The 57,671-nt window shown below is 59.6% G+C and carries 45 protein-coding genes (1 of these 45 running past the window's edge); 15 read left to right on the top strand and 30 right to left on the bottom strand.

Annotated features, from left to right (window positions below; genetic code table 11):
* From HMPREF3135_RS07440 to hisD, 4 genes are all read right to left on the bottom strand, one after another.
* On the bottom strand, positions 1–683 hold the 5' portion of the coding sequence (locus HMPREF3135_RS07440; RefSeq protein WP_048734650.1) for an MFS transporter. 739 nt of this gene lie to the left of the window's left edge; the window shows 683 of its 1,422 coding nt (coding positions 1–683); it begins with the start codon at positions 681–683; the stop codon falls past the left edge of the window.
* A 284-nt stretch (positions 684–967) separates the two neighbouring features.
* The gene (gene hisB / locus HMPREF3135_RS07430) at positions 968–1,606 is read right to left on the bottom strand and encodes an imidazoleglycerol-phosphate dehydratase HisB (RefSeq protein ID WP_070438967.1); all 639 of its coding nucleotides are present in this window, start codon (positions 1,604–1,606) and stop codon (positions 968–970) included.
* 45 nt (positions 1,607–1,651) lie between these two features.
* Positions 1,652–2,794 carry a histidinol-phosphate transaminase gene (locus HMPREF3135_RS07425; protein WP_070438964.1) on the bottom strand — a complete coding sequence of 381 codons (1,143 nt, stop codon included), beginning with the start codon at positions 2,792–2,794 and terminating at the stop codon, positions 1,652–1,654.
* Positions 2,794–4,146, bottom strand: a complete 1,353-nt coding sequence (gene hisD, locus HMPREF3135_RS07420) for a histidinol dehydrogenase (RefSeq protein WP_070438960.1) — start codon at positions 4,144–4,146, stop codon at positions 2,794–2,796. Before hisD ends, HMPREF3135_RS07425 begins: the two co-directional genes overlap by 1 nt.
* A gap of 295 nt (positions 4,147–4,441) precedes the next feature.
* On the opposite strand from hisD, the gene HMPREF3135_RS07415 reads away from it, so the two are divergent.
* Genes HMPREF3135_RS07415 through HMPREF3135_RS07405 form a run of 3 tightly spaced genes read left to right on the top strand, consistent with a single transcriptional unit; the run spans position 4,442 to position 8,641 of the window.
* On the top strand, positions 4,442–6,148 hold the full coding sequence (locus HMPREF3135_RS07415) for a hypothetical protein (protein WP_070438957.1): 1,707 nt from the start codon (positions 4,442–4,444) through the stop codon (positions 6,146–6,148).
* A gap of 40 nt (positions 6,149–6,188) precedes the next feature.
* Positions 6,189–8,015 (top strand): hypothetical protein, encoded by a 1,827-nt coding sequence (locus HMPREF3135_RS07410; RefSeq protein WP_246818324.1) that lies wholly within the window; start codon positions 6,189–6,191, stop codon positions 8,013–8,015.
* Between the two features lie 50 nt (positions 8,016–8,065).
* Positions 8,066–8,641 (top strand): hypothetical protein, encoded by a 576-nt coding sequence (locus HMPREF3135_RS07405; RefSeq protein ID WP_048734664.1) that lies wholly within the window; start codon positions 8,066–8,068, stop codon positions 8,639–8,641.
* Between the two features lie 34 nt (positions 8,642–8,675).
* Here the strand turns inward: HMPREF3135_RS07405 and nadC are convergent, their stop codons facing one another.
* From nadC to bioB, 6 genes are all read right to left on the bottom strand, one after another.
* Positions 8,676–9,557, bottom strand: coding sequence for a carboxylating nicotinate-nucleotide diphosphorylase (gene nadC / locus HMPREF3135_RS07400; RefSeq protein WP_048734667.1), 882 nt, complete (start codon positions 9,555–9,557; stop codon positions 8,676–8,678).
* A 6-nt stretch (positions 9,558–9,563) separates the two neighbouring features.
* Positions 9,564–11,075, bottom strand: a complete 1,512-nt coding sequence (locus tag HMPREF3135_RS07395) for an L-aspartate oxidase (RefSeq protein ID WP_246816228.1) — start codon at positions 11,073–11,075, stop codon at positions 9,564–9,566.
* 58 nt (positions 11,076–11,133) lie between these two features.
* Entirely contained in the window at positions 11,134–12,156 is a 1,023-nt protein-coding gene (gene nadA, locus HMPREF3135_RS07390; RefSeq protein WP_246816227.1) for a quinolinate synthase NadA, read from the bottom strand.
* Between the two features lie 346 nt (positions 12,157–12,502).
* Positions 12,503–12,940, bottom strand: coding sequence for a hypothetical protein (locus tag HMPREF3135_RS07385; RefSeq protein ID WP_246818323.1), 438 nt, complete (start codon positions 12,938–12,940; stop codon positions 12,503–12,505).
* A 216-nt stretch (positions 12,941–13,156) separates the two neighbouring features.
* A complete protein-coding gene (locus HMPREF3135_RS07380) occupies positions 13,157–13,459 on the bottom strand; it encodes a biotin synthase auxiliary protein BsaP (RefSeq protein WP_016422960.1) in 303 nt (100 codons plus the stop codon).
* Positions 13,446–14,453 (bottom strand): biotin synthase BioB, encoded by a 1,008-nt coding sequence (bioB, locus tag HMPREF3135_RS07375; protein ID WP_049190419.1) that lies wholly within the window; start codon positions 14,451–14,453, stop codon positions 13,446–13,448. Before bioB ends, HMPREF3135_RS07380 begins: the two co-directional genes overlap by 14 nt.
* Positions 14,454–14,614: 161 nt before the next feature.
* Here bioB and HMPREF3135_RS07370 point away from each other — a divergent pair, with 161 nt between their 5' ends.
* Positions 14,615–15,313 (top strand): TetR family transcriptional regulator, encoded by a 699-nt coding sequence (locus HMPREF3135_RS07370; RefSeq protein WP_246818322.1) that lies wholly within the window; start codon positions 14,615–14,617, stop codon positions 15,311–15,313.
* Between the two features lie 40 nt (positions 15,314–15,353).
* Here the strand turns inward: HMPREF3135_RS07370 and HMPREF3135_RS07365 are convergent, their stop codons facing one another.
* The 5 genes from HMPREF3135_RS07365 to HMPREF3135_RS07345 form a co-directional block, all read right to left on the bottom strand.
* Positions 15,354–16,718, bottom strand: coding sequence for a Na+/H+ antiporter family protein (locus HMPREF3135_RS07365; RefSeq protein ID WP_016422963.1), 1,365 nt, complete (start codon positions 16,716–16,718; stop codon positions 15,354–15,356).
* 88 nt (positions 16,719–16,806) lie between these two features.
* A complete protein-coding gene (locus HMPREF3135_RS07360; RefSeq protein WP_016422964.1) occupies positions 16,807–17,166 on the bottom strand; it encodes a biotin/lipoyl-containing protein in 360 nt (119 codons plus the stop codon).
* 71 nt (positions 17,167–17,237) lie between these two features.
* On the bottom strand, positions 17,238–17,543 hold the full coding sequence (locus HMPREF3135_RS07355; RefSeq protein WP_016422965.1) for a hypothetical protein: 306 nt from the start codon (positions 17,541–17,543) through the stop codon (positions 17,238–17,240).
* Entirely contained in the window at positions 17,543–19,156 is a 1,614-nt protein-coding gene (locus HMPREF3135_RS07350) for an acyl-CoA carboxylase subunit beta (protein WP_070438938.1), read from the bottom strand. The genes HMPREF3135_RS07355 and HMPREF3135_RS07350 overlap by 1 nt, the downstream gene beginning before the upstream one ends.
* A gap of 23 nt (positions 19,157–19,179) precedes the next feature.
* Entirely contained in the window at positions 19,180–20,676 is a 1,497-nt protein-coding gene (locus HMPREF3135_RS07345) for a methylmalonyl-CoA carboxytransferase subunit 5S (protein WP_070438935.1), read from the bottom strand.
* A gap of 274 nt (positions 20,677–20,950) precedes the next feature.
* On the opposite strand from HMPREF3135_RS07345, the gene glgX reads away from it, so the two are divergent.
* A complete protein-coding gene (gene glgX, locus HMPREF3135_RS07340; protein WP_069359176.1) occupies positions 20,951–23,092 on the top strand; it encodes a glycogen debranching protein GlgX in 2,142 nt (713 codons plus the stop codon).
* A gap of 173 nt (positions 23,093–23,265) precedes the next feature.
* Here glgX and HMPREF3135_RS07335 read toward each other — a convergent pair whose 3' ends face one another.
* Positions 23,266–23,508 (bottom strand): HigA family addiction module antitoxin, encoded by a 243-nt coding sequence (locus HMPREF3135_RS07335; RefSeq protein WP_005510305.1) that lies wholly within the window; start codon positions 23,506–23,508, stop codon positions 23,266–23,268.
* Between the two features lie 323 nt (positions 23,509–23,831).
* Here HMPREF3135_RS07335 and HMPREF3135_RS07330 point away from each other — a divergent pair, with 323 nt between their 5' ends.
* The 3 genes from HMPREF3135_RS07330 to HMPREF3135_RS07320 all read left to right on the top strand — a co-directional run bounded on the left by HMPREF3135_RS07330 (position 23,832) and on the right by HMPREF3135_RS07320 (position 29,207).
* Positions 23,832–25,475 carry an exonuclease domain-containing protein gene (locus HMPREF3135_RS07330; protein WP_070438932.1) on the top strand — a complete coding sequence of 548 codons (1,644 nt, stop codon included), beginning with the start codon at positions 23,832–23,834 and terminating at the stop codon, positions 25,473–25,475.
* A gap of 113 nt (positions 25,476–25,588) precedes the next feature.
* Positions 25,589–28,051 carry a malto-oligosyltrehalose synthase gene (gene treY / locus HMPREF3135_RS07325; RefSeq protein WP_016422970.1) on the top strand — a complete coding sequence of 821 codons (2,463 nt, stop codon included), beginning with the start codon at positions 25,589–25,591 and terminating at the stop codon, positions 28,049–28,051.
* Entirely contained in the window at positions 28,041–29,207 is a 1,167-nt protein-coding gene (locus HMPREF3135_RS07320; RefSeq protein ID WP_049193989.1) for a GTP pyrophosphokinase, read from the top strand. The genes treY and HMPREF3135_RS07320 overlap by 11 nt, the downstream gene beginning before the upstream one ends.
* On the opposite strand, the gene HMPREF3135_RS11170 is transcribed toward HMPREF3135_RS07320, so the two are convergent.
* Positions 29,155–29,547 carry an RNA-binding S4 domain-containing protein gene (locus HMPREF3135_RS11170; RefSeq protein ID WP_016422972.1) on the bottom strand — a complete coding sequence of 131 codons (393 nt, stop codon included), beginning with the start codon at positions 29,545–29,547 and terminating at the stop codon, positions 29,155–29,157. The genes HMPREF3135_RS07320 and HMPREF3135_RS11170 overlap by 53 nt on opposite strands.
* Positions 29,548–29,784: a hypothetical protein gene (locus HMPREF3135_RS07315; protein WP_172620238.1), complete on the bottom strand. Its 237-nt coding sequence runs from the start codon at positions 29,782–29,784 to the stop codon at positions 29,548–29,550. It abuts the gene before it with no gap.
* Positions 29,785–29,945: 161 nt separating this feature from the next.
* On the opposite strand from HMPREF3135_RS07315, the gene HMPREF3135_RS07310 reads away from it, so the two are divergent.
* Positions 29,946–30,692, top strand: a complete 747-nt coding sequence (locus HMPREF3135_RS07310; protein WP_016422973.1) for a helix-turn-helix domain-containing protein — start codon at positions 29,946–29,948, stop codon at positions 30,690–30,692.
* A 6-nt stretch (positions 30,693–30,698) separates the two neighbouring features.
* Here HMPREF3135_RS07310 and HMPREF3135_RS07305 read toward each other — a convergent pair whose 3' ends face one another.
* A complete protein-coding gene (locus tag HMPREF3135_RS07305) occupies positions 30,699–31,391 on the bottom strand; it encodes a YigZ family protein (RefSeq protein ID WP_246818321.1) in 693 nt (230 codons plus the stop codon).
* Positions 31,392–31,530: 139 nt separating this feature from the next.
* Here HMPREF3135_RS07305 and treZ point away from each other — a divergent pair, with 139 nt between their 5' ends.
* Positions 31,531–33,447, top strand: a complete 1,917-nt coding sequence (treZ, locus tag HMPREF3135_RS07300) for a malto-oligosyltrehalose trehalohydrolase (RefSeq protein WP_049190434.1) — start codon at positions 31,531–31,533, stop codon at positions 33,445–33,447.
* Here treZ and HMPREF3135_RS07295 read toward each other — a convergent pair.
* The 3 genes from HMPREF3135_RS07295 to dnaE form a co-directional block, all read right to left on the bottom strand.
* Entirely contained in the window at positions 33,444–37,124 is a 3,681-nt protein-coding gene (locus HMPREF3135_RS07295) for a hypothetical protein (RefSeq protein WP_070438929.1), read from the bottom strand. The two genes, treZ and HMPREF3135_RS07295, sit on opposite strands and share 4 nt — an antisense overlap.
* A 106-nt stretch (positions 37,125–37,230) precedes the next feature.
* Positions 37,231–38,526: a threonine ammonia-lyase IlvA gene (ilvA, locus tag HMPREF3135_RS07290; protein WP_049190440.1), complete on the bottom strand. Its 1,296-nt coding sequence runs from the start codon at positions 38,524–38,526 to the stop codon at positions 37,231–37,233.
* Positions 38,527–38,582: 56 nt separating this feature from the next.
* On the bottom strand, positions 38,583–42,140 hold the full coding sequence (gene dnaE / locus HMPREF3135_RS07285; RefSeq protein ID WP_016422978.1) for a DNA polymerase III subunit alpha: 3,558 nt from the start codon (positions 42,138–42,140) through the stop codon (positions 38,583–38,585).
* 243 nt (positions 42,141–42,383) lie between these two features.
* Between dnaE and HMPREF3135_RS11400 the strand changes: the two genes are divergently transcribed.
* From HMPREF3135_RS11400 to HMPREF3135_RS07275, 3 genes are all read left to right on the top strand, one after another.
* A complete protein-coding gene (locus tag HMPREF3135_RS11400) occupies positions 42,384–42,548 on the top strand; it encodes a hypothetical protein (protein WP_016422979.1) in 165 nt (54 codons plus the stop codon).
* A gap of 80 nt (positions 42,549–42,628) precedes the next feature.
* Complete coding sequence (locus HMPREF3135_RS07280; protein WP_070438926.1) at positions 42,629–43,918, top strand: alanine racemase; 1,290 nt, start codon at positions 42,629–42,631, stop codon at positions 43,916–43,918.
* Positions 43,915–45,342, top strand: a complete 1,428-nt coding sequence (locus HMPREF3135_RS07275; RefSeq protein WP_048734784.1) for a D-arabinono-1,4-lactone oxidase — start codon at positions 43,915–43,917, stop codon at positions 45,340–45,342. The genes HMPREF3135_RS07280 and HMPREF3135_RS07275 overlap by 4 nt, the downstream gene beginning before the upstream one ends.
* On the opposite strand, the gene rarD is transcribed toward HMPREF3135_RS07275, so the two are convergent.
* The 4 genes from rarD to lspA all read right to left on the bottom strand — a co-directional run bounded on the left by rarD (position 45,339) and on the right by lspA (position 48,703).
* The gene (rarD, locus tag HMPREF3135_RS07270) at positions 45,339–46,307 is read right to left on the bottom strand and encodes an EamA family transporter RarD (protein WP_070438923.1); all 969 of its coding nucleotides are present in this window, start codon (positions 46,305–46,307) and stop codon (positions 45,339–45,341) included. The two genes, HMPREF3135_RS07275 and rarD, sit on opposite strands and share 4 nt — an antisense overlap.
* A gap of 124 nt (positions 46,308–46,431) precedes the next feature.
* Positions 46,432–47,157 carry a hypothetical protein gene (locus HMPREF3135_RS07265; RefSeq protein WP_049193997.1) on the bottom strand — a complete coding sequence of 242 codons (726 nt, stop codon included), beginning with the start codon at positions 47,155–47,157 and terminating at the stop codon, positions 46,432–46,434.
* Positions 47,154–48,065, bottom strand: a complete 912-nt coding sequence (locus tag HMPREF3135_RS07260; RefSeq protein ID WP_042389388.1) for an RluA family pseudouridine synthase — start codon at positions 48,063–48,065, stop codon at positions 47,154–47,156. Before HMPREF3135_RS07260 ends, HMPREF3135_RS07265 begins: the two co-directional genes overlap by 4 nt.
* Positions 48,066–48,133: 68 nt before the next feature.
* Complete coding sequence (gene lspA, locus HMPREF3135_RS07255; RefSeq protein ID WP_049193998.1) at positions 48,134–48,703, bottom strand: signal peptidase II; 570 nt, start codon at positions 48,701–48,703, stop codon at positions 48,134–48,136.
* Between the two features lie 90 nt (positions 48,704–48,793).
* Here lspA and HMPREF3135_RS07250 point away from each other — a divergent pair, with 90 nt between their 5' ends.
* Positions 48,794–49,822 (top strand): hypothetical protein, encoded by a 1,029-nt coding sequence (locus HMPREF3135_RS07250; protein ID WP_246818320.1) that lies wholly within the window; start codon positions 48,794–48,796, stop codon positions 49,820–49,822.
* Between the two features lie 178 nt (positions 49,823–50,000).
* Here the strand turns inward: HMPREF3135_RS07250 and HMPREF3135_RS07245 are convergent, their stop codons facing one another.
* Positions 50,001–50,735, bottom strand: coding sequence for a WKL family lipoprotein (locus tag HMPREF3135_RS07245; protein WP_224433258.1), 735 nt, complete (start codon positions 50,733–50,735; stop codon positions 50,001–50,003).
* Positions 50,736–50,859: 124 nt separating this feature from the next.
* On the opposite strand from HMPREF3135_RS07245, the gene HMPREF3135_RS07240 reads away from it, so the two are divergent.
* Entirely contained in the window at positions 50,860–51,846 is a 987-nt protein-coding gene (locus HMPREF3135_RS07240) for an asparaginase (protein WP_070438917.1), read from the top strand.
* A gap of 1 nt (position 51,847) precedes the next feature.
* Here the strand turns inward: HMPREF3135_RS07240 and HMPREF3135_RS07235 are convergent, their stop codons facing one another.
* From HMPREF3135_RS07235 to ileS, 3 genes are all read right to left on the bottom strand, one after another.
* The gene (locus HMPREF3135_RS07235; protein WP_080969604.1) at positions 51,848–52,510 is read right to left on the bottom strand and encodes a DapH/DapD/GlmU-related protein; all 663 of its coding nucleotides are present in this window, start codon (positions 52,508–52,510) and stop codon (positions 51,848–51,850) included.
* A 66-nt stretch (positions 52,511–52,576) separates the two neighbouring features.
* On the bottom strand, positions 52,577–54,043 hold the full coding sequence (locus HMPREF3135_RS07230) for a DNA polymerase IV (RefSeq protein ID WP_049190455.1): 1,467 nt from the start codon (positions 54,041–54,043) through the stop codon (positions 52,577–52,579).
* 15 nt (positions 54,044–54,058) lie between these two features.
* The gene (ileS, locus tag HMPREF3135_RS07225) at positions 54,059–57,319 is read right to left on the bottom strand and encodes an isoleucine--tRNA ligase (RefSeq protein ID WP_083280635.1); all 3,261 of its coding nucleotides are present in this window, start codon (positions 57,317–57,319) and stop codon (positions 54,059–54,061) included.
* Positions 57,320–57,671: the final 352 nt, after the last annotated feature.

Here is a 57,671-nt window from a genome sequence, read left to right as displayed (position 1 = left end):
ACGGGGCTCGGCTGAGTTGCTGCAGATCCGGGCACAGGATCGCCGACGTCTTCCTTGCCGCCCTTGCCCTCCTTCGGCGCTGGCTTAATCTTCGGGATAAAGAGTGCCATCAACGAACCGACAAGCGAGATGACGGCGCCCAGGACATAAACAGGGGTGTAAGAACCCGTCTTGTCCGCAATGATTAGTCCTAGTGGCAAGAAAATGAGCTCAGATAAACCAACTGCCACACCGAGAACGCCAGAGGCCTTACCCAGAAATTTCATTGGCACTAGCTCGGCAATCAATGCGGACTCGGCGACAGTCAACGCACCGAAGCCCATACCGCGGAGAACCGCAATGATGAGCACCAAAGCAGCATCGGTGCCAAAGATGTGCAGAATCGTCGGCAAGCCCAGAAACAGACCTGAAATCAGCATGGTCATGCCGTAGCCAAGACGGCGACACATACGTGGAGTCTGCGTCTGTGTGAGAACGGTAGCGGCCATAAAAACACCGGTGTAGGCACCGGCGAGCGAGGTTCCACCGCCATCGTCAAGAATTGCCTGCGGAATGACAGGCATGAGGAGTGACCAGCCACCGAAGGCGGCCATCACGGCGACTAGCGTAGGTACTAGTCCGGGCGCTTTCCACATGCTGTCCAGTTCGTCCAACTGCCTGCGGTCCATCACCCGGGACGCCATTTACTCCATCACTCCTATCAACCACAAAATTGCGCCGGCGAGCGCGATCACAGATAAGAGACCAAGGACAATTGTTCCGACCCTCGATCCGGATTTATAGAGTGACCATGTTCCGCCCACCAGCAGACCAGCGACAATGAACAAAAAATAAGTGCTCAGCGTCGATGCGGTAGACACCTGCGCTAAAAGCACGTCTACAGACGTTGTTACCATCGATTCCCCTAAAATGCCAGCTAAGGCGGATTTTCCGGTTTCCTACAGCGGCCGTCTACTTCAGCTGCGACCTACAGAGTGCCCTTGGTCGACGGCACACCGTGGACGCGCGGGTCGTCCTCGACGGCAGCACGCAGGGCACGGGCCACAGCCTTGTACTCAGCCTCGGTGATGTGGTGCGGATCGCGCCCGTAGAGACAGCGAACATGCAGCGCAATACGGGCATTTAGGGCGAAGGACTCAAAGAAATGCTCGTTGATAACCGTTGCGTAGTGACCACCAATAACGGCAGTCAACATCTGCTCTGGTTCGCCAGTGCCAACGAAGTACGGGCGACCAGACACATCAACCACTGCGTGTGCCAGCGTTTCATCCATCGGGATATAGCAGTCACCAAAGCGACGAATACCAGACTTGTCCCCCAACGCCTGGGCGAAGGCCTGCCCCATCACAATGCCGGTATCCTCCACCGTGTGGTGCGCATCGACCTCGGTGTCGCCGTTGGCGTGCACAGTCAGGTCGAAGCTGCCGTGGGAGCCGAAAGCGGTCAACATGTGGTCGAAGAACGGCAGACCGGTCGAAATATCGGCCTTGCCGGTGCCATCGAGATTCACCGAGCAGACGATGCTCGATTCGCGGGTGGCGCGCTCGATACGGCCAACGCGCTCAGTGCGCTCTGCCTTCAGATGGTCCTTATCACTGGCGTGCATAAGTCAGATTTCTCCTTATAGTGGGATGTACCAGCAGCATTTCGCTTAAGCCAGCGCGGTCGCTGCCAATTTCTTGGCCGCCGCCAGCAGTGCATCATTTTCACTGGGCAGACCAATAGTGGCACGCAAACGACCGGGCACGCCAACATCGCGGATGAGTACTCCCTCGTCCAAGAAGCTCTGCCATGCCGTCGAGGCATCGGCGAAACGACCGAAGAAGACAAAGTTCGAGTACGAGTCAATCACGTCGTAGCCATAGCTGTTCAGGGCGGCTACGACGCGGTCACGCTCGTCGGCAAGCTTTGCGACGGTCGACAGCGTCGCATCCGAGTGGCGAAGTGCAACTGTGGCTGCGGCCTGTGTCAACGTCGACAGGTGGTATGGCAGACGTACGAGCATCACAGCATCAATAAATGCCGGGTTAGCAACGAAGTAGCCGAGGCGGCCTCCTGCGAAGTCGAAAGCCTTGCTCATCGTGCGGGAGACAACCAGCTTCGACGGGAACTCAACCAGCAGCGTTGTCGCCGACGGCTCCTCAGTGAACTCGGCGTAGGCCTCATCGACAATGACGATGCCCGGCGCGGCTTCAATAATGCGGCGCAAGTCAGCGAGCGTAGTCAGGTTGCCAGTCGGGTTGTTCGGCGTCGTGATGAAGATGACGTCAGGACGGTGCTCGGCAATTGCCGCGAGCGCACTATCCATGTCGATGTCGAAGGTCTCCGGGTCGCGGTCGATGCCGATAAACTCCGTCTGCGTGCCGGACGAGAGGATTGGGTGCATTGAGTAACTGGGCACAAACCCCATTGCGCTGCGCCCTGGCCCGCCGAATGCCTGCAGCAGCTGCTGGAGAATCTCGTTGGAGCCGTTGGCAGCCCATACCTGGTCAACGGTGATGTCCACGCCGGTCTGGCGGGTGACATAGTCGGCGAGTGCGCTGCGCAGTACTACTGCGTCACGGTCCGGGTAGCGGGTGAGGTCAGAGGCGACCTTCTCCACTTGCGCCACCAGGTCGGCGATGAGGTCATCGGATGGCGGGTACGGGTTTTCGTTGGTGTTCAGGCGAACATCGACGTCGAGCTGCGGAGCACCGTAGGCTTCCTCGCCGCGCAGTTCGTCGCGCAGTGGCAAATCTGCCAGCACCAACTTGGCTACCGACTGCTGTGACTGGTTCTCAGGCTGGTTGCTCATTAGTTGTCGTTCCCCTTTTCTGCGCCATTGCTCTCAGAGCCGAGAAGCGTCTCAAAGCGGGCGCGGATGGCCTCGCCGTGCGCTGGCAGTCGTTCTTCGTTGGCCAGGACTACTACGCTGTCGGCAACTTCCTTCAACGCGGCCTCGTTGTAGTCAATCATGTGGACCGACTTGAGGAAGGTGTGCGTTGACAGCCCCGAGGCGTGGCGGGCGGTACCGGAGGTCGGCAACACGTGGTTGGAGCCAGCCGAGTAATCGCCCAGCGGCACCGGCGAAAAGCGACCGATGAAGATTGCGCCAGCGTTGGTAATGCGTTCGGCAACGGCCTGTGCGTTTTCGGTGTGGATCTCCAGGTGCTCAGCGGCGTAGGCATCTGCAACCTGGATGCCGATATTCATGTCGTCGACAAGCACGATGCCAGACTGCTTGCCGGTGAGCGCCTCACGAACGCGGTCGGCGTTCATGGTGACCTCGTAGCGGTTTTCGACCTCGCGGTCGACAGCGGCGGCGAAATCGGCGTCGTCGGTAATAAGTACGCTGGCGGCCATGATGTCGTGCTCTGCCTGGGAAATCAGGTCGTAGGCGACGGAGACAGGATCAGCGGCGTTATCTGCAAGAATGGCGATTTCGGTCGGACCAGCTTCGGCGTCGATACCGACGACCGAGCGGCACAGGCGTTTAGCGGCGGTAACGAAGATGTTGCCCGGACCGGTGACCATGTCGACCGGCTCGAGGCTCTCATTTTCATCGCCGTATGCGAGCAGTGCGACGGCCTGTGCACCGCCGACGGCCCACACCTCGGTCACGCCAAGCAGCTTGCAGGCAGCCAGGATGGTCGGGTGCGGCCAGCCGTCGTTGTCGGCCTGCGGCGGAGAGGCGACGACGAGGGACTCCACACCAGCTTCCTGAGCTGGGATGACGTTCATCAATACAGACGACGGGTAGACGGCGTTGCCCCCGGGGACGTAAAGACCGACGCGCGAAATCGGAATCCACTTCTCACGGACAATGCCGCCGGGAAGAATTTCAACAGTCTTGTCATTCGGCTTCTGAGCAGCGTGGAACGCGCGCACGCGCCCAATGGACTCCTGCAGAGCAGAGCGGACGTCGTCTTCCAGCGCGGCTTCCGCGGCATCGATAACCTCCGCTGGAACGCGCATGGATGCCGGACGAATACGGTCGAACTTCTCGGAGTACTCCATCGCCGCTTCCACACCACGGGCTGCCACGTCATCGACAACGGGTTTGACCGTGGGAATCATGGAATCAACGTCTGCCGCACCGCGCGGCAACACTCGACGCAGAGTGGCGGTGGTGGGAGTCTGACCGCGAAGATCAATAGTGGACAACATAATTAATTAGTAACCGCCTATTCGCACGATGGATTCATACGTGAGCACTTCAGAGTGACAAAGAAATGACAACAAAGTATTGAAAATCTGGGTCAAGCCAAAGACTTTATCCACGGTTTTCGCTACTATTCGCCCTTAAAGGCACCCTTGAGTATGAACTAAGCATATCTTTCTCACGCCCGGTTCATACCGATTGCCCCATTTAACCCCTCATACTGTGGCGCAAGTTAGTTCCGCCACAGTGACCCATTACAGTGTTAGGGAAAGTAGTAACCAGTCGTAGAAAGGCCAGCTGTTGAACCAGGACGGAAACAGCCCGGATTTGCGGAAGCTCGTCGCAGACTACGCAGAAGCGACCGCAGCCGATAATTCCCTGGCCACGCGCCAACTGGAATCAGTTTTCGCGCATCATTTCTACAACCCACAACTCTTTTCCGATCCGGAGGCCCACGGCGTTACCGAACACGTCGGCGCGTTTTACCGCATAGTCCGCGAGGTCACCGAATCTCTCGGCATGATGACAGCTGCGCACGATGCCGCCCTGAACTGGATGGTATGGGCATCCGATAACGACAATGTCCCGGAGTACTGGCGCGCCCGGGCACGGCTGGCGGCAGACGAAGCCCGCCGCTACACCACCTTTATCGCCGATGGTCCAACCTCTGCTGCCGCAGAGACCGAAATCCCCCTCATCGCACGCATGAGCAGGGAAATCACCTCGTACCGGGCACTCGTGCTTGCCGACGATCTGGATGCCCCAACCAGCAGTCACAGCGCGGTGACCACGGATGCGGATGGGCTGCGGCCGCAGGAATCGTCGGCAAGCGAAGAAGCGGATGAACCGTTTAGCCCCCGCCAGTGGAAGAAGCGGGCGGCACTGACTGACGCGCTGATTCGGATTGCGAGCGCCTTGCGAAAGGTCAACCGTGAGGACTTAGCACGGGAGCTGCACGAGATGATTCGGGCACTGCCGAATGAGGATAAGTTTGAGTCGATCGCGCTGGCGAAGACTCTGACGGAGGCATCACTGCTGCACCGAGCCGGGAAGGTCGTCGACGCAGCGCGACTTTGCGCCTCACAGCTCAATGCAATCGGTAACCGCTCCGTAATCGCGGGCCTTGAGCTGAGGCAGAATTTGGCACGGTACTCGATAGAGACCGGTAATAGCGATACCGCGTTCCGAATGCTGTCGAACAACGTGGCAGTCGCGGACCAGCACAGACTGGACACTGACTATATTCTCGCGGTTCGCGAGATGGCAGACATCAACTTCGAGGTCGCACACAACAAACCCGATGCCGAGGAGATGCTGAAGCTGACTCAGCGCGCCCAGGACGTGTCAGAAGACTACCCCGACTGTGAAGTCACCATGGAAATCGCGCTGCTGAAGGCAACGGCACTGTACGAGCTCGGAGATTTCCGCCACGCCGGCCAGGAAGCGGAGTCGGTTGCAAAGTGGTCTGAGCCTACCCAGGATTCCGCGCGTACTGATTTTTCCTGTGCTATTGCGGCGGAATCGGCAGTCCAAGAGGGAAATACTGAACATGCGGCAGTGCTCTTCGACGCGCTGGCCGATATTCGTGCCGGATACTCGTCACCGATTTCACCTGCGGAAACTCTGATGAATGCCGCACTATCACTCAGTAACGTGGGCGCCACAAGTGAGTTGACCGACCACCTGATGGAACGCTCACGTGGCTACGTGGTTGGGTCCTGGGAATCGGCCAAGTGGCACGAAGCGCAGGCGCTGCTGTGCTGGTCTGTGTGGGACAACGACGGCGTGTACAAGTACTCCGACGAAGCTGCCGAGCTTTTCTTAGAAGCCCACGCCCCTGCCGACGCGGCCCGCACACTGACTATCGCGGTGCGTGCTGCTGCTAGTGATAACAATGAGGAACGCGCCCGCCGGTTCGCGATTCGCATCGGCGACCTAGTCGGCCCGGATCACCCGGTGCGCGATGAAGTTCGTGAACTAATGCGTAGCTTTTCAAACCCGGATTAACAGCGCATCCGGCTGTACAGGTCTGAAAAGCAAAGCAGTTTTGCATCTTCCCGATGCCACGGGCGAAGATAGTCCAATGGTCTGGTGGGAAGAAGAAAACTCTGAGTCTGAAATTCAAGTTGGCGATTGGGATGCCGGCATCGCTGCCGACCACGTGTCAGTGAATTCGGAAAACGCATCAGCAACGGAGAACTCGTCCGATCCCTTGGACTTTCCTCCCCTGCCCAATCCGCTAAAGGCATTGCCGGACTCCCTCCCGGAGCTGCTGGTTATTTCCCGCAAGGCCGGTGCCACGCTCGACCACGTCACCAGTTGGCGCGCTGTCACCAAGTTCGCCCACACGCACTGGTTGGCCGACGCGCCTACCAACTCCCCCGATGTCATTGGCGAATTCCACGCACTTAGGCATGCAGTTGCCGACCAACTGGAATTGGTAGAAGAAGCCGCTGCTGCACGCGCCGAGTGGCTGCGCTGGGCAACTGAGGCCAACATCCGCCCCGCGATCTTGCACGCACGCTCCTACGGAGCATTCGCCGAGGCTGAGGCCTTCATCGACGCCAACCCAGGTGATGCCATCACCGGCCGGCGCCCCGAGGACTCCGAAATCCCTGAGCTGATCAGCCTTGCTAGGGACATCGTCGCCACCACTCCACAGCCCGGCGAGGCCTATTACTACCTGGTCAGCGCGGCTGTTGCCGGCGCCGCAGCATCGCTGGCGCGCCGGGCGGAAATCGCCGGTCAGCTCTCTGAATGGTCCGCACGCTGGGCACCAAAGCGAAGCAGTTTCGACGACCGGAAGCTGTTGGAGGCGCAGCTCGCGCACAGCCGTGGTGAGCTGCGCAGGGCCGCCCGCATCGCTGCCAGCGTCGCAGCGGCTCCTCAGTCGGAACCCGTCACCACGACGATTGAAGCGCGCCAATTTCTGGCTTTTCTCTCTCTGGAAGCTGGTGAGGAAGCGGAGGCAATCCGCCAGCTACGCCCAATCGTGCAGGCTGGTCTCGATGCAGGACTCACGGTCGCGGTGCTTCGCAGCGTGCGTCTGCTCTGTGCGCTTCTCAACGCCCACGGCGATTTCGCGGAATCCGCCGAATTTGCTCGCCGCGCGCTCGCCAGCGCCGAGGGCATGCCGGTCAACCCCATCACCATGGATATCCAGCTCGTTTTGGCCCGCAGTCTCCTCGATGCCGACGAGGTTGACGAGGCGCTGCGCTTTGCCGAACCAGTTGCGCACTGGTCAGCATTTACCGCCGATGAAGAACGCACCGACGCGGCGTTTTCTATTGCCTCCACAGCCGCGGGGCTCGGCAATAATCCCCGCCAGGCGGCAAAGCTGCTCATCGAACACGGCGAGCACCTTGAACGCAACGGCGATACCAAGGGCGCGGCCAAGGCCTACCGCCAGGCTGCGCGTTCCATCATTCATGTCATTGACCTGGTCATTTCCGAAGAGGGCTCCGAATTCACCGCCGAGATCGTCTCTGAGGACGCTTCCGCCGCCATTGACCACACGCTCAACGAGGCTGAGGACCTTCTGCTGCGTTCTCAGAAGCTCATCTCCGACGACTGGTCACTCGCCGACTGGCACGACGATGCCGCCTACGTCTTCTACTCCGCTGGCCGCGACACGTTGGCTATCAACCATGTGGAAGCCGCCGCGAAGGGCTACCTGCAGTCCGGCGATGGCGAGGAAGCCGCCCGCGCGCTGCTGGCGGGGGTTCGCTACCGTCTCGACGCGGGTGATTCCGACGGAGCCGCCGCCTATGCTCGGCGCGTCGAAGAGCTTCTGCCCCGCGACGTGTGGGAAGGCCATCCTGTTCTCGATGCCCTTGACGTCATCATCATTCAGTCGCTTGACGACGAATACTAGCGCCCCGCCCACTTCGGTACTGGCGGTGACACAAAGTAGAGTGTTAGGTCATGACTACTTCTGGTGATTCCGCGACTTCTAGCCCGCAGCAGCTTTTCGACGCCGCCACGGCATTGGCTGAGGAAAACAACCTCTGGGAAGCAGCCCTAACTCTGATGCAGGGGTTCGAGGAACTCGGCGACAAGGCTGATGCCCCGCAGACCGACAGTCTGGGGCGCCCCATCCGTGGCTCTGCACCAAAGCTGATGGACAAGGCCGCGGATTGGTTGGATCTGCTGGATAACCTGGAAAAAGACGGCTTCGAGCCGACCGCGGACACCCCACCGCGCCACTTGCGCTGGGCGATGTGGCACACCTTGAACGGCCAGGCAGAGATTCGTCGAGGACATCAGGGGCGCGCCATTGATCACCTGGAGTTAGCGGCGGGACTTTTCCAGTCCGACAAGCTCAATATCCAGGCCGTGCCTCTGCTTGCACAAATTGCACAGTGCCACCTGCATTTGGGCGATGTCGGTGCTGCGGAGAAGGCGCTTTACCGCGCACAGGAAACCTGTGATGAGCAATCACGGGAGCGCTGGGGGTCGGCACTAAGCGAGATTGGGGCAGAGATTGCCCGTCGCCTGTAGGCGAAGCTACGAGGCGAAACCGGGGCTGATTCAGCTACTGCTCGTCGAAGTCGAGTCCGACATCGAACACCTTGGCCGAGTGGGTCAGCGCGCCCACAGCCAGGTAATCGACACCACAGGACGCGTACTCACGAGCCACATCGATGGTCAGTCCACCAGAGGACTCCAGCTGGGTGGCCGGAGAAATCTGCGAGCGGCGCTGCACCGCGATCTGGGTCTCCCAGACCTCGAAGTTGTCCAGCATGACGATGTCCGGCTTCATCGGCAGGATTTCATCGAGCTGTGCGAGGGTATCGACTTCCACCTCGCACGGCAGCTCCGGATACTGAGCCCGCACCCTCTTCAACGCACCGGACACGGAACCGACGGCCACCACGTGGTTGTCCTTAATCAGTGCCTCATCGCCCAATGCATAGCGGTGGTTAATTCCACCACCGCAGGTCACCGCATACTTTTCCAGGTTGCGCAGACCCGGCAGTGTCTTTCGGGAATCTCGCACCCGCGCACCGGTGCCAACGATTGCGTCAGCCCACTGGCGCGTCGCAGTAGCTACACCACTGGCGTGCGTGAGGATATTCAGCATTGTCCGCTCAGCAGTCAGCAACCCCCGAGTCGGCGCAGAAATCGTTGCCAGCACTGTGCCAGGACGCACCAGGGTGCCATCTTCAACGTGCTTTTCGACGGTGAACTCACCCGAGATGACCTCCTGCAGCGTCCACTCCACCGCATCGATAGCCGCGATAACGCCCTCTTGCCGGGCCACCAGCCGGGCGCGTGCCTGCGCAGCTGCCGAGACTGTCGACAGCGAGGTCACATCCGGCCCGAAGCTCATATCTTCCTGCAGTGCCGTCCGAATGAGTCCGCGGGTGATGTTTTCGTTCAGCACCCCGCGCAGAGTGTCCTTCTCAAGAGTCATGGCTAGCTAATCCCTGTCCTTTTCAAACCAAGTGTGGCACCCCAAAGTATATGGTCGTGCCAATGCCGCTTCGACAACTTTCCTTGCGGCTACGACCTGAACCGATTGCGGGAGCCGATCGATAACCGCCAAAGCCTGCCGCAAACTCTGCTCATTGCGCGTTACACCAGCACCTTCCTGCATCGCAGTCTGCAACCGGAAAAGCTGGCGCGGTTCCAGTTCCGGCCGTGGCTGCGGCAGGCCTTCAACCGCCGCTGCGAATTCCTCGTCCCCGACCGGCACAGCGTGTGTTTCAGCGACTTTTTCGGCCACCCGCTTGCCGACGACCAGTCCTTCCAGCAACGAATTGGAAGCCAACCTGTTGGCACCGTGCAGCCCCGTCGCGGAGCATTCACCGGCTGCAAAGAGACCCGGCACGCAAGTTGCACCGAATGGGTCGACGGCAATGCCACCACAGGTGTAGTGGACCGCCGGGGCCACGGGAATGAGGTCCTTGGTCGGATCAATCTCCGCTGCGGTCAGGCCCGCTGTAATCGTCGGAAAGCGGACGGCGAAGTTGTCGATGTGACGTGCGTCGAGGAAGACATGGTCCTCGCCGAGCTGGCGCATGCGAGTCGCGATGGCGCGCGAGACGATATCGCGCGGAGCCAGGTCCCCGCGAGGGTCAACGCCGGCGGTCACACTGTTTCCCCGGGAATCGACGAGGATGGCTCCTTCACCACGGACAGCCTCGCTGATGAGATGGCGTCGGCCGGTGCCGTCTGATGCCGAGCGCTCGTCATAGAGCACTGTCGGGTGGAACTGGATAAACTCCATGTCACGAATCTCCGCGCCAGCGTCGGAGGCCATGCCGATAGCCTCACCGCGGGCGCCCGAGGGCGCCGTGGTCGCGCGGTAAATATGCCCCACGCCACCGGTAGCCAGCAGAGTTGCACCTGCGCGAATAGCGCCGCCACCGCGGGGATCCGCTACCAGCGCCCCCAGCACGCGGCCGTCTTTGCCAACGATGAGCTGGCGCGCTGTAGCGTTCTGCAGTACTCGCACGCCGGTAACTGAGGCTTCTAGGGCGCGCTCAATTTCAGCACCAGTGGCGTCACCACCGGCATGAATGATGCGCCGCGCGTGGTGTCCGCCCTCTTTGGTGCGGGAATATACGGCCGGGTTATCCGGCGCCGGGTCAAATGTGCCGCCTAGCCCAATCAGCCACTCGGTCGCCGCAGCGCCGGCACGGATGATAGAAGCCACGGCCCCTTCATCGCAGTGGCCGGCACCGGCATCGATGGTGTCCGCGATATGGGAATCAGTGGTGTCGTCGAACCCATTGGCCACACGGCCGCTGGGGTCGTCGTCAAGCCCGACGACCGCGAGCCCGCCCTGTGCGAGATTCGTGGCGGCATCGGCGAAACGCAGCTGTTTGCGGGCACCGACCCGCCACTCGACGCTGTCGATAACCAGCACGTCGAGGCCGAGCTCAAGGGCCCTACGCGCAGCACTGAGCCCTGCGACTCCCCCGCCGATGACGAGGAAGTCACACGTCAGTGTCCAACTGTCGAATGATGGGCGCAGACCAAACGTGTTACTCGCCCCCGCCTGGATTACCGATGGCGATCATGCGCTCGACCGAGGCGCGCGCCTTGTCGGCGACCTCAGGGGCGACGTCGACCTCATCGGTGCCCTCAACGAGGCAGCGCAGCAGAGCCGCCGGGGTGATGAGCTTCATGTACGAGCAGGAAGCGCGGTCGTTGACTGGCTCAAAGTCGACATCCGGTGCGGCCTTGCGCAGCTGGTGGAGCATGCCCACCTCAGTGGCCACGAGCACCTTGCCGTTGGGCTCGTTCTCCTTCAGCTTCTGCGCCTCGGTCAGCATCTCGCCGGTGGAGAGCATCTGCACGCGCTCCGGCTCAATAGTGCCTTCACCCGCGAGGTAAATCGCAGAGTTCGCGCAACCGCACTCCGGGTGGATGAACAGCTGCGAATCGGCGTTCTCTTCCGCGCGGTGCGCGAGTTCCTCACCGTTGATGTTGGCGTGGACGTGGCACTCACCAGCCCATACCTTGATGTTGTCGCGGCCGGTCTCACGGCGAACGTGTGCGCCGAGGAACTGATCCGGGTTGAACAGGATCTCTTGGTCTTCCGGGATGGACTTGACCACGTCGACGGCGTTGGAGGAAGTACAGCAGATGTCGGTCAGAGCCTTTACGTCTGCCGTGGTGTTGACGTAGCTGACCACCAGTGCGCCGGGATTCTCAGCCTTCCACTCGGCCAGTTCGTCTGCAGTGATGGAGTCCGCCAGGGAGCAGCCGGCGCGCTCGTCCGGAATAAGGACAGTCTTCTCAGGGCTCAGAATTTTGGCGGTTTCCGCCATGAAGTGGACACCACAGAAAACGATGACATCGGCATCGGTTTCCGCAGCGATGCGGGAAAGCCCGAGGGAATCGCCGGTGTAATCGGCAATATCCTGAATCTCCGGCAGCTGGTAGTTGTGCGCAAGAATTACGGCATTGCGTTCGCGGGCGAGGCGCTTAATCTCCTGAGCCCAGCGCTCATCTGCAATTACGCCACCGTAGCGGCCATCTTTATCGACTACCGATTCGTACAGATCCGATTCAAGGCGCGGCAGGCTGGAAGCATTGGCCGCAAGGCTGGTATTCACGGAAAACTACGTCCTTACTTCAATGGGCTGTGGCTACGACCGGAGAAAACGCCGTCACCGTTACCGGCAACGATCCCCGGAGGCATTCGCAGCGGACTCAAACGGGCAAGTGCAAGAGACCTAAGCTCGCCACACAATATCGAAAATGCCCCTAAAACGGGGCGAATACCGGCATCGAGGACGAGCCTATTTCCCAAAATTGTAAGGCTTGTATAAGCCTATTTCCCAATAACTACCCCTGTTCAGTAGGAAGTAGTGCTTTACGACGGCCCCCGCGCAGAACCTCACTGTCTCACTTAGTGACCGAATCTGCGTCCGTAGCATTGTCCGCAGCGCTCTCGTTGCCTTCCGTGAAGTCCGTTTGGAACAACACCCGGGACCACAGTGCGAGCATGGCAACCAGTGGCGCGACCAGCAGTGCTACATAGGTTTTGAAGTCCGGAATCACCGCGAACTTATCGCCCGGCTGCATTCCCGCCAGATCCGGCTGGAGCAATGCCGCAACCGACTGACCGACAAGGTACGTCACTGCTGCGCTCATCAACGCGGAGAAACCTGCCCATCCAATTGCTGTGAGCATCTGTGCAGGGGTCGTGATGGCACGGTTTCGGAAGGTAGTGATTCCCAGCACCAGGCCGCTGAGGGCAGTGACAGCAACAAACCAGAGCAGCCCAATAAAACCAGCGTCAACGGTTTCCTGAATAATCGCTAGTTGGTTATTGGGGAGCATTTGCACTTGCTGCTTGGGTCGCAGAAACGCCCAGGCCACTCCCGTTATCGCTCCCGTTACAACGGAGAAGAGAACAATACCCGAGGCCATTGCCACGCTCTGCTTTTCAACGTGTGGGACTCGGGTATTTTTCATAGTCATAGTTGACAAACTTACCTCACGGCGCGCATCCAGTACTAGCGCGCCTGAACGGCGCACTTGCACAACCAGCACCTTTTATCGCTGCTCCAACATAACGGAGTCCACTTCGCCGTGGCGCGAGCACTTTGCAGTCCAGCCGTCCGGACGCACCTGCACCACCATCCGGCGCCCACAGAGCTGGCAGAACCGAGGCGCCTCCAGTCCAGCTTTTGCACCATAGGAGCGTTCGCGCACTTCACCAGCTTCGAGGTCGGCGCCGGTAAAAGGATCGAACTTGGGCTCATCTCCCAGCACCATGGCCTGGAGCAGCTCTGTGGAGTCGACTTTCTTACTCCGCGGCGAGCGCGGGCTAGATGTCCGAGGCTTAGACAGTTGCATTGAGGGCCTTAATTGGGAGTCGTACCTTGCCAAGCATGTCCAGATCCTGCTCCGCCGGACGGCCCAGAGTGGTCAGGTAATTACCGACAATGACAGCGTTGATACCGCCGAGCAGCCCCTTTTCTGCGCCCAGGTCGCCCAGGGTGAGCTCACGACCGCCAGCAAAACGCAGGATGGTCTTCGGCAGTGCCAGACGGAAGGCACCGATGGCACGCAGTGCGTCCTTGGCTGGCATCGGCTCGCGACCGGCGAACGGAGTGCCCGGGCGCGGGTCGAGGAAGTTCATCGGCACCTCGGTCGGGTTGAGGGCTGCCAGGTCCTGAGCGAACTCGGCACGCTGCTCAAGGGTCTCTCCCATACCCAGGATGCCGCCACAGCAGACCTCCATACCGGCTTCGCCGACCATGCGCAGGGTGTCATGGCGCTCTTCCCAAGTGTGGGTGGTCACGACCTGCGGGAAGTAGCTCTTGGCGGTCTCGAGGTTGTGGTTGTAGCGGTGAATACCAGCCTTGGCCAGGCGATCCACCTGCTCCTGCGTCAGAATGCCCATAGAGGCGGCCACATTAATGTCCACCTCTGCCTGAATGGCGGCGACAGCCTGTTCCATCTGGCTGAGCAGTCGCTCGTCCGGCCCCTTTACTGCAGCAACGATGCAGAACTCAGTCGCACCCGACTTTGCGGTCTGCTTAGCGGCGTCCACCAGCGCCGGGATATCCAGCCATGCCGAACGCACCGGGGACTCGAACAGACCCGACTGCGAACAGAAGTGGCAGTCCTCTGGGCAGCCGCCAGTCTTCAGCGAGATAATGCCTTCAACCTCGACCTCTTCGCCGCACCACTTCAAGCGCACCTCGTGAGCCAGCGCCAGCAGATCCTCGATGCTGTCGTCATCGAGATTGAGAACTGCCAGGGTCTCCTCATAGTTCAGCCCCTCACCGCGGCCGAGCACCTTTTCTCGGGCGAGTTCCAAAATGTCCTGCTGCTGTTGAGTCATGGGGGTGACGCTCCTTGAGGCTGGGGATAAAACTTGAACACCGTTTCAGAAGTTGTTCAGTTATCAAACTTAATACCGCAGCTACAGAATGTCGAACAGGGTTCAATTCCCGTCGTGTCGCGGATTTACGCTCCGCATCTCAGCCTTAAGGCATCTTCCAGATGATTCTTCTTTCGTCTACGGTAGGCAGTGTGCAATTGACCAAGGACATCATTGTCGACGCAGCTCTTACCATTCTCAACGAGTACGGACTCGGCGATCTCACGATCCGCCGCCTGACTCGCCACTTGGGTACCGCCGCTGGCGCAATGTACTGGCACTACCCTTCCAAGCAGGCACTGCTGGGTGCCGTCGCTGACCGCATCTTGGCTCCCTGCACAGAGTTTTCCGCCACCGGCGATTGGCGTGCCGACATCGAAGCCGTCGCCGAGCTGCTCTACTCCTGCCTCACCGCTCATCGGGATGGCGCCGAGGTCGTCTCGGCCGCACTCGCTACGGGCACCGCCACGATTCGCCCCGAACAACTGCTTGCCGACGCCCTGGAGAATGCACCCGAAACCTCCATTAACACCCCCTCAGCGGCTGATACCGCGTCTGTCCTCGTGTACTTCATTCTCGGTGCGACAGTCGACCAGCAGACAGCCATCGCGCTTGACCTGAACGGCGCCAAGGGCGTTTCCAACAAGGGCGACACCAGTGGCGAGAACGCCGATGATAAGGATCTTGAGGTCGAGACTTCCTCTGAAGATGCTGCTGCACAGGCAAAAGAGCTCGGCCGCCAGCGCATTGCACTGGGAACCGAGCTCTTTATCGCCGGAATTGCGGGGGTTGCGGGGACTAAGGGAATCGCAGGTCATTAAGCCCCGCTGGAGCAATCACACTCACGGTCAAGCCGCGGCGCTAGAGCACCAGAGCTGCTACCCAACCAGCTGCCAGCAGCGGCAGGTTGAAGTGCAGGAAGGTCGGAATAACCGAATCGCGAATGTGGTCGTGCTGCCCGTCGGCATTGAGACCCATCGTCGGGCCGAGCGTCGAGTCCGATGCCGGCGAACCAGCATCGCCCAGAGCACCTGCAGTACCAATGATGGCGACGGTAGCCATCGGCGAGAAGCCCAGCGATACACACAACGGCACATAGATGATGGCGATAATCGGCAGCGTCGAGAAGGACGAACCAATACCCATCGTGACCACCAGACCAACGACCAGCATGGCGAATGCAGCGGCAGGCTTGTTGCCCGCAAACAGCTCTGCAGTAGCGGTCACCAGCGGCTCGATCTGGCCGGACTCCGACATCACCGAGGCGAAGCCCTGTGCGGAAATCATGATGAAACCAATCAGGGCCATCATCTTCATACCGGCGGTGAACACGTCGTCCGCCTCACGCCAGCGCACGGCACCGGTGAGCATGAAGATTGCCAGACCAGTGAGTGCACCAATCAGCAACGGATCGGCATCGGTCTCCATAGAATTCATCACAATCTGGACGACGAAAGTCACCACGATTGCAACGAGAGCAACGATAACTCGGTACTTCGACACCGGTTCGTCAGACTGGGTTTCTGCGTGTGAGGACTGGGCAATCGGCCGATCTTCGTAATGCCGTGGCTTCCGGTAGGAGAAAAATACGGCAATGGCCAGACCGGCCAGCATGCCGAGAGCCGGGATGCCCATCGTCATCATGATGTTGATATTGGAAACATCAAGGCCAGCATTCTCGATGTTCCCCAGCAGGATGTCGTTCAGGAAGATAGAACCGAATCCGACCGGAACCCACATGTAGGTGGTGACCAAACCGAAGGTCATCACACTGGTAATCATTCGACGGTCGATGTTGAGGCGGTTAAATACCGGCAACAGCGGCGGAATAATCAGCGGGATAAACGCAATGTGAACTGGGATGAGGTTCTGCGACATGATCGCCATGGCCAAAATGCCGGCGACCATGCCCCACTTGGTCCATGCCTCTGCCTTAGATTTAGCGCCTTCATCCTCTGTGCCGATCTTGGCAATCAGCCAATCGGCCAGCAGTTTGGGCAGCCCGGAGGATGCCACTGCCATGGCAAAGGCACCCAGCATGGCATAGCTCAGGGCAATCTTCGCACCACCAGAGAGGCCTTCCTGGAAGGCAACCATTGTGGCATCGAGCCCCATACCGGCGGAAAGACCACCGACTAAGGCGCCAATAAACAGCGCTAGCACAACGTGTACCCGGCAGACTGCCAGGATTAGCATCACCAAAACGGCGAGAAGAACGGCATTCATAAGGAAAATATTAAGGCAACCTTAAGTATTTCCAGCAACCGGGGCTAGAAAGACTTCACCCCAAAATCTTTACCCCCGGCTAATGCGGCTAATCAATCGAGACGAGTCCCTGGCCGCCCTGCACTGCGTCGCCGACTTCAACATGAATAGAGCCGACGGTGCCTGCAGCCGGGGCCGTAATCTCGGTTTCCATCTTCATTGCCTCGAGAATGAGCAGCACCTCCCCAGCCTCAATCTTCTGGCCTTCCTCGACCAAAATCTTGCTGACCGAACCTGCCAGTGGCGCCACCACCGAATTGGCGGAGACACCCGAGACACTAGCGGTGGCCGGCTCAACGGAAGCGCTCGACGATCCACCCAACACGATGGGCGAAAGACGCTTGGGCTCCTCAACTACTTCAACGTCGACATCGTAGGCAATGCCGCCGACAGTCACTTTCAATTTCATGGCTCAACAATCCTCACGTAGCAAAAGTCAATGAGTCAGACTCAATTAAGTCGGTTATCGAAAATTTCCAACTAACGCAGGTTGCGCTGCTGCTGGATCTGGCGTCCCTGCGCAGCCCACGTCTTATGGCGGTTGTATCGAATTGCCTTCACCTTGCCGCGATTGCCCAGGTACGCAGACACCGCTGCCGAAATGGCGATGACAGTATCCTCGGGGATATCTGCGTCCACGCGTTTGCGCAGTTCAGCCAACTCGCTCTCTGCCTGATTCAGTCGTGCCGTGGCCTTCTGCAAGCTTGTCGAGGTCGCATCCAACCGGTCGGTCAGTTCAGCGACGAGCGCTCGCAGCTCCTTAATCTCACCGATGCCGTCAGACATTACTGTGGCCCCAATCCGTGCTTCTTGGCCGGGCGAACCTCGCGCTTGTTACGCAGAACCGACAGTGCGTCAGCCACACGCAGGCGGGTTTCCGCCGGGTCAATCACGTCGTCGACCAGTCCGCGCGAGGCGGCGACATACGGCGTCGAGAAGCGTGTCTTGTATTCGGCGATACGCTCGTCGCGCACGCGCGCCTGCTCTTCCTCGTCGCCCGCGGCGGCAATTTCCTTTCGGAAGACCACGTTGACCGCACCCTCTGCGCCCATCACCGCAATTTCCGCAGTCGGCCATGCGAATACGTAGTCCGCGCCGAGGTCCTTCGAGCACATCGCCAGGTACGCACCGCCGTAGGCCTTACGCATGACGACGGTCACCTTGGGCACAGACGCTGCGGAGTATGCGTAAAGCATCTTTGCGCCGTGGCGGATGATGCCGCCATGCTCCTGGGTGACGCCCGGCATAAAGCCAGGAACGTCAACCAGGGTGACCAGCGGGATGTTAAAGGCATTGCAGAAGCGGATGAACTTTGCGCCCTTGTCCGAGGAATTGATGTCCAGCACACCGGACATCACGTTCGGCTGGTTGGCGACAAAGCCCACGGTACGGCCCAAAACTCGACCAAAGCCGACAACCAGGTTGGTGGCAAAACCCGCCTGGCACTCGAGGAAATCGCCATTGTCGGCGATACGGATGATGACCTCGCGGACATCGTAGCCCTTCTTGCCATCGACGAGGACGATGTCGCGGAGCTCTGGATCCGGCTCGGCGTCGAATACCGGATCCACGATTGGTGGCTCTTCCGTGTTGTTCTGTGGCAGGAAGCTTAATAGCTTCTGCGCAATCAGGATGGCCTGCTCGTCATCGTCGGCAACGAAGTCAATATTGCCGGCCTTGGCCATGTGCGCATCAGCGCCACCGAGCTGCTCGGAGGTGACTTCCTCGCCGGTCACAGACTTAATAACGCCCGGGCCGGTGATGAACATCTGTGCCTTGCGAGTCTGAATGATGAAGTCGGTCAGCGCTGGCGAGTAGGCAGCGCCTCCAGCACATGGGCCTGCAATGATGGAAATCTGCGGCACCAGACCGGAAAGCCAGACATTGTTGTAGAAGACCTGGCCGTAGCCCGACAGAGAGTCAATCCCCTCTTGAATGCGAGCACCACCGGAGTCGTTGATAAACACGAACGGAGTGCCGTTGTCGGCAGCAGCGCGCATGGTGGCCGCAACCTTGCGGGACTGCGTTTCACCAGCGGAGCCACCCATGACCGTGAAGTCCTGGGAGGCCACGTGCACTGCCCGGCCGAGAACCGCGGCAGTGCCGGTGACCACGCCGTCGGCAGGCGCGTCGGCAGTATCCATGCCGAAGTCGGTGGTGCGGTGAGTCATGAACATCCCGGTTTCACGGAAAGTGCCCTCGTCGACGAAGTTGTCGATACGCTCGCGGGCAGTCATCTTCCCACGTTCGTGCTGCTTGGCCTGGCGGGCTTCACCGCCACCGGACTCAACACGGCGACGCTGAGCATCCAAATAATCCAGGCGCTCCGCCATCGAGGCATCGACGCCCGGCGCGACGGCATCCGCCGAATTCGGCTGGTTTGCTGAACTTTGCGACATTGCTATCTCTTCTCCCGATGTTCCTAGGCGGGTTCCACCTGGACGGTCTGCGAACGACCGCCAACGGTGACCTTGTAGCGAATTGGCTCGCGAATGGCATTGGCAGCACCTGAGGCCTGCTCCGCCTCGCGCTTGAGCTGTTCGGCAGTCTTACCGACGTTCTTCGGCCCTTCGCCGCGCGTGGTGAAGAATCCCGGTGCGACGGATGGGAACAGTGCGTTGGTCAGGACGTCCTCGGCGGTGCCGTTGTAACCGTCGAGCTCCTTGGCCTGCTCGACCAGGTCGTCCCACTCTGGCTCGAGGAGATCAGCCGGACGAACAGTGATTTCTTCCTTCTTAGTCTGTTCCGCTGCCTGCTTAATCAGCTCTGGGTTGCGCTCACCCGGGCACTGCCCGTAATAGCCGAGCATGAGGTCAGCGAACTCAGCCGTCATAACCTTGTAGCGTCCCATCAGCACGTTAAACACAGCTTGCGTGCCGACGATCTGCGAGCTCGGAGTCACCAGCGGCGGGTAACCGGCGTCCTTTCGGACAATCGGTACCTCACGCATAACCTCTTCGACGCGGTCACCCGCGCCTTGGGCCTTGAGCTGGTTTTCCATGTTCGACAACATGCCACCAGGAATCTGCGACATGAAAATGTCGGTATTGACCAGGGTTTTCGACTCGAACTCTGCGTACTTCGGACGCACCTTGCGGAAGTGGTCACGAATGGTGATCAGGTTATCCATGTTCAGGTCGGTGGTGTAGTCGGTTCCCTCCAACATTTCCACCAGCGACTCGGTCGGGTTGTGCCCCGGGCCCAGCGACATCGACGAAATTGCCGTGTCCACGACATCCGCACCAGCTTCGATGGCTTTCATCAAAGTCACCATCGTGACACCGGTGGTCGAGTGACAGTGGACGTTAATCTGGGTGTCCTCGCCGTAAGCTTCCTTGATGCCGCGGATGATGTCGTAAGCCGGCTGAGGTTTCAGCAGCGCTGCCATGTCCTTCAACGCAATGGAGTCCGCCCCCATATCCAGTAGACGACCAGCGAGCTTAACGTACCCGTCGACGTCGTGAAGCGGAGACGTCGTATAGCAGATCGTGCCCTGCGCGTGCTTGTCGACGTTCTTGACCGCGCGCATGGCGTGCTCGAGATTGCGTGGATCGTTGAGGGCGTCGAAAACACGGAATACGTCCATGCCGTTTTCAGCGGACTTTTCGACGAACTTGTCAACCACCATGTCCTCGTAGTGGCGGTAGCCGAGGAGATTCTGACCGCGCAGCAGCATCTGCAGGCGGCTGTTCGGCATCAGTTTGCGGAATGTCCGCAGTCGCTCCCAGGGGTCTTCGTTGAGGAAGCGAATGCAAGCGTCGAAGGTTGCGCCACCCCAGCACTCCACACTCCAAAAACCGGCCTTGTCCATTTCTTCACAGACATCGACCATGTCTTCCATAGCCATTCGCGTTGCCATGAGGCTCTGATGAGCGTCTCGGAACGCTACTTCCGTTACACCAATGGTTCGTGGACTCATAATTCCAAAAGTAAAGGCCTTTGGGAATCTTCGCGCGTTGGTGACCGCGAATATTGGTGATTCGGCGCCCGCCAAGGTGCGTTTAGAGTGTCAAATTGCCCACTTGCAGGGTTAAATACTTATTTTCACGCGAAGTTTATGCTCTTAATCGTTCGACTCGAATTTTTCCTTGGGGGTCGTTTTTGCGAAGTGCGCTCGACAGATGGGACGGATGGCGCGCCCACACGGGACCGAAAAAGGCTCATGTTTTTTACAAAACGGTTAAGGTAGTCACATGAACCAAGCAAATACAGTCGGCGATTATCAAGTATGGCCGGGTGAGCCTTACCCGCTCGGATCTACCTACGACGGCGCTGGCACCAACTTTGCACTCTTTTCCGACGTTGCGGAAAAGGTTGAGCTTTGTCTGATTAGCGCCGAAGGCGAAGAAACACGCATTGAGTTGGAAGAAGTCGATGCGCATATCTGGCACTGCTACATCCCGTCCATCATGCCGGGCCAGCGCTACGCCTACCGCGTACACGGCCCATTCGATCCGGCCAACGGTAAGCGTTGCGACCCCAACAAGCTGCTGGTCGACCCATACGCCAAGGCTTTCGACGGCGAATTCGACGGTCACCCATCACTGTTCAACTATGACATTCATGACCACTCGAAGCGCAACACCGAGGACAGCCTGGGACACACCATGACCTCCGTGGTCATCAACCCATTCTTCGACTGGGGCGCTGACCGCGCACCTCGCACGCCGTACAACGAGACCGTGATTTACGAAGCCCACGTCAAGGGCATGACCATGACTCACCCGGATATCCCGGAGGAGCTACGTGGTACCTATGCCGGTCTCGCGCATCCGGCGATTATTGACTACCTCAAGGACCTTGGTGTCACGGCTATCGAACTGATGCCGGTCCACCAGTTCCTCCAGGACGACCACCTGCGCGAAAAGGGGCTGCGCAACTACTGGGGCTACAACACCTTCGGCTTCCTGGCACCGCACCAGGACTACTCGGCTTCCCAAAAGCCAGGTGGCGCAGTCAGCGAGTTCAAGGGCATGGTGCGCGCATTTCACGATGCGGGCATTGAGGTCATCCTCGACGTGGTCTACAACCACACCGCCGAGGGCAACCACATGGGCCCAACCATCTGCTTCCGAGGCATCGACAACGAGGCCTACTACCGCCTGGTCGAAGGCGATCGCCAGCACTACATGGACTACACCGGTACCGGTAACTCCCTCAATGTGCGCCACCCGCACTCCCTGCAGCTGATTATGGATTCGCTGCGTTACTGGGTCTCCGAGATGCATGTCGACGGCTTCCGCTTCGATTTGGCCTCCACCTTGGCTCGAGAATTCCACGATGTCGATCGCCTCTCCGCCTTCTTTGACTTGGTGCAGCAGGATCCGATTGTCAGCCAGGTCAAGCTCATCGCAGAGCCGTGGGATGTCGGCGAAGGCGGCTACCAGGTCGGCAACTTCCCACCGCAGTGGACTGAATGGAACGGTAAGTACCGTGACACTATTCGCGACTTCTGGCGCGGTGAGCCATCCACGCTCGGCGAGTTCGCTTCACGTATCACCGGTTCCTCGGACCTGTATGCAAACAATGACCGCCGCCCAACTGCGTCGATTAACTTCGTGACCGCGCATGACGGTTTCACCCTCAACGACTTGGTCAGCTACAACGAGAAGCACAATATGTCCAACGGCGAGGACAACCGCGATGGCGAGTCCCACAACCGTTCGTGGAACTGCGGTGTGGAAGGCCCGACCGACGACGAGCGCATCATTTCGCTGCGCGCCCGCCAGCGTCGTAACTTCCTGACCACTCTCCTGCTGTCCCAGGGCACTCCGATGATTAGCCACGGTGACGAAATGGGACGTGGCCAGAAGGGCAACAACAACGTCTACTGCCAGGACAACCGTTTGGCCTGGGTCGACTGGAATCAGACTCGTACCAACTCTGAACTGGTCGAATACACCCAGTTCCTGACTGAGCTGCGTGCGGAGCACCCAGTCTTCCGACGCCGCCGGTTCCTGCGCGGTGGCCCGCTCGGTGCGGAAACCGACGATCGTGACATTGCCTGGCTGACCTATGAGGGTCGTGTCATGACGACCGATGACTGGAACTTCGACTTCGGCAAGTCGTTGATGGTCTGGCTCAACGGCGATGCCATCACTGAGCCTGATCGCCGAGGTCACAGGATTGAAGATGACTCCTTCCTGCTGTGCTTCAACGCCCACCACGAAGACATCATGTTCCAAATTCCGGGCACCGAATACGCACACAGCTGGGAAGTCATCATCGACACCACAGAGATCACGGGTCGCCCGACCCGCGAGCGCATCGTTGAGCCAGAAGGCGAGCTCCGCGTGCCAGCCCGTTCTACCATCGTGCTGATCGAGCGGCACTAGCCGCATCCGCGTTGGGTGTAGGGGCCTGGGCCTGGGTTTGTTCCTACACAAAAATCCCCTGTCGGCGGAAGACTTTTCTTCCACTGACAGGGGATTTTTCGGCTCTGAGTTCAACTCAAAACAGGGTTTGGGTCAACACAGCACCGCGGGAGCCGAGCTGGCGTGAAGTCTTCTTACGCAGATGCGCGCATATTGAACTCCGCCTGAGAGTTCAACCAGTACTCCGGCTCGGTGTCAAAGTAGTCGGACAGTCGATTTGCGAGGTCAGTAGTGACCGCAGTGCGGCCGGTGCGAAAGCGCTCCAGAGTTGAGCTTGGCACGCCGATGGCAAGAGCCAGTCGGTAGATAGAGAGGTGTCGCGGCTCGAGGAAATTATCGTTCAAGATAGAACCAGGGTGCACAGGATGCGTGCTCAAAATGTTTACTCCTTATTTCATCGCTTCACTGGCATACGTTGTTTCCGCTTTGCCCTTCGCTTGAGCTCGAAAGCTCGAACGACCAGTTACCGCCGTTCGTCGAAAAGTATAAGGAGCGCCCGCTCAAAATGCATCCGGACATTTAATCTCCCAAAACATGTGGTTTTCAGGGGTACAGACACCCCCACTGTCCGAACACTCCATAAATATTCCTATTTCTGTGGACATTTCCACATTGTCGGAAGCCACATGTACTCGGCGACAGCCGCAGGTACCGCAGCCTCTATGGGGCTCAATCCGCCATCGGCGCTACCATCTAGTGCATGACTACGACCACGCCATCCTCCGAGCCCGCCGTCGTCTTCGAGCTCACCGGCGACACGGTGACTATTACCGCAGATGGGCTCCACCTTACCCACACCATCAACACGGCTAGCACCGCCCCCGCGAAGCCCCTCCCGCTTGCCGACGTTGCCGAGGTCGCATCGGCAAGTAAAAACGGTGTCTACACTCCGGCCAACCGCTTCTTCCCCGGCACGGTAGACCTCGGAGTAGCTTTGCCAAAGGCCCGTGTGATGTCTCATCGTCAGGCAGCAGCGCAGTTGCTGGCAGACCTCGTGGCGGAGATGGCCAAGAATCCGGAGTTCTACAACTCAGCAGATGCTTTTACTTCCACGTTGATGCCGTGGGTGGCACAGCGCGCGGCGGTCACCGAAGGCGTGAGTGTGGTTGAGGGCGCGGGCGACGTCGTAAAGCACTCTGTGCCTTTTGCACCGCTTCCTACTGGGGATGAGGTTGCGGTGTCAGACATCGCACCGTTTGCGGCGTTCGATGTAGAGACAGCGAACGAAGACACCGGCTCGATTATTCAGCTTGGTGTTGCGGTCGTGCGTGGCGGGAAGGTGACGGATCGTTATTCCTGGATGTGCCGTCCGCCAAAGGGGCTGGAGTATTTTGATGAAGCCAATGTCGCGATTCATGGCATCACAGCGGCGGATGTGGCCGGTGAGCCGTCATTTCCGGAGCAGCTGGCGAAGTTTGTTGACGTCGTTGGGGATTTGGACGTAGTTGCTCACAATGCGCGGTTTGATTTCACAGCCCTGTCGCGGGCGTGCTGGGCGGAAGGCATTCCAGCACCGAAGTTGAATTTTGCGTGTACTTATATGTGGGCTCGGCAGATGCAGTTGGGGCTGCCCAACTTGAAGCTGCCGACATTGGCGGAGGCCGCGGGGACGTCGCTGGAGAATCATCATGATGCGACGGCCGATGCGGTCGCATGTGCTGAGGTAGCGCTGTGGTTGATGGAGCAGCAGCGCGCAACATCGGTGGCTGATTTGAGCCAGAAGGTCTCGCTGAGCTTGGGCCAGATTGGCAGTGGACGAGTGCGGATGGTGCGCTATGACCCGGCTGGTGTCGCCAGCACTGGTGCCGGGACCAACGCGGGAACTGGTGCTGGTGCTGGTGCGCAGTCCGGCAGTTCCGCGCCGTCACGACGGCCGCGTCGCAATGCGAAATGGGATGCGGCCAAGACACCGGACACCATTCCAGACCCGAATCCGGACGCGGATCCAAGCGGCCTGTTGTACCAGCAGCGGGTGACACTGACCGGTGATTTTGCACCGTATGACAAGGGCTTTCTGTGGGACAAGATTGCCTTTGCAGGTGCGAATATCAATAAGGGTGTCACGAAGAAAACGACCATTTTGGTCGCCGGTCCGTGGGATTCGGTGACGTCGAAGGAGAAGAGGGCTCGACAGCTGCAGGCCGAAGGCCAGGAAATCCAGATCTGGACTGAGAAGGAGCTCTTCACCGCACTCGGGCTGAATCCGGAAGAGGATGGCGCGTCCGAAGCGGGAGACACTGCGGAAGGAACACCTAGCGCCAGCACCGGGGACAACTCCAGTGAGTCGGTTCCAATGTTTGGTTCCACTTCCCTGCCGGGCGATGACGGAATGCCACCCTTCTAGGCCACGTTCACGAGAAAAAATTCGCATTCGGACGGCGGGTGCAGACTCTGGGGCTAGCTGCTGCCACAGCGGTCAGGCAGCAGCTTTTCCTGGTGGGCGGTATAAAGGGGAACATGAGTCGCCGACCAATTACGTCCACCTACCGTCTCCAACTCCGTGGCCCCAAGGCCGACCCAAACGGGCGCGCTTTCACGTTCGCTGACGCGGCTGAACAGGTCGGCTACTTGGCAGACCTCGGAATTTCACACCTGTATCTGTCGCCTATCCTCACCGCCGTACCGGAGTCTAACCATGGCTACGATGTCATCGATCCGACGACAGTGAACCCGGAGCTCGGCGGCATGGAAGAGCTGCAGAAGCTCGCGCAGGTGGCGCACAAGGCCGGTCTGGGCATCATTATCGACCTGGTACCGAACCACCTCGGTGTTGAGGAGCCCAAGCTCAATGCCTGGTGGTGGGACGTTCTGACCTATGGCAAGGATTCTCAGTTCGAGCCATACTTCGATATCGACTGGCACGAGGACAACGGTGCCAACGGCAAGATGGGGTTGCCGATTCTGGGATCCCCGGAGGATATCGACAAGCTGGAGCTCGACACCTCTGGCGACGAGCCACTTCTGCGTTACTACGACAACACATTCCCGGTGCGCCCCGGCACCGAGGACGGCACCCCGCAGGAAGTACATGATCGCCAGGCCTATCGTCTGATGTACTGGAAGGACGGGGTCATTGGCTACCGTCGATTCTTCAGCGTCAACGGTCTGGCCGGCATCCGCCAGGAAAACCCGGTGGTATTCGAGCACACACACCGCATCATCCGCGAGCTGCTAGCTGCGGACATCATTGACGGTGTCCGCATTGACCACCCGGATGGCCTCAGCAACCCATTCGGATACCTCAGTGAGCTGCGCCGTCTACTCGGCGATGACAAGTGGCTGGTTATCGAGAAGATTCTGGGTGCCGAAGAGCCACTGGATCCGAGGCTCCAGGTTGACGGCACCACGGGTTACGACGCCCTGCGTGAGTTCGACAATGTCTTCGTCAACCGCGACTCCCGAGACGCCATGAGCATGTTGGCTCTGCAGCAGTCCGGCTCAACCTGGGACAAGACTGCCGTGCAGGCAACTGCGCAGGCTCTCAAGCACGATGTCGCGGCTCACGAGCTGGCTGCGGAGGTCCGTCGTCTAGCGCGCGCCCTGCGCCGCGATAACTGGTCTATCAGCGGTACCAGCGTCAGCGATGAGGTACTTATCGACACCATCTGCAAGCTGGTCGCTGCCATGCCTGTCTACCGTTCGGACTATGTCTCCCTGTCGCGAGTGGCTTCCACGGTCATTGGCGAAATGGCAGCGCGTTTCCCCTCGCGCGTCTTTGCTCTCGACCTCATTTCGGCAGGTTTAGTAGCCGGTGGTGAGGCCGCCACGCGGTTCGCGCAGGTCTGTGGCGCGGTCATGGCAAAGGGTGTCGAAGACACCACCTTCTACCGCGCCTGTCGCCTGATCAGCCTGAACGAAGTTGGCGGTGATCTCGGTCGCTACGGTATGTCGGCAGCGGAATTCCACCTGTTGCAGTCGGAACGTGCTCGCCTCTGGCCACGAACCATGACCACGCTGTCCACGCACGACACCAAGCGCGGCGAAGATGTCCGAGCCCGCATTCTCCAGCTCTCCGATGTCTCCGGCGACTGGGCTGAAAATGTTCGCAACTGGATGGCCATCACCCCCGCCCCGGACGATGCCACCGGCTACTTCCTGCTGCAGAACATCATCGGAGTCTGGCCGACCGACGGCGTAATTACCGATGAACTGCGCGAACGCCTCCACGACTACGCCATCAAGGCTATCCGCGAGGCAGATGTGCACACCTCCTGGACGGAGCCGGTCGAGGAGTTCGAACTCGGCATCCGCAGCTGGATTGACGCGCTTCTCGACGGCCCCCTGACCGACTCCATCACAGAGTTCGTCCGCTCCATTGCGCCCGCTGCCCTGACCACGTCTCTGTCGCGCAAGCTCCTCCAGCTTGTCGGCCCCGGCATCCCCGATACCTACCAGGGGACGGAGTTCACCGAGGACTCCCTGGTTGATCCCGACAACCGCCGCTTCGTCGACTATGATGCGCGCGTCGCGGCGCTGGATAAGGTTGCCCGCGATGAGGTCACGTCGGTGACTAAGAGTCCAGAGCACCCAGCTGAGCTGCCGGAGGACTTTACGGATGCCGATGCGGACGTCGCAAAGCTGATGGTGACTCACCACGGCGTGAAGCTGCGTGCGGAACGCCCGGAGTCCTTCGTTGGCGGTGCCTACCAGCCAGTATTCGCCGTTGGTGTGGGCGAGCGTCATCTGGTCGGCGCGGCGCGTGGACCGAAGGGCGAGCCCGAAGATGTTATCGCGCTGGTGACGCGCCGTCCGCTGGGACTGCAGCGCGAAGGCGGTTGGGGCGACACTACAGTGACACTTCCCAAGGGATTTTGGACCGACCGTTTCACCGGCCATACCTGGTCGGGCACCATCGCCGTGGCTTCTCTGTTCAGCTCCTTCCCAGTAGCACTGCTGGTACGCGAGGACGATGACGACTAATCGAATGAAGGATTCGCTTGCCGACGGTTCCCGCGATCAGACCCGCAAGGCTCAGTTGGCGGAGGATCGAGAGGTTACACGTGCGCTGCAGTCGAAGTACGACTCGTGGGCAACTCGGCACCCCACCGCCGCGCAGGACTTTGTCGATGCGATTAAAGAGATTCTCTCCGATGCCGGTTTGGCGTTTGACAATGTCACGGCGCGGGTGAAGTCTTTCCGCTCATTGCGGCAGAAGGCCCTGCGTCGTGAAGCGGATGGCAGCTACGTCTACCCTGACCCGTGGCACGGTATCCACGACATCATCGGTGTGCGTGTAACCACGTACCATTCGACGGAGATTCCCGCGATTATGGATGCGCTGGGAGATTCGCTGACTGTGCTGCGTAGGATTGACAAAACCGCGGAGACACGAATCAGCGGCCGGTTGGGATACGGCTCCCAGCACTTGATCTGCAAGGTGTCGACGGCGGCGCCGTCAGAGCTAGCTCCATATGCGGATATGCAGTTTGAGGTGCAACTGCGCACTGTGCTGCAGCATGCGTGGGCGGAATTTGAGCACGATATTCGCTATAAGGCCCCTGAGGGAGCGACAGACCCGCGGATTGATCGAGCTTTTGCGCTGGCCGCTGGCCTTATTGAGCTCGCGGATCAGCAGTTCGACCAAGTCGTTGCCGTGCTGGAGGAATCCACGCCGGACGATTCCGCGCAGGGAGAGGGCAAACAGCCCTCAGCTCCGGCAAAGACCACAGCCGATGACATTGTGGTGACTGAGGAAACCCTACCCGGCGTGCTGACGATGCTGCTTCCAGATGCGCCCCGATCGAAATCAGAACATTACGGCTGGGCAGAAGAACTGCTGGAGCGCAATGGCATTCGCACTGTCGGGCAGCTGCGAGAGCTACTTAATCCACAGCGCCTCAGTGCGGTAAGCAAGGCCATGAAGTACCGCTTTAACCCAGGCCATGTGCGTGTTATCGATGACCTACTACTAGCGGCTCGCGGTGAAAAGCACATCAAGGCCACTGCAGATACCAGCCATAACCCGAAGCGTCGACCAGCCCGTTTGCGCGCACGGTTGCAGCAACTAGCGGAGGCCGGGATGCCTATGAGCGACGTCCCCGAAGACGATCGAGCTGACGGCGATCGCGCTTCGTAGGCCGCCCGGCACCGCGATCGCGCATCGGCATCGATGCGAGAATCTCCCTCGGAGGCGGTGGCGGAGAGTGGTCGATATAGCACTGCCTGGCCACCGGAGCTCCGACCCGCTTCTTCACCGTCTTGGTGACCTCAACAATGTGTTCGCGGTGGTTTGCCCACAGTCGCACTCTGTCCCCTGGGACGACCAGAACTGAGGGTTTCACGGCTTCGCCGTTGACTTTGACGTGGCCGCCACGGCACGCATCTGCGGCCAATGAGCGAGTTTTCAGCAACCTGACCGCCCAAATCCAGGCATCGATACGCACTGGTTCGGTAGACAATTGCTGCTGAGCAGGCATTTACTGCGGATCCTTGTAGTTCACAATCCGCTGAACCTTTTGCCAATTGAGAAAACCACCGACCAGGCCGACTACTGCCAGGATGAGGAATAGGGACATGCTTCCGGCTAGAAGTCCGAGCACTGCACCGCCGACGACACCGCTGCCTGCCCATACAACGGCATTGCGGGAGTACTTTCGCACCGCGTTCTTACGGAGCTCAATGGGGTTCTGAGGTTGGGGCTGAAGATAGCTCATGGAGTACATATTAGAGCGTTCTGGTCGCCCTGACGCATCGCATAGGTCGATAGGGCGTACAATTCGGGAAAAATTTCTACAGCTATAGCAAACCTGCTAGATATTCCTATTTGGGTAGGTAATTAACACAATGGCGTAGGTTGATTGCTAGTGTTAGTCCTATGACAGAAACTGTCCGCCCCCGCCACCGCATGGTCGACCGCGTTGCGGCGATCCTCGAACTCGTTGCGCGCTCTAACGAAGGTCTAACCCTCACTGACATCGCCCACACGCTGAACTATCCGCTCAGTACCACGCAGGGCCTTGTCAACGGTCTGACTGTGACAGGTTACCTTGACGAGTCCAACAAGCGTTACACGCTCGGCATGGCGCCGTTTCTGCTCAATGTCATGGCCGGTCGTCGCATGGTCAACGTTCCGACGGCTGAGCTCGAGGCGATTCACAACGAAACTGGCTTGATTACCGTGCTGGCACTGCCGGTTGGTGGCAAGCTTTTCTACCTCAAAACCGTCGGTGAATCCATGCGCTACCAGTACCTGACGGAGAACTTCCTGCCGCGCTCGCTGTTGCGCACCTCTGCAGGTTGGGTTTTGATGAGTCGGTTTGAAAAGCGCGAACTGTGGTCCTACCTGAACTCCGCGCGGCCGGAAGACCAGGTCTATGTGGATGATTTCCTCCGCCAGGCCGGGGAAATCGCAGAGACCGGCGTCTGTGCTGCCCCGGGTATTGCCGAAGGCGGTGGCGTTGACGGTGTCTCTATCGCAGTGGAGGAAGACGGTGCTACTGTCGCGGCAGTCTGCGTTTTCGGTCGGCCAGAAAAGATTGCGGAAAATAAGGACGAACTGGTGGAAATTCTCAAGCGCCATCGCGGCGCACACAACGGCGAGGAATCCCCGAACCAGGGTTAGCGGCTGTTAAGCGCGCAGCTCCCACCAGATTTCGCCACCGTCCGTAGACGGCTCGCTAGCTCCCTTAGTCAGCGCCTGCATTTCGCCGTCAAGCTGGGCAATCCCCTCGGCAGTCACCGCGATCGAAAACTCCACGTTCTGGCCCCACCGCGTTTCCACGATCTCATAACCACGAGCACGCAATTCCGCTTCGATGCGACCGGCATCTGCGGCGGAGACACTCACTACCCTCAAGGCTCTTTGCACGCGCCGCATGCGCGTGACTTTTTCTAGACACTCTAAGACCGAATCCGAATAGGCCCTCACAAGCCCACCCGTGCCCAATTTGATGCCGCCAAAATAGCGGATCACTACGGCGGTGACATTCGTCATTCCAGAGCCCTGGAGCACATCGAGCATCGGGCGCCCTGCCGTGCCACCAGGTTCACCGTCATCTGAAGATCGCTCCACCCGATTCCCTCCGACGACCTCATGAATGTATGCGCTGCAGTGGTGGCGAGCATCCGGGTACTCCGCCTTGGCCAAATTGATGACCTCTCGGGCGCTGTCTTCGTCGTCGGCACGCGCGATCCACGTAATGAAGCGAGATTTCTTAATCTCGATTTCATTCGTGACGATGTCACCGCCGGCGGGGACAATCAGCTCGATGTCACGCTGATTCTGCGTCGCTTCGGTCGAAGTGGATGGCTCGGTGGTCATAGTGTCCATTGTTGCCTATGGGCTTAGTGCACACCCAATCACCGCCGCTCGGTACTTTTCTCGACCTCACCTTTGACTCCCCTCGAATCCGCGGTGTTCGAAAACGGTTCCCCTGTGCCCATCCGCTGACTGACCTACCATGGTGCCCATGAGCAACTACCGAGTCTGGGCCCCGTACGCTTCCGAAGTCCGTCTGCTGTTGGGCAATCCTGACGCGCCAGCGATTTTGGATATGCATCCCATCGCTGACGCGACCGATGACTACGGCGCCAACTCTGGTTGGTTTGAAGCTGATGTGGCTCGCACACCGGGGGATCGCTACGCATTTTCGCTGCGGGCACATGCGGGATACGGCGCGCCTGACGACGAATCGGGGGACCACTCCTCCCCCGCTGTCGGTGACTGGACAATACCGCTGCCAGATCCGCGTTCCCAGTCGCAGCCGGATGGTCCGCATGGTTTCTCCGAGGTCGTTGACCTGGGTGCCTATAAGTGGAAGGACTCGGCCTGGTCGGGCCGGATTCTGCCAGGAGGTCTGATTTATGAGCTGCATGTGGGCACCTTCAGCGATTCTGGTGATTTCGAAGGTTTGGTGGAACATCTAGACCATCTGATTGAGCTGGGGGTAACACATATTGAGCTGATGCCAGTGCAGCCTTTCGGTGGTGACCGTAATTGGGGCTATGACGGTGTGTCCTGGCACAGCGTGCACGAGGGCTACGGTGGCCCGCGGGGTCTACAGAAGCTGATTGATACGTGCCACCGAAAGGGTTTGGCTGTCATCTTGGATGTGGTCTTTAACCACTTTGGTCCAGACGGCAACTATGTGGGATTTTTCGGCCCCTACACCGCTGGTGGCTCGACGGGTTGGGGTGAGGTTGTCAATCTCACTGGCGACAACTCTGATGAGGTGCGTGCGTATATTTTGGATGCAGTGCGCCAATGGCTGGTGGATTACCACGTCGACGGTCTTCGTCTGGACGCAGTCCATGCCCTGCATGACGAGGGGGCATTCCACATTCTGGAGCAGATGCAGGTTGTCGCAGACACTGTCGCAGCCGAGACTGGTATTCCGCGTTCTTTGATTGCAGAGTCCGACCAGAATGATCCGCGTTTGGTCCGCCCGCGCGCTGCCGGCGGCTTTGGCCTCAACGCTCAGTGGGATGATGACGTCCACCATGCACTGCACACGCTAGTATCTGGCGAGGACCACGCCTACTACTCAGACTTTGGGTCGGTGGAAGCGCTAGCTAGTGCTTTGGAAACTGGCTTCTGGCATACGGGCACAATGTCGACGTTCCGTGGTCGCACTCATGGTCGTCTCTTCGACCTGTCTGTACAGCCCATGCATGCTTTCGTAACGTACACGACCACACATGATCAAACGGGAAACCGCGCTGTCGGTGACCGTCCGTCGATGAACCTCACCCCGGCGCAGCAGGTTTTAAAGGCAGCAGTTATCGCCTGCAGTCCTTTCACCCCGATGCTCTTCCAAGGTGAGGAATGGGGCGCCTCTACCCCGTTTGCTTTCTTCTGTTCCCATGAAGATCCGGAGCTGCAGCGGCTCACGCGCGAGGGACGCCTACGTGAGTTTGCCCGTGCCGGGTGGGATCCGAAGGAGGTATCCGACCCATCGGATCCAGAGACCTTCCACCACTCGAAGCTCAATTGGCAGGAGGTCTCGGAGGACTCGCACGCCACTATTCTGGCGGCCTACCGCGATCTCTTCGCGCTGCGGAAGTCCCACCCGTCGCTTCGCACTCCCTGGTCGGCATCTGTGGTGACTGAGTATGACGAGGACAATCGTTGCCTCGTCGTTGTGCGCAGCCAGGATGAGCGCGAAATGGGTGCCCGAAACTCGGATGCCTTTGAAACTGTCGCTTTGGTTGCGAATTTCTCCGACGCCGAAACCAGCGTCAGCCTGGATTCCGAGTTCGGTTCCGCCCACCTGCTACACACTTTTGAAGACGCAGCAGCCAGCATCGTCAATGACGAAGCTGCCGGTCCCGAAATCTCGCTTCCAGCGTGGGGCTACGCTGTCGTCTCGCTCAGCTAGTCAGCCGGACTTTCAGCCTCGGTGCCGGACTCTTCCTCATCCGCCGCACCCAACTCGGGTGCTGGCCACGGCAACTCGGTAACGTCACCGTGGAGGACGTGAGCCACCAACGCGTCTGCGATGAGAATATCGCTCATCACCAACGTCGGAACCAGGTCCGCCAGCTGAGCCCACATCGGAATCAGCTCACGGACAACGGCGACACTGGCATCAGAGTTCTCAGCCTGAGTACGAGCCAATACGCGGGCAGCCACTGCAATAAGCAGTGACGTTCCCGGCACCAGAGTCCAGTGCAGCGAAGGATCATCCGCATCGATGCCGTCGAGCTTGTGGAAGCGCACATTGACCGCCTTGCGCAGTCGTGGAGACGCCTTCGACACCGTCTTAAACAACACCCGAGAGGCGGCGGCAAGCTGGGTCATCACACCGGATTCCACAATCTCAGCACGATTGCGTACCACCTCGTAGATTGCGGTGAAGCGAGCGTCATCGTCGGTCAGCGGACCCGGAACCATGCGGTAAGGATCGAAGACCTGCGACAAAATAGCGCTGGCCTGTGCTTCAGGCAGCGAGGTAATCTGCACCGAGCTCTGGTCGATAGTAGCGGACTCCAGAGTGGTGTCCTGGCCGCTGGCAGCAATGTCCAGCAGTCCCTGGCCACCAGTTGTGCGCAGATAATCCAGCTGACGAGAACGGTCCACGCTCTCATCAGTGAGATCCGCTAATGCTGCCAATGCACCGAGCCACGGCACACGGCGACGTCCTGGCACTGGCTTAGTAGCGCTGAAGTCTCCCAGCACGAGTCCGGAGGCGATAAACATACCCGGCTGATCGTCGAGCGCGATAACTGAACGGTTCAACGCTGCCAGTCCGGCGCGTGGTTCGGCACACAAGATCGCACCCAACCTAGGTGCGGCCAGCAGCGGATTCGCCTGCGCCATGTCGGTTGCACGACCAGCGCGCAAGGTCGCCAGTAGCGTCCACAAACGTGCGAGCTGATCCTGATTTAGCTCGCCCCACAGTTCCTGCGCGCGAGCAACGGAATCGGTGTCCTCGCCATCGAGGTCGATAGCCTCTGCATCATCGACATGATTCAGAATGGTCGACCCGGCCGCCGGCCACTGCGGGTGGCGTTCCTTTTCCACACCGAGAGTCACCTGCGCGACGAATGGGCCGAGGCCGCGGAGCTCGTCGGGAAGCTCGCATTCGCCCTCCACGACTTCCAAGGCGACGGGTTCGCGCCACGGCTGACCGGCGGCCCAGAGCCACAGGGTCATCGGCAAGTGCGAAACGTCGTCAGCGACATCAACCTCGATGATGTCGGTGGCTTCATCGTTGAAGGCAATCTGGCGGATGGCATCGCGGGAGGAAGCCTCCACCAGTGGTACAGACAGGCGCTTCCGTCCCGTCACACGTGTCCAGTCCAAACTGATGCGCAGAGCCTTCAGTAGGGAGATACGGTCTGCAAACTTGCCGAACTCCGCGTAGCCAGTATCGCCGAAACGCTTGATGGGGACGCGACAGATGTCGCGCTCACCGCTGGAAACTGCAACATGCGCATGGCGCAACTCGCCCGGGGCATTGACGACAATCTTGCCGAAGGCATCGACACGCTTCGGGCGGGTGACCAATGTAGTGGTGCGGCGGGCGACGGATTCGTCGGCAAGCGGAACCTCAAACTGCAGCGTGCCTGGCGTGACCTGCAACTGCAGCCATGCGCCCTCCTCGGTGGAAAGCTCGACGGTACCTGTGACTTCGTCCGCCCCGAGGCGCACGATAGCCGGCTCGGCGTCAAGCGGCTTGTCACCGGAAACAACGCGGATGTCAGCGGGGCTCAGCCCGTCGATGGTTGGGATGCGGAAGCCGTCTCCACCACCGCTGTAAGTAATCGTGAGGTCTGCCTGCTCCGCAATGGCGAAGTGCTTCTGGAAGCTGCGGCCACGCGGATTGACCAGACGAACCACGAACTCGCCGACCCACGGGTAATCGTCATCGGTAAGAATCTCAACCTCGCCACCCGCGGCGGGTACCTCGAGGTCATAGACCATGACGGAATCCGTGGTAAACGCACCATATCCACCAAAATCGGTGACGATAGCACGCCAGGACTCGTCCTTACCGGACAGCGTCGGCGGGAACACAGCGACCGGACCACCGGCGTAAACCGGGGTGCCGTAGGCAGACACCGTGCCGTCGAGACGCGCGTGAGGCATGGTCATTCGCGGTTGACGCTGCGGGGATGCCGACCGAACCTCGCCGGCCGCCCCGGACCGACGAACCTGAACTGCATGAACATCGCGGAGATCGATCTCAGCGACTTGCCACAGCTCCCAGTTAAATGGGCGCGGGTCCGATAGCAATGGCACCTCAGCGCCTGTGACGGGGTCAACGAGTGTGGCATCAACCGGGTAGACCACCGTAGCGGACGTCGAGTGTAGCGAGACCTTGTCTGTGACTGACTGACCGTCGGCACCGAAAATGAGAATCGGGTCCTCAGTGCTAATCGCGGGGACTCGCCAGTGCTTCTCATCGCCGATTTCCACCAGCACATCGCGCACCGGCTCATCGATGGTCACCACTGGACGCGGCAGCGAATCCTGCAGGCCCACCACCGGCGTCGTTGCTACCGTGCCGCCGAAGGTGACACGCCAGGTCCGTCCCGCCGGATCCAGCGGCGTCGGTAGCTGTACGCCAACGGTCTGCGTCAGCTCATCGAAGTACAGCTGCGGGCGGCCGGTCGTTGCCACCACGCCCACGGCTTCACGACGATTCGCAGTACCCGCCGGACGCATACGCAGCTCTTCACGCGCAGCGGCCACCAGCATGGGCGGCAGCCCCGCATCGAGCTGGCCGAGTTCTTCCCGGGCCTCCCAGTTGGCCGGATCGGCAGCGGTGGCAATGGCGTAGCCGAGGGTTGCTTTAAACAACTTGTGCGCCTGACGAGGTGCCGTCCTGGCCAACTGACGCAGCGCCAGTGGGTAGACACCATCTTCCGCCTCTGCGATTTCGGTCAGCAGCTCCTCGAGCAGCGGATGAACCTTCGACAGCGCCTGTACCAGGTCATTTGATGAAGGGTCGGATAGCTCCGATACGCCCGCAAGCTCCTCACAGCGCTCGATAATCAGTGGCATCACTGATAGCTGCACACCCGCGTGCAGAAGAAGCACCTGCGCTGCCCGCTGCAGCGGATCCGCGTCGGCCTGGCTGCTGTCGACGTCGTTAGGCAAACCAGCATTGGCCAGCATTGTCGGCACTGCGGCGGCGAGGTGCTCGATGAGCGCGCCGGTAGTGTCAGCGTCTGGATCCAGCTGCAGAGCGGCTGGCCAGTCCAGCCACATTTCGCTTGCCGACGCAACACGCGCGGCGCGTCCTACCAGCGAGGCAAGGGTGACCAGCGGGTGATTGTCAACGACACTCTTCGCAGCTTCAATATCGGCAGCAGTACCACCCACCAGATGATGGGCCAGGAGCGTTCCCAGGAAGCGGTCGATACGCTCAACCTCGTCCATCGCCAGCCCTGACCAGACAAACAGTGGCTCAACTTTGGCCTGTGTGGCGGATTCCAGCAGACCCGGAATCCGGGTGGCCAGGTCCTGCTCTGCGGCAGCCAGCCACATTTCGACAATCACGGTATTTTCCACTCGGACACCCTGGTCGACACTGCTTGCCCCAGTCATAGTGGGTGGACGCTCCCCTTCGCTACAAAGCTTGCTCGAAAAGATTCATTTAATTAACGAAGCTGGGAGGACTTCCTCGGAGGTTTCCCAGCTGGACCCAGCAAGTCTAGGTCAAAAAGTCATACTCTGGTGTGCCGGGTACCAGTCGGCGGCACTTCAGCGGCGAGGCATCCATGCGTGCCAGCAATTCCTCGAGGTCAGAGGCACGACGTAGCTCAATACCGACAAGAGCCGCGCCAGTTTCGCGGTTGTTGCGCTTGAGGTACTCGAACTGCGAGATGTCGTCATCCGGGCCGAGAACATCGCTGAGGAACATACGCAGCTGGCCGGGCTTCTGCGGGAAGTTGACCAGGAAGTAGTGCTTGAGGCCGCGGTAGACCAGCGAGCGCTCCATGATCTCGGCATAGCGCAGCACGTCGTTATTACCGCCCGAGATGATGCAGACAACAACCTCGTCCGGTTCAAACTGCATCTGCTCCAGAGCTGCCACAGACAGCGCACCGGCCGGCTCAGCGATGATCCCTTCGTTCTGATAGAGATCCAGCTGCGCCTCACAGACCGCGCCCTCCGGCGCAATCATCGGATGAACGCGGTTGCGGTTGGCCTCCAGGATGTGCCATGGCAGGTCACCGAAACGGGCCACCGCGGCGCCATCGACGAACGGATCGGTGTGCCCCAGCGTAATCGGGCCATTGTTCTCCAGGGCTGCGCGCATGCAGGCCGCACCCGCAGGTTCCACACCCATGACCTGGGTGTTCGGCGACATATCCGACAGGTAAGAGGTGACACCGCTGAGCAGACCACCGCCACCGACCGGTACGCAGATGGTATCCAGAGTCAACCCCTGACCGGAGAGCTGCGCAATAATTTCAGCTGCGACAGTGCCTTGTCCGACGATGGTGTTGAAGGAGTCGAATGGCTCCACCATGGTGGCACCAGTGCGCTGTGCGTCAGCACGCGCCGCAGCGGCGGCCTCATCGAAGGAGTCCCCGACAACGACAATCTCAACGGCATCGCGGCCGTGGTAAGCGATACGGTCGCGCTTCTGCTTCGGCGTGGCATTGGGCACATAGATGCGCCCCTTAATACCCAGCTGGCGGCAGGCATATGCCACGCCTTGAGCGTGGTTTCCTGCAGATGCCGCAACGACGCCTGCTGCTCGCTCTTCGTCGGTAACCTGAACCATGGCGTTGTAGGCACCGCGAATCTTGTACGAGCGCACGTCCTGGAGGTCTTCCCGCTTGAGGAATACCTTTGCACCGGTGATTTCGGAAAGACGTGGGCTGAACTGCAGCGGAGTGGCCGCAATAACCGAAGAAATTCGTGCCTGCGCAATCTGAATATCGGCCGCGTGAACAAGTCGGCGTTCGGTCTGGGAAGCAGGCACAGAATTCTCACTCATGAGCTATGACTCTACTCGGTCATACAACCGGTTGCGACAATCAGGGCCGCGATAAGCTACCCCAAAATGCTGGCCCCAATCGTCGCCTTCAGATCACCAATCAAGCTGGCGTCCCGGTCGACCCGCAAGTGCTCGCCGAGAACCAAAGTGGTGTGGGAATCGCCGTCGACAAGCTTGAGGTAAACGTCGGAGTCGCCTGGGTTGTCCAGCAGTACTGACTTCAGCTTGGCAATCATCTCCGGAGTGCACTGATCAGTGCGCATGGTCAGACGCAGCGGCGCCGAAGTGGAGCCATTGCGACCAAGGTCCGGCAGCTTCAGGTCATCACAGACCACACTCATGCGGTCATCGCGGTACTGAACGCGGGCACGAATAAGCACGATGGCGTCTTCAGCAATGCTGGTGGCAATCATCGCGTAGGTTCTCGCAAAAGCCATAACTTCCACGCGCGCGCCGTTGTGGTCCTCAATACCGATAATCGCCCAGGGCTGGCCGTTCTTATTCACGCGACGGTCAACGCTAGAGACAATGCCACCAATAGTGATTTCGGTGTTGTTAGCGACTTCCCCACCGACGACCGTGGTCAAAGCGGTATCGGTCTGCGCGGCCAGCGATTCTTCGAACCCATCGAGTGGATGACCGGAGACATAGAGGCCCAGCATTTCTCGTTCCAGGGTCAGCTCGTGCTTGCGATCCCACTTTTCATCCGGCACACGGATTTCAAAGATGCTCTCCGATCCGGTGTCCTCTTCCCCACCGAAGCCCGCAAACAGGTCGAACTGTCCCTTGTCTGCAGCCTTCTTGGTCGACAGCACCGAGTCAATGGCCTCTTCGTGAATGAGCGCAAGGCCCTTTCGTGGGTGCCCCAGCGAGTCGAAAGCGCCGGCCTTAATCAACGACTCGGTGATGCGCTTGTTACACGGCAGCGTCTCAATCTTGTCCAGGTAGTCCGAGAACGACGTGAACTTGCCCTTCTCCTCGCGCGTCTTCACAATCGACGCGACCACATCATGGCCGACGTTGCGGATAGCGCCAAGGCCGAAGCGAATATCCTCACCGACCGGCTCGAAGTCCATACCCGACTCATTGACATCCGGCGGCAGCACCTTAATGCCAAGGTGTCGACAGTCCGACAGATAAATAGCCAGCTTGTTCTTATCATCCGCCACCGAGGTCAACAGCGCCGCCATGTACTCAGCGGTGTAGTTGGCCTTCAGATACGCGGTCCAGTAGGACACCAGGCCGTAGCCCGCCGCGTGAGACTTGTTAAACGCGTACGAGGCGAAGGGCAGAATAATATCCCACAGCTTCTGGACAGCATCCTTAGAGAAACCATTTTCCAACATGCCGCCTTCGAAGTTCACGAACTCCTTGGCCAGCACCTCGGGCTTCTTCTTACCCATGGCCTTACGGAAACCATCTGCTTGGCCCGCGGTGTAATTCGCCAGCTTCTGCGAGATCTTCATGATCTGCTCCTGGTACACGATCAGGCCGTGTGTTTCTTCCAGGATTTCTTTCAGCTGCTCATCCAGTTCCGCGTGGATGGCGTTATAAGGCTTGCGACCATTCTTAATATCCGCGTAGTCAAAGTGCGCGTTCACACCCATCGGCCCCGGACGGTACAGCGCCAGCGATGCCACGATGTCGTCGAAGCCCGTTGGCTGCATGCGTTTGAGCAGCTCACGCATTCCGCCACCATCGAGCTGGAACACACCGAGGGTGTCACCGCGCGACAGCAGCTCATAGACCTTCGGATCATCGGTCTGAAGGTCATCGAGCAGAACTGTCTCGCCTCGGTTGGACTTGATGTGCTCAATACAGTCACCGATAACCGTCAGGTTTCGAAGACCCAGGAAGTCCATCTTCAACAGACCGATGGCCTCACACGCCGGATAGTCCCAGCCAGTGATAATCGCGCCGTCAGCCTGTCGCTTCCACATCGGGATGTGATCCAAGAGTGGCACCGACGCCATCACCACGGCACAGGCGTGCACGCCGGTCTGCCTAACGACGCCCTCGAGACCACGAGCTGTCTCGTAAATTCGAGCCACATCCGGGTCGGTTTCAATAAGCTGTCGGACCTCGGCTGCCTCGCCGTAGCGTGGGTGCTCCGGGTCGACGATGCCGCTCAGCGGAATGTCCTTAGCCATAATCGCAGGCGGCAGCGCCTTAGTAATGCGGTCTGCGATCTGGTAACCCGGCTGACCGAACTGCACACGCGCCGAGTCCTTCAGAGCCTGCTTGGTCTTCACCGTACCGAAGGTGACCACCTGCGCCACCTTGTCTTCGCCCCAGCGATCGGCCGCGTAGCGAATCATTTCATCGCGGCGGCGGTCGTCGAAGTCGATATCGATATCCGGTGCGGACGGACGTTCTGGGTTCAGGAATCGCTCGAAGAGCAAACCGTGTTCAATCGGGTCAATATTCGTAATCCACGTCGCATACGCGACCAGGGAACCGGCAGCGGAACCACGCCCCGGACCGACCTTGATGCCCACCTCGCGGGCATGGCGAATAAGCTCCGCCACGATGAGGAAGTACGACGGGTAGCCCTTACCGTCAATAACCTCAATTTCGTACTCCGCGCGCCGGATGTACTCCTCCGGTACTTCGCGCCCCTCAAAGCGCTTGCGCAGCCCCTCCATCACGTTGTGATGCAGCCATGTCGTCGGCGTTTCCCCTTCCGGAACGTCCGCCTTCGGCATGCGATCGTGCGGGTGCTCTTCCCACAGCTCGTCGTAATCCTCGACGCGTTCCGCGATGAGCAGCGTGTTATCACAGGCACCCGGGACTAGATGATCCCAGGTCGCGCGCATTTCTTCAGCGGACTTAATAAAGTAGCCGTCACCGTCGAACTTAAAACGGTCCGGGTCATTGAGCGTCTTACCCGTCTGCACACAGAGCATGGCCTCGTGAGCCTTGGCCTGGTCACGGGTGACATAGTGACAGTCATTCGTAACCAGTGGCGGCAGGTTCAGCTTCCGGCCAATCTCCAGTAACTCACTTCGCACACGGGTCTCAATATCCAGCCCGTGATCCATCAGCTCAAGGAAGTAGTTTTCCTTGCCGTAGATGTCCTGCCACATTCCGGCGGCCTGCAGAGCCTCGTCGAACTGCCCCAGACGCAGACGCGTCTGCACATCACCCGACGGGCAACCAGTGGTCGCGATAATGCCCTCGGCGCGTTCCGCCACCAACTCGGCATCCATACGCGGGTACTTACTAATCTGCCCCTCATACGACGCCATCGACGACAGGTAGAACAGGTTCCGCAGACCCTGCGCATTCGCAGCCAACATGGTCTGGTGCAAGTAGGAACCGCGACCCGAGACGTCATCTCGACGCTGATGCGGCTCACCCCACTGAATGCGCTTTTTATTAAAACGGCTCTCCGGCGCCATATATGCCTCAATGCCGATGATTGGCTTGATGCCCTTGGACTTCATCTGCCGATAGAACGCATTCGAGCCAAACATATTGCCGTGGTCGGTGACACCGACCGCAGGCATTCCCTGTCGCGCAACCTCGTCGGCAAGCAAATCAATCTTCGCCATACCGTCGAGCATGGAGTACTCGGTGTGATTGTGGAGGTGCACGAAGGAGGAGTTAGCCATGAGTCCAGATTGTAGACAATCCCCCGGATTGAACACGATTCCATCGAACACCCAAAATGAAGCAGCCCCTTATGCCTGCACAGTTATAGCTAAAGACGTGTGCAACATCACTCTTACTTTTCCTTTACTTTTCAAAACCAGTTGACAATACTCGACATCACAGTTCGTGAGGAAGTCCTCATATTTCCTCGCGACCATAGAGAAACACACTGCCCTCGAGCAAAGAACCAAAGGAGCAATACAGTGTTCGCACCACTTTCCGATGGCCACTTCACCTACTTCCCCAAGCCCGAGCTTGACGAGGTTCTTGCAACCATCGACCGCCGCCCAGTTGCCGCCGGCTACCTCATCGATGGCGATGTCATCACCTCCAACATGGATGCCGCCCGCTACAGCTGGCTGGTCTAAAAGGGCGCAGACCTGGAAAATTCTGACTTTCTTTTCAAAATCAAAGACAGTACAGGTTTTCAATGATTACGTTTTAGGGCATGAAACTTTCTCGAGCTTCTGCCCCGGAGTCCTCGGACACATCCCGCCCGGCTCCGACATCGATGTCTCACCTGCCTGAAGCGCTGCCGCCACAGACGCCCCAGACAGCCCGCCCGCCACTAGCTACCGACACGCTGCTTAACTGCACTTCCCTTCCTGCAGTCGTCGTCGACCTCGCGGCGGTCGAAGCCAATGCCCGCGATATGCTCCGCCGTGCAAACGGGATGCCTATCCGCGTGGCCTCGAAATCGATTCGCATTCCACAGCTTATTTCGCACGTCCTGGCCTTCCCCGGTTTCCAGGGCGTGCTGGCATATTCACTGGCAGAGGCGCTGTACCTATTCCGAGAAGGCATTAGCGACGACATCGTCGTCGCCTACCCAACACTTGACGCCCGCGCTATCTCAGAGCTTGCCGACGATGATGCAGCGCGTGCCGCCATCTGCGTCATGGTTGACCGTCCCGAGCATCTGGAGGCGCTGGCGTCGTCGGCAAGCGAAAATGCGCCAATCCGCGTGTGCATGGACGTCGACGCATCCTTTCGTCCCCTCCCCGGCGTGCATATCGGTACGCTGCGCTCAAGCCTGTTCTCGCCGAAGCAGGCAGCGGCGTTTGCCAAGCAGATCATTGCCCACCCGGAGCTGCAGCTGGCCGGAATCATGATGTATGAGGGACACATTGCCGGAGTGGGCGATGCCGGAAACTCCCTGCGTGCGCGCGCAATTCGAGTGATGCAGGCCGTCTCAAAGAAGGAATTGGCAAAGCGCCGCGCGAAGGTTGTCGCTGCAGTCGAGAAAGTGGCGGGGCCGCTGGAGTTTGTCAACGGTGGTGGCACGGGGTCGCTGGAGTCGACGTGCGCCGAGGCCGCAGTCACCGAGGCAGCGGCGGGGTCGGGGGTCCTGGCACCAACCCTCTTCGATAACTATCGCGCATTCAATCTGCGCCCGGCGTCCTGGTTTGTGTTGCCGGCGACGCGACGCCCTAAGAAGGGCGTGGTCACGGTGTCCGGCGGTGGTCGAATTGCCTCTGGACCGGCGGGAGCTGACCGGCTGCCAACCCCCTGGTACCCCACTGGCCTGCGCTACGCGGCAGAGGAAGGACCAGGTGAGGTGCAGACTCCGCTGCTCGGCAAGACCGCCGACGCAATTTCGCTGGGAGATCCCGTGTGGTTCCGCCACGCCAAGGCCGGCGAAATAGCCGAGCACACACAAGAAGTCATTGCAGTTCGAGATGGCGCCATCATCGCCCACTGGCCCACGTACCGAGGAAAGGGATTGATCTTCACATGAGCAATTCACGCAACAACGCCCGCTTCACAGTCTCTACAGTTGAGTCCCGCGTACCACGCGTACGTCGGCGTGCGCAGGCAAAAGCCGTCGCCAACTCTCATTGGAGCAATTGGGCGCACACGCAATCGTGCACCCCGTCCTACACTCATCAGCCGCACGATGATGAGGGCGTTATCTCGGTAATTAAAGCGGCGAAGACCGAAGGAACTACGGTGCGCCCGCTAGGGGCCGGTCATTCTTTTACTTCCGTGGCCACCACCGATGGGCACCGCATTCAACTCGACCGCTGCTCTGGTCTGGTCGAACTCGACGCCGCCAACCAGACCGCCACGCTGCGTGCCGGCACTCGCCTGCGCGACACTCCAGGTATTCTGCGCCCGCTCGGTTGGGCACTTCCCAACCAGGGCGATGTCGATCCGCAGTCGCTGGCCGGTGCTATCTCTACTGGCACACACGGCACCGGGCTTGGATTCACCGGCTTCGCAGGCACCGTGAAAGGATTCAAGATTGTCACCGCGGATGGCGTCGTCAGGCACTGCCATCCGGACGCTGAGGGAATCGACGGCGAGCTCTACCGCCTCGGACGGCTGGGACTGGGTGTCTTCGGCGTGCTTACGGAGGTCACGATGTCCGTCGTGCCAGCGTTTGATCTGCACGCCGACGAGCACCGCGAAGAGTTTGATTCCCTGCGCAAGAGTTTCGCCGAGCGCTGCAAAGAAGCTGACCACCTGGAGTTTTTCTGGTTCCCGGGACAGCGCGAGACGCTGGTCAAGCACAATACTCGCATTGAACCGCAGCGCCACCGCCGCCCGAGCCGCAATAGCCTGAAGCAGCGCCTGGGCAGCGCGCGTACGTATCTTAACGACGAAGTCGTCAACAACATGGGACTCTTGGCGTGCTGCGAGATTGCTAAGGCCATTCCCGCTACGACCGATACCATCAACCGGATTGCCACCAACACCGTGCCAGAGCGCAGCTACTCCAATGAGGCGCACAAGGTCTTTGTCTCGCCGCGCCGAGTGCGTTTTTCCGAGATGGAGTACTCCGTCCCGCTCGAGGCCGCTTCCGATGTCCTCGGGGAAATCCGCGACGCGATTGCCCGCAAGAGGATGAAAGTCTCCTTCCCCATCGAGGTGCGCTCCGCGAAAGCCGATGATGTGGCCCTATCCACTGCGTACGGTCGCGACAGTGCCTACATCGCCATCCACCGCTACTGGAAGGAAAATTATCGAGAGTACTTCAACCTCATCGAGCCGATTTTCAAGGCCCACGAAGGTCGCCCGCACTGGGGCAAATTGCACACGCTTCGCGCGGAGGATTTCGCGGAACGTTATCCGCTGTTCGGCGAGGTCCAGGCACTACGGGAAAAGGTCGACCCGCAGGGAATCTTCCTCAACGAGCACCTGCGCGAACTTTTCTGCTAATTATCTGCCGGCTTTACGACGTCCCGGGTAACCGCCCCATCCGTCTGGTCGGCGGCATCGGCGGAAACCGGGGCCGGTTCAACACCGGCCTTGTGGAGTTCCCGGCGTACCCGACGCTGCCGGCGCATCTTCAGGATGAGGTCGCAGATGAACAGCGCGACGGCACCCCAGATGATGAAGAATCCGATCCAGCGCTCCGGTTCGAGCTCCTCGCCCAGCACAGTGACTGCCAGGGTGATTTGGAGAACCGGAGTGAGGTACTGCATCAGACCCAAGGTGGCCAGCGGCAGGCGTTTGGCACCTTCGCCGAAGAGCAGCAACGGAATGGCGGTAGCAACACCGGCGCTCATCATGAGCAGCGTGTGGCCTGTTCCTTCGGAGCTAAACGTGCTCTGCCCGTTGTAGGTCAACCAGAGGATGTAGGCCAGAGCAATCGGTGTGATTACGGCGGACTCGGCCGTCAGCGAAGCTGCGGAGGAAAGCGATACCCGCTTCTTCATTAGTCCGTAAAAACCGAAACTGAACGCCAGCGCCAGCGCACCCAACGGCGGATGTCCCACACCAATTGTGAGAACAATGACCGCAATGGTTGCCAGGATGACACTGCCGAGCTGCAACCGCGAGATGCTTTCACGGAAGAAAATCATCGCCAACAAAACGCTGACCAGCGGGTTGATGAAGTAGCCGAGCGCGGCCTCCGCCACCTGCCCATTGTTGACCAGGTAGACGTACACACCCCAGTTGACGGAGATCAACAGTGCGGCAATAAAAATAGTGCCCCAGGTCTTGGCACTCGCGGCCTTCAGCTCTGGCCATGCGCGCATGAAGCTGAGGGCAATGACCATAAAGACAAGGGTCCAGACGAATCGGTGCGCCAAAATCTCTACGGCCCCTGCTGGTTCCAGCAAGGGGAAATAGAGCGGAAACAGCGCCCACAAAAGGTACGCACCGAATGCCTGAATCACTGTTGACTGACTCCTTTTCGTTCTTGTTGAAACTGACTGCGTACTGGCGGCAGAGTTCTAGCCGCTTCATCCTAGTCGTTTGGATTTAGGACACTTAGTTCTGGTTTCTATTAGTTCTGGCCGCTTAGTTCTGGCTCAGCCCTGGCGCAAAGAGCGGATCTTTATCCGTGAAGCCGGAACTCAGCACCGGGCGAATACCAAAGCGGCCACGCGCCGCATCTGATGGCAGCGCCTCGACAGCTTTCACATCGGGCATTTTTTTGACATCCATCAACGATTCAGCGTCACCATAGACCAGTAACCCGTTGAAGCCGAGCCGTTCGTCGTCAATCGCGACGTCCGCGTAAGCAGCCGCTAACTCCAGCTGATCTTGCAGCAGCTTTTCTTCGCTAGCTGTTTTACTCGGCTGCGGCAAATACCGGGTGCTCACACCGCCGATGATTGCAGTCGATACTCGCAGAGAGGGCTCTTTTTCATAGACCTGTGCCGCTTCTTGCGCATCAAGCAGCCGATCAAAAGTCACCATCGCCCAGAACTTCGGGTCCTCCACGACTGGCTGGCCTGTCTTTAGCCGGTGGTCCTCTTTCTTCATATTCTCGAGGGACTTGTCGGCACGCTCTACGTACTGCTCGGTTGCTTCCCACGGGTCCGGGCCGAGCGCATCGCCGTTGAGGTTCTGCGGCTTGCTTACCCGATCGGAGGTCGAAGCGACTGCTAACACAATCACCAATACGACAACACAGAAACCAGAGATTAGTGCCATCACTGGCGAAATACTGCCGTCACCAGTGCTTTTCGCACGAGTTTCACGGCGTGGTGGGGTCTTGGATCCCGATGGGGTCTGCGTCATGCGCTCTGCCTCAAAACTTCCAATGCGTGGTTCAAATCATCTGGGTATGGACATTCGATTTCCATCCAGCGACCATCTGCCGGATGGTGGAAACCAAGCGAGACCGCGTGAAGCCACTGGCGGTTGAGCCCCAGCCGCTTGGCCAATGCCGGATCAGAACCGTACATGGGATCGCCGCAGCATGGGTGATTCAGCGCAGAGAAGTGCACGCGAATCTGGTGCGTACGCCCAGTTTCTAGATTCACCTTCAGCAGCGTTGCTGGGGCGAAGGCCTCAAGCGTTTCGTAGTGCGTCACAGCATGCTTGCCATCCTGGCGGACGGCAAAGCGCCAACCCGCCGACGGATGACGGCCAATCGGCGCATCAATTGTCCCGGACAGCGGATCCGGATGCCCCTGAACCAGAGCGTGATAGGTCTTGGACACCTCACGGTTTTTGAACGCCCGCTTGAGCACGGAGTAGCCCCGTTCGGAGCAGGCGACAACCATCACGCCAGAGGTGCCAACATCGAGGCGATGCACGATGCCTTTTCGCTCGGGCGGACCGGAGGTAGAAATGCGGAAACCAGCAGCCGCCAGTCCGCCGATAACCGTTGGGCCTTCCCAACCGACTGACGGATGTGCGGCCACACCGACAGGCTTGTGAACAGCCACCAAATCGGAGTCGTGGTAGAGCACGTCCATGCCCTCGACGAGTTCCTCTTTGGGAACCAATGGCTTTTCCACCGGCGGCAACAACACAGAGAGGAAAGCGTTTTCTTCCAATCGGTCGGACTTGCCAACGCTCACGCCATCGACCGTGATGTCCCCAGCCGCTGCCAAATCAGCCACCGCTGTGCGCGAGAGCCCCAACAACTTAGCCACACCGGCGTCTACCCGCATACCAGCCAAGCCCGGTGGAACGGGCATCTGCCGGGTTTCTCGGTCGGGCTGGTGCGCTCCCCCGAGTGCTGCACCACCATTTACTGCATTGTCGTTCACTGCTGTCCTCCCTCCGCCGACTGCTTCTGATCCTGCTGAGCAGATTTCTTCTCCGCTGCAATCTGATCAGCGAAGAGATCCGGCTCCTTGGAAAAAACCATCCAGATAACGAGGATAATAACGCCCACAGTAATCGCGGAGTCCGCGATATTAAATACGGCAAAACCCTTAACCGACAGGAAATCGACGACGTGGCCGACGTAGAAACCGGGTTCCCGAAACAGCCTATCGATGAGGTTGCCCAGCGCACCACCAGCAATAAGCCCCGCTGCAGTCGCCGATATAGGACTGCGCAGCCAATGGGAAAAGCACATCACAGCCAGGATGTAAACCAGCTGCAACGTGGTAAAAACCCAGGTGGCGTTCGTGCCAAAGGAAAAGGCTGCACCGGGGTTAAAAACGAGCCGCAACTCGAAGAGATCGCCAATGACCTGCACCGCAGGACGGCCATCGAGAGTCTTCAAAGCGATAATCTTGGTCAGCTGATCAATGATCGCAACTGACACAATAACCGCAGCGAGAATCCCCCGCCGCGGGAAATATGTCCTCGTTTCCTTCTTAGTCACTGTCCCATAATGGCCTAACAAACCCATATTCAGCCAACTGACACCGCCCGGGTGGTTCATATCCACCACGAAACCGGTACGCTAACCGGTGTGACTCGACGTTTCCAATCTCAGTTTGTTCCGGCCTCCTCTGCTTTACGACGTGCAGGAGGCACCACCTCCTCGTGGTTCCGTCGACCTAGCCGCAGCGACCAGCCTGGTCACACCAAGCGTGGCCTGCTGGAGAGGGTCGGCACCGCTGTTGTTGCCGCTACCACTGTGGTGTCATTGGCCGCGTGCTCGTCGGAAAGCTCGGTGGAAACGCAACCCGTGGACGTTGCACAACCCAAGGTCGAATTGACCAGTGCTGGTAGCGGTGAGCTGGCGAGCGTGCGCTGGAAGGACGACGGTGCAGAGCAGGAGTCGACCGTGGCGGTGACGCAGGGCTTCGCGCAGCGTGGCGGAAACGCCGATAGCGACCAGACGTTCCCGGACACCCGCCTGGAAATCCCCCTGACCAGCACTGTTACCAGCGATAACGATACTCGTGTGGTGACGTCAGAGGTGGGTAAACCCCACGGCTCCAACGATGAGCTGAATGAGGATATCGCTACCGCACAGGGCTTTATCTCTGATTGGTCAACAACAGCCACTGGTGAGGTCAAGGAACTCAAGCTGGGAGCGCCGGAGAAGGCGACCGACACCGCTCGCGCTGGTGTGGAGATGGCGCTGCAGCAGCTGCATTCCGTACCTATCGTCTTCCCTTCCGAGGACATCGGAAAGGATGCGACCTGGACGGTCGAAAGCGAGGTCGAAGGCCAGACCACGATGACGCAGAAGGTGACCTATACCCTGCTCAGCCGTGCGGGCGACATTGTTAATTTGAAGGTCGATGTCAAGCAGGTGCCGACCGTCACGGAGTTGGACACTGGCGGAGAGGGTGCACTGAAGGTTGTCGAGGCCACGACTGACATGCTTGCCGACCGCGTCACCATCGACCTGACTAAGCCCCTTCCGATGAAGGGCAACATCGACTTTGTGACCTCCGTGACCTACGGCGACGGCAACTCCGATGTGCGCATCACTCAGCAGACGCACCGCGGGCTGGAGTTTAAGGACGGCAGCGAGTCGAAGAAGTAGCCCAGAGCCCAGAAGAAATAGCTCTGGCCAGCGCAAGGTTAGAAGACGAGAAAGTGTCTAGGTTTATGTCACTTTTCTTCCCAAAAAATGGGCGGAACTGTCATAAACCTAGACACTTTCTTTTGTCTGCCCCAGTGCACCCGACCGGGCTAGGCTGTGATGCCTGGGCCAACGGCACCTAAGCCGGTGGAGGCGGAGGAGGCGCGTCCTCCGCCGGAGCCGGAGCTGGCGGTGGCGGGACCTCCTCAGCCGGCGGTTCAGGCGCGGGTGGCGGAACTTCCTCAGCGGGTGGTTCGGGCGCCGGAGCCGGGGCTGGCTCCTCGACCGGTGCTGGGGCCTCCTCAACCGGAGCCTCTTCAACTGGGGCTTCTTCCTCCGGCTCAGGTGGCGGCGGAGGGGTTTCGCCCGGCGCGAGGCAGAACCCAGGCTTGTGCTCCGGATCAAGCGTCGATGCCAGGTTGCAGGCCCATTCCTTGCTCAGCATCCAACGGCCATCCCTGTAAATGAAGTCCACCTGATCCACGAGCATCGGATCTTCCTCCGGGCGGAGGATATTGACACCGGCTACGGCCTGCTTCGTCGTGAAGCCGGGCGTAATCGGATCAATGACATCAAAGCTGATTTCCTGCTCATTGGCACTATTGGTGACAATGTCGAAGAAATCGCCGGCAGTATCGCCGTCCTCAATGGTCAGCGCCTTTTCCTCGATAGGTAAATCGGGGTTGATAAGGCGTGCGAGGACGTCGTTAAGCTCTGCGCGCGTCGGCAGCATGATGACGGGTTCCGCCGAGCTGGATGTCTTCGATTCAGTCGTCGGCGCTGCAGTATTGCCACCACCGCAGGCAGCTAGCCCAAGTGCGCTGACCGAGACCATCGCCGCTACTGTCACACCACGCGCTGTGCGCCAACGCATTCCGCTAACGCGCTGGTTGCAGGGGACTTTCATATGTGCACTACTCCAATAAAATCTGCATGAAGATTCGCTGGCTTCACGCCTTCCATAATCCTACACAAGGCCAAAACATCGCCTGGGTAAGATGGTGGACATGTCGACTCAGGATTATTCCCCGGCTAGCTCGACCTCGTCTAGCACGGCCTCCCCTCGCCGAATCGTTGTCATCACCACCGGCGGCACCATCGCCTGCACCACGGATCGCAACGGTGCGCTAACCCCGACCATCTCGGGCACGGAGCTCGTCGCCGCGGTCGCGCAGCGTTATCCAGAGGGCATGTTAGAGCTAGAGGTTCGTGAGCTTGGGATGCTGGACTCGTCGAATCTCGCGTTCACCGACGTTGACCGTATTCTCGCCACTATTCACGAAGTGCTTGACGACGACTCCGTGGACGGTGTCGTCGTAACTCATGGCACGGACACGATGGAGGAAACGGCCATGGCTGCCGATATTTTCCATGCTGACTCGCGTCCGGTTGTCTTTACTGGTGCACAACTTCCCTATGATCATCCGGAAACCGACGGACCGGGGAACCTCTTTGAGGCCGTGACCATTGCTTCCGATGCCTCTGCGCAGGGAATTGGCGTTCTTATTGTCTTTGGCCACGCAGTCTTGCCGGTACGAGGTGCGACGAAGTGGCACACAACCGATCCTTTGGCTTTTGCCACTAATGCACCGGAGGAGCCGGTTCGTCCAGATCCGCTGCCTCTGGCGGCTTTGGCGGGCTCGAAGGTAGAGATTATCCCCGCCTACTTGGGTGCAGATGGATCACTGCTGGATTCGGCAGTCGCCGCCGGTGCACGCGGCATTGTCGTAGAGGGCCTGGGGTCGGGCAATGTCTCCGATGAGTTTGCCGCTGCCATTGACCGGGCCATTGCCGCTGATGTGACCGTCGTGATGGCAACGCGCGTCCCGCGTGGTGATGTCCACGCCGCCTACGGCGGTGCCGGTGGCGGTGCGACGCTAGCTCGGCACGGTGTGATTAGCGCTGGTTGCGTGCATGCACCGCAGGCGCGCATCATTCTCGCCGCCGCGCTGGCTGCGAATGTGCATCCGCAGACGCTGTTCTAATTCACGCCTCGATGATGCGGATGATTTTCGCCGGGTTTCCAGCCACGACTACGCCCGCGGGAACGTCCTTAGTCACCACGGCACCCGCGGCGACCACGGAATTGTCGCCGACGTGTACACCGCCCAGGATGATGGCTCCGCCACCGATCCAGGCATTGCGTCCGATGATGATTTCATCTCCAGACTCTAGATAAGCGGCGCGGGCCTCAGCTCCCAGTGGGTGTACTGGTGGAAGAAGCTGCACGTTGGGCCCGAGCTGCGCGTAGTCGCAGATTGTCACCTTCACCACGTCAAGTGCGGTGAGCCCAAAGTTGATGAAAACGTTGTCGCCGATGTGGATGTTATCGCCGTAGTCCAGGTAAATGGGCGGGCGAACGGTGCTGCTCTCTCCGAAAGACCCCAATGCCGGTGCCAGCACTTGCTGTGCTGCCTGCTGGTTTTCGCGGAACGCGACCTCAAATTCAGCAGCCACCTGGCCAATTCGCACGTTCAGAGCCTGCGATTCCGGATGGTCCGCGATATACCACTGACCGTTTAACATGCGCTGGCGGTTATCCAGACCGTCGTCGGGAAGTGTGGTCGACGGATTCGGATCTCGATCGGTGTTGCGCAACGAGGCGCGGCGAGCTGCCTCGAGCTCTGCAATGCGGGATTCGGTAGTCATAGTGCCCCAATTTACGGACAGCGCATAAACAGAGCGCCGCGAACGGCATCGAGGCAGGCAACCGCATCACGCATCCGCGTCGGGGCCGAGTTCGTCTTCGCTTTCCCGCTCAGGTTGCGGCAAGTCGAGAGCTGCTGCTTCGTCGGATGCCAGCCACTCCGGCCAGTCCAAACTGCACACCGCAGAGCACGGGCGCAGCTCCGGGTCGTCTTCCTTCAGCGTGATCATGCGCCCGGGGCCGCTGGTGCGGCTTTCAAAGCGGACAGTCACAATCCCGTGGCCCGACCCCTGCACCCAACCATGTCCATACTCGCTGTGGTGTACGTCCGAGGTGGGTGCCCACTTGGAGTCGGAAAGCCGAACGGTCGGCAACGCACCGGTTCCAGATAGCTCGACCAGGCCGGCGGGAGCGTCGGAAAGCGCAGGTGCTGGCACTCGATCTTCGACGGTGATTGCGCGGTCGAGCTCAGGAAACAGGACTTCTTGTATGTGCGAATCCAGCCCGGAGAAACCGACGCCCACCAATCGCACTGGGCCGACCTCCGCGGGCGTGAACGCGATTCGGTGCGCCACCGCCATGAGGGTGTCGAAATCCTGTGTGGCGTAGGCGAGCGTCTCAGATCGGGTATGGATGCTCAGGTCAGACAGACGCACCTTGCAAGTGATGGTGCGAGCACCACGGCCATCTTTTTTGAGCCGTCGAAATGCGGACTCACCTGCGCGATCGACGGCGGTGTGGAGCTGGGCCTGCGACTCCAAATCCTCAGGATAGGTGTACTCCGCCGATACAGACTTGGCGACATCGCGCTCCTTAACCGGCCGATCGTCCGTCCCCTGCGCCAGCTGCCACAGCATCACACCGGTTTTGGATGTCAGCGAAACCTCGACATCGCGCTGGGACATGGCGGCAAAATCACCGATCGTCTCCACGCCCAGCGTGTGCAGTTTCGCAGCGGTGACAGGGCCAATACCCCAGAGCTTCTCTACCGGCAATGGGTGTAGAAGCTCGTGATTGCGTGCGGGGTCCAGCACGTACACGCCATCGGGTTTCGCCAGGCCGGAAGCAATTTTCGCGAACTGCTTGCCCGCGCCCGCGCCTATCGACGAGGCCAAGCCGGTCTCCCGCCGGATATCTGTCCGCAGCTGCTCCGCCCAGGCAATGACCTGCTCCTTCGAGGCTCCCTGAAGCTCTTCGGGTTCCATGAAAGCCTCGTCGACGCTGAGCTGCTCGACCACGGGCACGCGCTCGCGGATTACAGAGAACACGCGGCGCGACACCGGCCCGTAGATGCCCTTGCGCGCGCTGACCGTCACTGCGGTCGGTGGCATGAGACGACGTGCGCGAGCCATCGGCATAGCCGAGTGCGCGCCGTACGCGCGGGCCTCATAGGAGGCACCGGCGACCACACCTCGACCGCCCAGTCCGCCGACGAGGACTGGCCGCCCGCGCAGAGTCGGGCGGGTGAGCTGCTCGACGGACGCGAAGAACGCGTCCATGTCGATGTGCAGAACCCACCGCCCGGAAGTCGGCATAGAGATTACTCTCCCCTACTGCTTGGCAATATCCGCCGAGCAGCCGTCCGCCACGTCGTAGCTCAGCGACTCTCCGCCAGCGACGACCTCGAAAGCGGTTGCGAGAACCTCGCGGGCGATGAGGTCAGCGTGGCGGTTGGCCCACTCCTCACGCTCGGCCGGCACCTGCAACTTCACCGAAATGCGGTCGGTGACCTCAAGGCCAGCGTTCTTGCGGGCATCCTGCAGACCACGGATGCGGTCAGCGGCCCAACCGCGGGACTCCAGGTCCTCGTCGAGCTCAGTGTCGAGCACAACCAGGCCATTGACGCCGTCGACCTCAGCGGTGGAATCCGGCGAGATCGCGACCAGGTTGCGGGTGTACTCGCCCTCCTGCAGCGGAATGCCATCGGCGACAACCGCGCCGTCGACAACCTCATAGTTGCCAGACTTCACAGCCTTAATGACCTTCTGGACGTCCTTACCCAGGCGCGGACCGGCCACGCGAGCGTTGACGGAGACCTCGAATCGTCCCACCGAGTCCACGTCGGAGGTGAACTCCACCTTGTCGACGTTGACCTCGGAGGAAACGATGTCGGTGTACTCACGCAGACGCTCGGCATCCGGGAATGCCAGGGTCAGCTTCTTCAGCGGCAGGCGGTTACGCAGCTGGTTGGCCTTGCGGATGCGCGATGTTGCCGAGCAGACATTGCGGACAATATCCATGGACTCAACGAGTTCGTCATCGGTCGGCAGCTTGTCGACGTCCGGCCAATCCTCCAGGTGCACCGAGCGGCCGCCAGTGAGCGAGCGCCAGATGACCTCGGTGGCCATCGGCAGCAGCGGAGCAGCCACGCGGGTGAGAACCTCCAGCACCGCGTACAAGGTATTGAAGGCCTCTGGGTGCTTGACATCGCCGGCCCAGAAGCGGTCGCGGGAGCGACGCACGTACCAGTTGGTCAGTGCGTCACAGAACTGACGGACCTCATCGGTGGCAGCAGCAATGTCAGTGTTGTCCAGGCATTCAGTGACAGCACGGACGGTTGCTGCAAGCTTGGCCAGGATGTACTTGTCCAGGATGTTGTCGGAGTCTACCGACCACTCGGCCGGTTTGGAAGCGTAGAGCTGCAGGAACGAGTATGCGTTCCACATCGGGAGCAGCGCCTGGCGCACGCCCTCACGAATGCCCTGCTCGGTGACAATCAGGTTGCCGCCGCGCAGAATCGGGCTGGACATGAGGAACCAGCGCATGGCGTCGGAGCCGTCGCGGTCGAAGACCTCGTTGACGTCCGGGTAGTTGCGCTTGGACTTACTCATCTTGTTGCCGTCATCGCCCAACACGATGCCGTGGGCGACGACCTTCTTGAACGCCGGGCGGTCGAACAGTGCAACCGACAGGACGTGAAGCAGGTAGAACCAGCCGCGGGACTGGCCGATGTATTCCACAATGAAGTCGGCCGGTGCGTGGGACTCGAACCACTCCTTGTTCTCGAACGGGTAGTGGAACTGCGCAAACGGCATGGAACCGGAGTCGAACCAGACATCCAGGACATCCGGGACGCGGCGCATCATGGACTTACCTGTCGGGTCGTCCGGGTTCGGGCGCACCAGCTCGTCAATCTCCGGGCGGTGCAGTGTGGTCGGGCGAACGCCGAAGTCCGCCTCCAGCTCATCGAGGGAACCGTAGACGTCGACACGCGGGTACTCGTCGTTGTCGGAAACCCACACCGGAATAGGCGATCCCCAGTAGCGGGTACGGGAGATGTTCCAGTCACGTGCGCCCTCGAGCCACTTGCCGAACTGACCGTCGCGGACGTGCTCCGGCATCCACTCAATCTCGTTGTGGTTGAGCTCCACCATGCGCTCGCGGATCTTGGTAACGGACACAAACCAGCTCGGCAGTGCCATGTAGATCAGCGGCTCGCCCGAACGCCAGGAGTGCGGGTAGGAGTGCTCGATGGTGCGGTGCTGGACGACGCGGCCAGCGGCCTTCAGGTCACGGATGATGTCCTTGTTGGCGTCAAAGACCAACTTGCCCTGGTACTCCGGCACCTGTGAAGTGAACTTACCGTCCATGTCCACCGGAATGATGACATCAATGCCGTATTCATTACAGGTGTTCATATCGTCTTCACCGAAGGCCGGCGCCTGGTGGACCACACCAGTACCGTCCTCGGTGGTGACATAGTCCGCCACCATAATCTGGAAAGCGTTCGGGTGATCTGCGAAGTAGTCGAAGATCGGCTGATAGGTCAGGCCTTCCAGGTCAGCACCAGCGAAGGTAGCCACGACCTCGTGTTCCTTGCCCAATTCCTTGGCGTAGGCACCAATCAGTGCTTCTGCCAGCAGGAAGGTCTTACCTGCAAACTCCGGCACGGAGGAATCCTCGCCGACCTTAACTACGGCGTAGGTGACCTTCGGGTTCACGGCCAGACCAAGGTTGGACGGCAGCGTCCACGGCGTGGTGGTCCAAGCGATAGCCGCAGTGTCAGCGAGCACCGGGTTGTCCGCCAGCGTCTTCTCCGCTGCCGAGCCTGCCTTGGCGCCGGTGAACGGGAAGGTCACGGTCAGGGTCGGGTCCTGCCGCATCTTGTAGGAGTCATCCAGGCGGGTCTCCTGGTTGGACAGCGGGGTGTGCTCTGCCCAGGAGTACGGCAGCACGCGGAATCCCTGGTAGACCAGGCCCTTGTTGTAGAGCTCCTTGAAGGCCCAAATCACGGACTCCATGTAACTCATGTCCATGGTCTTGTATCCGCCGTCAAAATCAACCCAACGCGCTTGACGAGTGACATATTCCTTCCACTCGCCCGCGTACCGCAACACCGACTCAGCGCAGTACTTGTTGAAGTTAGCCAGACCCATTTCCTCGATCTGGCCCTTGTCCTTAATACCGAGCTGCTTCTCTGCCTCCAGCTCAGCCGGAAGACCGTGGCAGTCCCAGCCGAAGACGCGACCAACCTGGTAGCCACGCATGGTCTTGTAACGAGGGACGATGTCCTTGACGTAACCGGTCAGCAGGTGACCGTAGTGCGGTAGACCGTTGGCGAACGGCGGGCCATCATAAAAGACGTATTCGTCAGCACCATCACGCTGATCGATAGAGGCCTGGAAAGTGCTGTCCTTGCCCCAGTACTCCAGAACCTTTTCCTCCAGTTCCGGAAACTTCGGGCTGGAGGTGTACTTACCAAAGTCAGCAGTGCGCGGATACGCGCCACCTGCCGGAGTGGCCTCAGCAGAGGCATTTACATCGTTCGAATTAGACACCGTTTCTACGTCACTTCCGTGGTCGAACATCATTAATACTCACCACGGGGACGCATGCCTAGCCCCTTCAGCGTTGTTACTGGTGACGCTGAAAAGGAGTCTCGCGCGGTACCACCCCGCTTGGCATCACGCTTTACGACGGTTCTTGCGAACAAGAACCATGCGGCTTCACGCGATAGCCCGCTTATTTAATAAGGCTTTGTAACGGTGCCAAACCGTTCGGTTCTACTGGGCCCATTTTCTACTGGACTGTTCTTCCGAAACGCTCCCCGGTGATGGCCGGCTCATTGCGCGTATGGGTGTCAGTATAGCAGTGTCTCAGGCAACTACTACAACCCTGACCGGAACAAAGAATGCGGGTTAAGTAAAGAAAAGTGTGTCCGCA

Origin of the sequence: Corynebacterium sp. HMSC14H10, from assembly GCF_001807105.1 — a bacterium.
Classification (GTDB): domain Bacteria; phylum Actinomycetota; class Actinomycetes; order Mycobacteriales; family Mycobacteriaceae; genus Corynebacterium; species Corynebacterium jeikeium_D.
Note: the sequence above shows the minus strand (reverse complement) of the source record. Positions and strands in the feature narration are given on the sequence as shown.

Excerpts from the sequence above, each read along its gene's own strand:
- hisB (WP_070438967.1), bottom strand. The coding sequence starts at position 1,606 with ATGCACGCCAGTGATAAGGACCATCTGAAGGCAGAGCGCACTGAGCGC.
- HMPREF3135_RS07425 (WP_070438964.1), bottom strand. The coding sequence starts at position 2,794 with ATGAGCAACCAGCCTGAGAACCAGTCACAGCAGTCGGTAGCCAAGTTG.
- hisD (WP_070438960.1), bottom strand. The coding sequence starts at position 4,146 with ATGTTGTCCACTATTGATCTTCGCGGTCAGACTCCCACCACCGCCACT.
- HMPREF3135_RS07405 (WP_048734664.1), top strand. The coding sequence starts at position 8,066 with ATGACTACTTCTGGTGATTCCGCGACTTCTAGCCCGCAGCAGCTTTTC.
- nadC (WP_048734667.1), bottom strand. The coding sequence starts at position 9,557 with ATGACTCTTGAGAAGGACACTCTGCGCGGGGTGCTGAACGAAAACATC.
- HMPREF3135_RS07385 (WP_246818323.1), bottom strand. The coding sequence starts at position 12,940 with ATGCTCCCCAATAACCAACTAGCGATTATTCAGGAAACCGTTGACGCT.
- HMPREF3135_RS07380 (WP_016422960.1), bottom strand. The coding sequence starts at position 13,459 with ATGCAACTGTCTAAGCCTCGGACATCTAGCCCGCGCTCGCCGCGGAGT.
- bioB (WP_049190419.1), bottom strand. The coding sequence starts at position 14,453 with ATGACTCAACAGCAGCAGGACATTTTGGAACTCGCCCGAGAAAAGGTG.
- HMPREF3135_RS07370 (WP_246818322.1), top strand. The coding sequence starts at position 14,615 with ATGATTCTTCTTTCGTCTACGGTAGGCAGTGTGCAATTGACCAAGGAC.
- HMPREF3135_RS07365 (WP_016422963.1), bottom strand. The coding sequence starts at position 16,718 with ATGAATGCCGTTCTTCTCGCCGTTTTGGTGATGCTAATCCTGGCAGTC.
- HMPREF3135_RS07360 (WP_016422964.1), bottom strand. The coding sequence starts at position 17,166 with ATGAAATTGAAAGTGACTGTCGGCGGCATTGCCTACGATGTCGACGTT.
- HMPREF3135_RS07355 (WP_016422965.1), bottom strand. The coding sequence starts at position 17,543 with ATGTCTGACGGCATCGGTGAGATTAAGGAGCTGCGAGCGCTCGTCGCT.
- HMPREF3135_RS07350 (WP_070438938.1), bottom strand. The coding sequence starts at position 19,156 with ATGTCGCAAAGTTCAGCAAACCAGCCGAATTCGGCGGATGCCGTCGCG.
- HMPREF3135_RS07345 (WP_070438935.1), bottom strand. The coding sequence starts at position 20,676 with ATGAGTCCACGAACCATTGGTGTAACGGAAGTAGCGTTCCGAGACGCT.
- glgX (WP_069359176.1), top strand. The coding sequence starts at position 20,951 with ATGAACCAAGCAAATACAGTCGGCGATTATCAAGTATGGCCGGGTGAG.
- HMPREF3135_RS07330 (WP_070438932.1), top strand. The coding sequence starts at position 23,832 with ATGACTACGACCACGCCATCCTCCGAGCCCGCCGTCGTCTTCGAGCTC.
- treY (WP_016422970.1), top strand. The coding sequence starts at position 25,589 with ATGAGTCGCCGACCAATTACGTCCACCTACCGTCTCCAACTCCGTGGC.
- HMPREF3135_RS07320 (WP_049193989.1), top strand. The coding sequence starts at position 28,041 with ATGACGACTAATCGAATGAAGGATTCGCTTGCCGACGGTTCCCGCGAT.
- HMPREF3135_RS11170 (WP_016422972.1), bottom strand. The coding sequence starts at position 29,547 with ATGCCTGCTCAGCAGCAATTGTCTACCGAACCAGTGCGTATCGATGCC.
- HMPREF3135_RS07315 (WP_172620238.1), bottom strand. The coding sequence starts at position 29,784 with ATGAGCTATCTTCAGCCCCAACCTCAGAACCCCATTGAGCTCCGTAAG.
- HMPREF3135_RS07310 (WP_016422973.1), top strand. The coding sequence starts at position 29,946 with ATGACAGAAACTGTCCGCCCCCGCCACCGCATGGTCGACCGCGTTGCG.
- HMPREF3135_RS07305 (WP_246818321.1), bottom strand. The coding sequence starts at position 31,391 with ATGACCACCGAGCCATCCACTTCGACCGAAGCGACGCAGAATCAGCGT.
- treZ (WP_049190434.1), top strand. The coding sequence starts at position 31,531 with ATGGTGCCCATGAGCAACTACCGAGTCTGGGCCCCGTACGCTTCCGAA.
- HMPREF3135_RS07295 (WP_070438929.1), bottom strand. The coding sequence starts at position 37,124 with ATGACTGGGGCAAGCAGTGTCGACCAGGGTGTCCGAGTGGAAAATACC.
- ilvA (WP_049190440.1), bottom strand. The coding sequence starts at position 38,526 with ATGAGTGAGAATTCTGTGCCTGCTTCCCAGACCGAACGCCGACTTGTT.
- dnaE (WP_016422978.1), bottom strand. The coding sequence starts at position 42,140 with ATGGCTAACTCCTCCTTCGTGCACCTCCACAATCACACCGAGTACTCC.
- HMPREF3135_RS07280 (WP_070438926.1), top strand. The coding sequence starts at position 42,629 with ATGAAACTTTCTCGAGCTTCTGCCCCGGAGTCCTCGGACACATCCCGC.
- HMPREF3135_RS07275 (WP_048734784.1), top strand. The coding sequence starts at position 43,915 with ATGAGCAATTCACGCAACAACGCCCGCTTCACAGTCTCTACAGTTGAG.
- HMPREF3135_RS07265 (WP_049193997.1), bottom strand. The coding sequence starts at position 47,157 with ATGACGCAGACCCCATCGGGATCCAAGACCCCACCACGCCGTGAAACT.
- HMPREF3135_RS07260 (WP_042389388.1), bottom strand. The coding sequence starts at position 48,065 with ATGCCCGTTCCACCGGGCTTGGCTGGTATGCGGGTAGACGCCGGTGTG.
- HMPREF3135_RS07245 (WP_224433258.1), bottom strand. The coding sequence starts at position 50,735 with ATGCGTTGGCGCACAGCGCGTGGTGTGACAGTAGCGGCGATGGTCTCG.
- HMPREF3135_RS07240 (WP_070438917.1), top strand. The coding sequence starts at position 50,860 with ATGGTGGACATGTCGACTCAGGATTATTCCCCGGCTAGCTCGACCTCG.
- HMPREF3135_RS07235 (WP_080969604.1), bottom strand. The coding sequence starts at position 52,510 with ATGACTACCGAATCCCGCATTGCAGAGCTCGAGGCAGCTCGCCGCGCC.
- HMPREF3135_RS07230 (WP_049190455.1), bottom strand. The coding sequence starts at position 54,043 with ATGCCGACTTCCGGGCGGTGGGTTCTGCACATCGACATGGACGCGTTC.
- ileS (WP_083280635.1), bottom strand. The coding sequence starts at position 57,319 with ATGATGTTCGACCACGGAAGTGACGTAGAAACGGTGTCTAATTCGAAC.